This is a genomic window from Halomonas shantousis (assembly GCF_054654615.1).
Window position 1 is genome coordinate 1,824,108 of sequence record NZ_BAAIER010000002.1, and the last position, 57,671, is coordinate 1,881,778.

A 57,671-nucleotide genomic window follows, 5' to 3' on the forward strand; every position below is an offset into this window, starting at 1 on the left:
AAAACGTTGGCCTCGTTGGCGGTAAGCCTGGCGAAGTCCGGGGTGCGCCCGGTCGGTGTCAAGGCGTGGTGCGCCCCGACCTGCTTGTCGTTCCAGGCTTTCGAGCGGCGGGTGAAGTCGGCGCCGGCCAGCCACTCGGCAAGAATGGCATCGTTCTGGCAGGCGCTGGTCAGCAGCTTGGGCGCCTGGGCGAGATGGGCCAGGGGCAGGTAGCGACAATCGGAGCGCGGGTAGGTAATCAGCTGATGACGTTCATAGAGCGCTTGGCAGGTATCCAGTACCGCCTGGGCGGAAAGCTTGTAGCGTCGGGCGGCGTCGACCTGCAGCGCGGAGAGCGAGTAGGGCAGCGGTGCATTCTGGCGCTTGTGTTGAGCCTCCAGATGCGACAGCCGACCCTGACTGCCGGGCAGGCGAGTGGCCAGGGCATCGGCCGGGGAGCGCTCCAGAAGGCGACCCTGCTCGTCGAGGCGGTGGCGCTCGCCGGGCTGCCACCAGGCGCGCACCACGCCATGTTCGACTCGCAGATCGGCCCAGAGCACATGAAAGGGCCGCGGGACAAAGCGGGCGATCTCTTGATCGCGACGAACGATCAGCCCCAGCACCGGGGTCTGCACGCGGCCCACCGACAGGACACCATCGTGGCCGGCTTGTCGGCCGGTCAGCGTCCAGGCGCGCGAGAGGTTGATGCCGTACAGCCAGTCGGCGCGCGAACGCGCTTCGGCGGCACGGTACAGGGGCTGATAGCGGTGATTGTCCTCCAGGTGGCTCAGGGCCTTGCGTACTGCCGGCAGGTTGAGGTCGCTGATCAGCAGGCGCATCACCGAACCTCGCCAACCGAGATGCTCAATGACTTCCTGTACCAGCAGTTGGCCTTCGCGATCCGGATCGCCGGCATGCACGACGCTGCTGGCGGACTTGAGCAGCCGGCGGATCACGGCGAGCTGACTGCGGGCTTTGGTTCGAGGCATCAACTGCCAGCGGTCGGGCACGATCGGCAGGTGATCGAGACGCCACTGCTTGTAGCGCGGATCGTAGGCATCCGGCGCCGCCTGCTCGAGCAGATGGCCGAGACACCAGGTGACGCAATCCTCTCCCGCTTCCAGATAGCCTTCGCGACGCTGGGGCGAGGCGGGCAGAGCGGCGGCGATGGCCCTGGCGAGGCTGGGTTTTTCGGCAATGATCAGCCGCATGTCGTGTCCTGCTGAAGCCGTAATGAGCGATGATTCACTGGCTGGATATTCTTACAGCATCCGAAGCTCTTGGCCAGTCTGGCGTGCGTTATCCGGGCTGCCATGCGCTACTGGCGATCCAGGTGGCGGCGTGCCTGTACCAGGGCGCGATACCAGTCGCGTTGCGGGGCGCCCACGGCTGGGGGCCGCTGACTGAGATAGCTGACGTTACGAACCTCGTTGCGTGTACTCGACAGGTTGGAAAGCATGCGCAACGTGGCTTCGCGCGCGCCGTACTGGCGGCTGAGAAACTCGATGGCGGCCGGTTCGAGATCCACCCGATAACGGCGCACGAGGGCCAGGGCCAGGGATTCGGCCGTACGCGACAGGTCGACGTCGATCTCCTTGACCATGGCCGCCCCTAATGCAGCCTTGGCGGCAGCTGAAAGGTTGGGCTCGAGCTGCCCGAAATCCGCAGCGTTTGAGCTGTTGATGGCGCGCTGGACGGCGGGGCGGGAGAGCTGGATATAGGGTTCGAGCGCCAGAGTGATGTCGATCGCCAGGCGCTTGGCGGTGTCCACGCTCACGGCCAGTGGCACATCGCGCTCCACCTGGCTGACGCGGTCGTCGATGTTGGCAGCCTTGAGCGACTTGGCCAGGCGCTTGCAGACCTGTGCCTTGGCCTCGTCATCGAGCGCGATGGTGCGTTCGCGAATGCGCAGGCCGCGGCGGCCGGGGCCCAGCCGCAGGCGTGTGGTCTCATCGGAAAGATGGGCACTGACCTCTTCCCAGCGCTGGGCCATGCGCAGCAGTTGCGCATGGCTGCGGCCGATCTGCTCGTAAGCGCTCGAGACCGTCTTGTAGAGCCTGATGGCGTTGGTCAGGATATCCGCCTTGGTGCGCAGGGTGCGCTTGCGTTCCGTCTGCCCGGCTTCGACGGCCTGCGCCAGATGCTGGATCTGTTCGGTGAGCGCATTCATGGCCTGGACGGAGCGCTCCAGCAATACATCGGCGCGCAGCCCCGATGCCGCGTCTTCAACCAACGTCCCCGATTGCTCGGCCAGATAGGCGGTCAATGCCTTGAGACGCGACAGGCCTGTCGCCTGGGCAATGCGGTATCGGGCGCGGGCCTCTTCGAGATTGTCGAAGGCACGGGCCAGGCGCCAGCGACCGCGGTATTCGAAGCTCAACATGGGAATCTCGCGGCCACTGATCAGCTCAAAGGCCAGAATGAGGACTTCCTCGACGTCCTGCAGGGTCATCAACAGGTCATTGTCCTGTTCGATAGCGGCCATGATGCGCTCGATGAAGTTCTCGTCGCGCGGCACGCCCTGGTGGATGTTCGGGGCATGGCCCTCGAAGCGCTCGCGCAGCAGTGTCGTGGCCTGGGGGGCGACCTCGAAGAGTTCGACGAACTGCGGCTCCAGCGTCTCACGGTTGAGGGCGACCAGATCGCGGATACGGGCGTGCAAGCCGACGCGGCGGTAGATATCGATCTGAGCGATGACCCGCGCGCTGTCGCGGTCGTCGAGCAACTCGATGGCAGCCAGTTCGACTCCTTCGGGTGACAGATCCTGCTTGCGCAGCAGCATGGCGGCCGCTTCTCGCCGTCGTGCCTCGCCTTCCAGGTTCTCGACGATCAGATTGCGTGTCACCAGCAGCAGTTCGGGCAGGGTCTTGATGACTCGTTCGATCTTGCGTTCGGTCCGGCTGACCCGGCCTCCCCGGGTCAGGTTGTGAGCGATATTGGCGATGATACCCGCGGCCCCGGTGATCACCGTGAAGGAGATGAAGAAGATGTAGTTTTCCAGCGTCGGTGCCTTGCCGTAGCCGAGCAGATAGCCCCCCCAGGCGCCGAGCAGCGTGACGGGCCCTGCAGTCCAGAGGATCTGCAGCAGACTGACGGTCCAGGGCACCTTCTCGACGGCTGCGGTAATGCGCCGGATTTCGTCAAGTCCCTCGCGTTCGAGGCGCACCTGCGGCGTGTCACTGGCAGGAGCGGCGGAGTGGCGACGTGTGAGGCGCGGAAACAGCAAGATGACCATCCTTCGTGTTGGGGTTCAACGGCTCGCAGTATACCGCGGACAGCATGATACTGGGGACATCACACCATGCTGAGCGGGAATATCGGGCATGATAGACTGAGCGGATTTTCCCGGGGAGGATGCGATGCTGGCCATATGGGTAGAACAGCTGCTGGGATTCTCCAGTGGGGCGCTGAGCGCCATTCGCGACAACGAGCACTATCCGGCATTGATGGCCTGGGCGCGTGACGAAGGGGCCAGGCGATTGGGCGGCAATCTGGCGCTGGCTCAGGCACTGGCGCCGTTATTGTGGAACCAGACGCCACTGGCGCGACTGGGTTTCGAGACGGAGCCGCTGGCACAGCCCGGGCGCAACGAGCCCTGCTGGTGCGATTCGGGACGCAAGACCAAGCAGTGCTGCGGCGCAGTGACATTGCCGGGAGCACTGCCACCGCATCTGATGTGGATGATGTCGCTGAAGGAGTGGAAGGGCGAGACGCTCAAGGCGGCACTGGAAAGTGGCCGTGCGCCGGCCCAGGCCCAGCTCGAGGCGGGGCTGATTGCCGCCGAGAGCGGCCAGCGGGGGCGTGCCCAGCAACTTCTCGAAGCGTTGTTCGATGCCGCCGACTGGTCGCGTCTGCCCGAGCAGGCCGAGCCGGCCTTCGAGATCCTCATCGATCTCTATCAGGAGCGCGGCTTCCACCGCAAGAAGGCGGCACTTCTCGACGAGGTGCTCGAGAGAGGGCCGACCTTCCTGCGCGGCGTCGCTCTGGAACGTCTATGTCTGATGCATCTCGATAGCGAGGATCTGGCGAGCGCTCGCGAAGCCTTCGTACGTGCCCAGCAGACCTTGCCGGACTCGCCCACGCTGGCCTATATCGAGGCCATGCTGCTGCTGCACGAGGGACATGTCGACGAGGCGCGGGAGCGGGCGCGCTTCTGGTTCCGGCGCTTGTCCCGGCGCAGCGATCTGGATATCGACCAGCTGCAGTTCCTGGCGGATCTGGCGGAGAATCCCGGCGCGGCGCTGGCCGAGCAGATGGTCAACTCGGAGGAGTCGCTGGCGGAGCCGCTGGTGGCGCTTCAGGCGCTTTTCGAAGTGCTGACGCCGGCACCCAGATTGCGCTTCGTGCATAACGACGATCATCGTGTGGAGTATCGCTCGACGGCGCGTGAGGACACCCTGTATGCCGCCTGGCTGGAGGTCTTCCAGGTCGAGATCGACGAGGAAGCGGCGCTGGGTTTCGTGTCGGATCCCTGGAACGAGGCGGTGGATTGGCTGCAGGGTGTCTCTGCTCACCCCGAATGGCTGGATTCGCCGCGGGTTGTGCAATCGTTGACGCTGGCGCTGGCCAGCCGCTTCGGTAGCCTGCCGTGGATGGCGGAAGGCTTCTTCTCGCCACTGGCGTCACGCTTCGAGCGGTGGCTCGATCAGATCGAGGCCGAGGGAGATGTTTTCGCCTGGCATGACGCCGACAACGCGGTACTGCTGCGCTGCGGTCTGGCACTGGTGATCGGCATGGAGCGCGGCGCTCGCGAGCGCTCGCGCAAGCTGGCCGAACGTCTGCTGGCGCTTGACGATGAAGACAGTCTGGGGCTGCGCGAATTGGTGCTCGATCAGTTGCTTCGTGAAGGCCGTGACGAAGAAGCCCTGTCGCTGAGCGAGCAGGCCGATGGCGACGCGCTCCTGGGGGTGCTGATGGGGCGGGTACTGGCGCTGTACCGGCTGGCGCGTCAGGAAGACGCTGCCCACGCTCTGGAAGAGGTACACGAGGCCAATCCCCATATCGTGGCGATGCTCTGCGAGGAGCGCCCGCGCCCGGTGCGCCTGGCACTGGATACCCCCGAACCCGGAACGCGGGCGGAGGCTTGGCAATATCGCATGCTGATGCGGGACCAGTGGGCCAACACACAAGGCGCTCTGGACTGGCTGGCACAGCATCGCTAGCGGAATGTCATGCCGGCCGGCCTCAGTGGTGTGTCGTCGCCTCGGGAGCATTCGATACCCACGTCGGCTGGCGGGCGATTCGCCAGGCCAGCCAGACGGCGGGCAGGCCCAGCAGGGCGCTAAGAGTGAAGAACGTCTCGTAGCCCATCTCCGTTACCACGATGCCGGAAAAACCGCCGATGAACTTGCCGGGAAGCGTCATCAGCGATGAAAAAAGGGCATATTGCGTCGCGGTGTAGGCGCGCGACGTCAGGCTCGAGAGAAAGGCGATGAACACCGTGCTTGCCAGGCCGTTGGCCAGGTTGTCGCCCATGATGGTGAGGATCAGCAGCGGCAACTGGTGACCGGAAGCGGCCAGCAGCACGAACAGCAGGTTGGTCAATGCCACCATTAGAGCGCCGATGACCAGCATGCGTCCTACACCGTAACGCACGACGAGAAGTCCTCCGACAACCCCGCCGAAGATGCTCATGGCGATACCGAATACCTTGGTCACGTTGGCGATTTCCGACAGGCTGAAGCCTAGATCGATATACAGCGGGTTGGCCATGGCAGCCATCGACAGGTCGCTGATTCGATAGACACCGATCAACAACAGCAACCAGAGTGCCTGGCGTCCGTATCGCGTGAAGAAATCGGTAAAGGGGCAGACCACGGCGCCCAGCGTCCAGGCCATCAGACGGCGCAGGGAGCCTGGCCAGTGGTGACTGCGGCGCAGGAAGCGCTGAACGCGCGGTTCCTGCTTCAACTGTACCCCAAGAGACGAGCGCGTCGGCTCGGGGCGCAGTAGAACGGTCAGCATGCCGACGCCGATCAGCGCCGCCATGCTCAGATAGGCAGCATGCCAGGAAACCAGGTCGGCGATGTAAAGGGCGCCGGCACCGGCGGCCAGCAGCCCGCCACGGTAGCCGATGATATAGGTGGAAGCCATCGCCGCCTGGATATCTTCGGCGGCGGACTCGATACGGTAGGCGTCGATGACGATATCCTGCGTGGCCGAGCCGAAGGCGACCAGCAAGGCAAAGCCGGCGACCCATCCCAAGTGGCCCTGGGGCGTCAGCCCGGCGAGTCCGACGAGCCCGGCGGCGATCGTAGCCTGAGCCAGCAGCATCCAGCCACGACGCTGGCCCAGCCAGCGCGACAGGCCCGGCAGAGGGAGACGATCGACGACCGGAGCCCAGAAGAACTTTATGGAGTAGAGCATGCCGACCCACGAAAAGAAGCCGATCGCCGCTACCTCGACACCCGTATCACGCAGCCAGGCGGTCAGCGTGGAGAATACCAGCAAGAATGGCAGCCCGGCGGAGAAGCCGAGAAACAGCATGGTCAGCACGGGAGGCTGCAGGTAAACGGCCAGCGAGGATCGCCACGAGCGTGCGGGGGGCGCGTTACGCATGGGAACCTCGCCGGGCGAAGCCATGACATGAGACTCCCCGAGGGCACCGGACAGACAACATGCGTGGATGATAGTATCGGTAGGGTGACAATCGGATCACATTAATCAATGCCATGCCTTAAGACGGTAAGTGATACGTGGAGCGGTGACGAGTCGTCCAGCACCTTGAAAGTCTGGTTGCGTACCGTGGCATACCCTGAAGACGAAGGCCAGATATCATGACGGATCATGCCGACTTCAACGCGTCGCCTGAGGAGAGAAGCTGTCCACGTTGGTACGTGGTGCAGTGCAAGGGAGGGGAGTCCTTTCGTGCCAGCGAGCATCTGAGCAACCAGGGGTACCGAGTCTTCCATCCGGTGCTCGAGATGCAGAAGAAGCGTCGTGGCAAGCTCTGCTGGGCTGCCGAGCCGCTGTTTCCGTATTACCTGTTCATTCATCTTAATCGTCTTTCCAGCAACTGGCGGCCGATTCGCTCGACACGCGGCGTACTGCGCCTGGTCAGCTTCGGCGACGAACCGCTGGCCGTTCCCGATGCGCTGATTGATTCTCTACAGGAATGCGCGCAGCGCCGTGCCGAGGATCAGCAGGCCAACGTCTATTTCCGCCCCGGTGAAATCGTCGAGATTACCGCCGGCCCCTTTCAGGAGCTGCAGGCTGTCTTCGAGAGCCAGAAAGGCGAAGAGCGGGCCGTGATTCTGATCAGCATGCTGCACAAGCAGCAGCGCCTCGAAATGCCAATCGGTCAGTTGCGCCGCAGCTCGTAAGTCATCTTCCGGAGATACTACTATGCCGATCACTCCCCAGCAGGTCGTAACCCTGCACTACACGTTACGGGATGCCGCCGGGACCGTGCTCGACGATTCCCGTCAGCGCGACAAGCCACTGGAATACCTGCACGGGCACGACAATATCGTGGCCGGCCTCGAGCAGGCCCTACAGCCCCACGAGGCTGGCGATATGCTTGACGTGACCCTGACACCCGAGCAGGCCTACGGACAGCGCGATGAAGCCCTCATTCAAGACGTCGCCCGCTCGGCCTTTCCCGGCAGCGACGGGCTGGAGCCCGGGATGCGCTTTCAGGCTCAGGGACCGGATGGCCCGCGTGTGGTCACGGTACTCGCCGTAGATGCAGGACAGGTTACCGTGGATGCCAACCATCCCTTGGCGGGGGAAACGTTGAGCTACGCACTCGAGATTCTCGCGGTCCGCGAAGCGACCCCCGAAGAACTGATAAAAGGGCACCCGCTGGCCAGCTCTGACGAGACGCCATGAAGCAAGACGCGTCATCTCCATGACCGAAACGGTGTCGAAGTAGAGAGTATTCTAGCTGCGCCTGCCAGCTTTCAGGCAAGCCTGTTGCCCCTCTAAGCGACGAAAAAGCGCAATGCCTGAGCCGCTTTTTCGCGTCCTTGCGCGCCTCCTGCAAGGGAGCTGGCGGCTAAATTGATGCAGGTCAAGCCCATAGGGGCCCCGTCCGTCGCTGGCAGATAAAACTTGATCCATATCAGACCCGGCTGAGCTCTCTCTCGCTAAGGTGACTGCATCACATCGCGACGGAGAGTGATCATGTATTGGGATGATGCCGTAATATTCGGGTTGGGTGCCGTGGGGTTGCTGATCGCCTTCATGGGCGGCCTGGGATGGCTGATCATTCGCGATAACAAACGCAACGGCAAGAAGAATAACCCACGCTAGGTGCTGTCAAGTTTGTCGTCAGGGGAAGGGGGCTTCGGCCTCCACTCGCCGGCCTCCGGGCCGGCTTTTTTATTTATATAAGCCGTAATGTCAGTCTTCCTCTACTCCTGCGATATCCACCAGCGCTGGCTCCAGGCGCGCATGACGCGCTCCGGATATATCGTCTGACCAAGACTGCCATTGTAACGTGCCAGGGCACGGGTCATGTCGCCATGTTCGAGATCGAGATAGAACGCCAGTATCGTGCAGCCATAGCGCAGATTGGTGGCGGGATCGAACAGATCATCCTCGGGTCGTCCGATCTCCCGCTTCCAGAACGGCATGATCTGCATAAGCCCCTGAGCACCGGCCGAAGAGACAGCATTGGGCCGAAAGGCACTTTCCACCTGAATGATCGCCAGCACAAGCTGGGGCGAAAGCCTGGCTTCCCAGGCCTGCTGATGCACTTGGCCGAGCAGGGCAAGACGCTGCGTGGGATCCGGAATGGCAGCAGTCAGCCGATGCTGCATGTCGAGCAGCCAGACCTGGGCCTCGAAGGCGTCTACAAACGCACGCTCACCGGACATGACGCTATCGAGGGTATCAAGCAGGGCTTGGGGAACATCCCGGGGAATGGCCGCCGCCTTGACGCAAGGGGAAAGCGAAAGGGCCGCCGTCAGCAGGACGGCGGCCAGTGCCTCAGTGCGCGAGCCGCTCACGCAGGAAGTCGATGGCTTGGTCAGCGGGAATCATGGTTGCTTCGGCATCGCGGCGCCCCTTGTATTCGAGTTCGCCCTTGTCGAGGCTGCGCTCGCCGATCACGATACGATGGGGAATGCCGATCAGTTCCTGGTCGGCAAACTTGACTCCCGGGCGCAGGTCGCGGTCATCGAGCAGCACGTCGATGCCGGCCGCAGTGAGCTCGGCATAAAGCCGTTCGGCAGTCTCGCGTACACGCTCCGACTTGTGGGCATTCATAGGGACCAATGCCACCTCGAAAGGCGCGATGGCGTTGGGCCAGATGATGCCGTTGGCGTCGTGATTCTGCTCGATGGCGGACGCCACCACGCGGGTGACACCGATACCGTAGCAGCCCATCCAAAGGGTGACGGCCTTGCCGCTGTCGTCCAGCACGGTGGCATTCATCGCCTCGGAGTACTTCTTGCCCAGCTGAAAGACATGGCCGACTTCGATACCGCGCTTGATCGACAGCTGCCCGCGTCCATCCGGTGACGGGTCGCCCTCGACCACGTTGCGAATATCGGCCACCTTGGGCAGGGCGACGTCGCGCTCCCAATTGATACCGAAATAGTGCTTGCCATCGATGTTGGCGCCGGCGCCGAAGTCACTCATCAGCGCTACGCTGCGGTCGATGACGACCGGCATCTGCAGATTGACCGGGCCCAGGGAGCCCGGGCCGGCACCTACGGCGGCACGGATCTCGTCCTCCGTGGCCATGGTCAGGGGAGCGGCGACCTCGGGCAGGTTCTCCGCCTTGACTTCGTTGAGCTCGTGGTCGCCACGGACCAGCAGGGCGATCAGCCCACCTTCGGCAGCATGAACCATCAGCGTCTTGATGGTCTTCTCGATGGGCAGGCCATGCTGCTTGACCAGTGTCGCGATAGTCTTGGCATGGGGCGTGTCGACCAGACGCATCTCCTCGCCCGGCGCGGCCCGCTCGGTCTCTGCGCCCACAGGTGCAGGCAGAGCCTCGGCCTTTTCGATATTGGCGGCATAGTCGGATTCGGTGGAGAAGGCGATATCGTCCTCACCGGATTCCGCCAGCACGTGGAATTCATGCGAGCCGGTGCCGCCGATGGAGCCGTTGTCGGCCAACACCGGGCGAAAATCCAGGCCGAGACGCGTGAAGATGCGCACGTAGGCATCGTACATCGCCTGGTAGCCTTCCTTCAGCGAAGCTTCATCGGTGTGGAAGGAGTAGGCGTCCTTCATGATGAACTCGCGCGAGCGCATCACGCCGAAACGCGGACGGATTTCATCGCGGAACTTGGTCTGAATCTGGTAGAAATTGGCCGGCAACTGCTTGTAGCTGCTGATTTCACGGCGCACCAGGTCGGTAATGACCTCCTCGTGAGTCGGGCCAACACAATAGTCGCGTGCGTGACGGTCGACCAGGCGCAGCAACTCGGGGCCGTATTGCTCCCAGCGCCCCGACTCCTGCCAGAGCTCAGCCGGTTGAACCGCCGGCATCAACACTTCCTGGGCGCCGGCACGATCCATCTCCTCGCGCACGATGCGTTCGACCTTGCGCAGGGTGCGCAGACCGATGGGCAACCAGGTGTACAAGCCCGAAGTCAGGCGGCGGATCATCCCCGCACGCAGCATCAGCTGATGACTGATGACCTCGGCGTCGGCAGGAGTTTCCTTGAGAGTGGAGAGCAGCAGTTGACTGGCACGCATGGATACGGCGTTCCCTTAGAGTAGGCAGTGACGTTGGGCACGGTATGCTGGGGACAGATGCCCCTTGCCCATGAGGCTCTCCGTGCGTCAACGGACGGAGAGGCATGATGAAGGCATTGTACGATCAAGCGGTTGTCTCGGCAAAAGGCGAAACGCGTTCCGAGACTTAGCGCAGATCGAACGCTGGCGGCGAGCGGCTCTCTTCCTGCTGGCGGCGAAAGCCTCAGCCACGTCAGTCGAGGTGCAGCCTTGATCAGACGGTGGACAAGAGCCGCTGTTTTTAGGATAAGATGCTTTACGTCGTAAGCCCAGCAAGGAGAGCCCCATGGCCCCATTTCGCCCCCGAAACCTTCTCGTGGCCACCCTCATTGCCGCGTCCATGACCTCTTTGGCGGGTTGCGGTACGATTTTCTATCCCGAGCGAAAAGGCCAGATGAACGGTCGAATCGACCCGGCCGTGGCGGTTGCCGATGGTATCGGCCTGCTGTTCTACATTATCCCCGGCGTGATCGCCTACGCCATCGATTTCTCCAACGGCACCATCTACTTGCCCAGCCGTAGCACCGCCGAGCTCGACACCTTGCACTTCGAGGATGAATTGGATGTCGTCACGCTCGAAAAGATGCTGGCGGAAAAGACCGGACAGCCGGTCAGCCTGGATAGCGAACTGGTCCGCGTGGAGCAGGTCGGAACGCTGGACGAGGCGCTGGCACTGGTGCGTATGGCCGGCATCCATGATCGTGATCGACTGGCGGCCATGTGATCCGGCATTAGCGTATCGCTAACAGATATCTCGCCATCGTCCGGCTTTGCTTGATCGCATCGAAGCCAGGCGATGGCTTGTCTGCGGCAGCTTTTCATCAGCAAGCACGCCGTCATGCCAGCTGTCGTTGAGGTAATGATAAGCGAATTCTTCTTATACCGTTATCTAGCTCCTTGCCTACCTGTCATTTGCCTTCCCCACGTCCCGGCAGGAATGACAGGGTTAGGGCTATGTCGTTTGGGCTCGCCGCCAATGCAATATACCCTGCGCCAGCAAGCCTGCCACCAATCCCCAGAAAGCCGAACCGACTCCCACCAAAGTGACTCCCGAAGCGGTGACCAGAAAGGTGATCAGGGCAGAATCGCGCTGCTTTTCGTCCTTTAGTGCAGTTGCCAGGCTGGTTCCGATGGTGGCCAACAGCGCGAGCCCTGCCACGGCCAGTATCAGCTCATGGGGGAAGGCGGCGAATAGCGCGCCAACCGTTGCACCCCATACGCCGGTCATCAGATAGAAGATACCGGCGGCGATTGCGGCAATGTAGCGTCGGCTGGGGTCGGGATGCGCTTCGCGGCCCATGCAGATGGCGGCAGTGATGGCGGCGAGATTCAGAGCATAGCCGCCAAAGGGAGCAAGTATCATGGTCGCGATACCCGTCCAGGTAATAAGAGGCGACAGCGGAGGCGTGTAGCCGGAGGCGCGAATGACGGCGATACCGGGCAGGTTCTGCGAGGCCATGGTGACGACGAATAGCGGGATACCCACGCTTATCAACGTGGCAAGGGAAAACGACGGGGCAGTAAAAACCGGCGTGCTGATGGCAAAAGCGAAGTCTTCGAAATGCAGTTGCTGTTGACTGGCGGCAATCGCCATGCCGATCAGCAATACGCCGATAATTGCATAGCGTGGCCATAGCCGCTTGCCGAGCAGATAAGCGATGAACATCGCGAAGGGAATCCAGAAGCGCGATTGCATCGCTAGAAACACGTCCATGCCGAAGCGCAATAGAACGCCGCCCAGCATGGCCGACGCCAATGCTTGGGGAATGTAATGCATCACCCTTTCGAACAGGCCGGTGATGCCGCATAGCGTGATGAGTAGCGCCGAGAACAGGAACGCACCAATCGCTTCCGTCATCGGTACACCCGGCAGGCTGGTGGCCAGCAGGGCCGCTCCCGGTGTTGACCAGGCGGTGAGTAGCGGCATGCGATAGTAGAGTGATAGCCCTATCGAAGTGATTCCCGTCCCGAGCCCCAGCGCCCATAGCCAGGAACTGATCTGGGCTTGCGTCGCGCCGGCGGCATCCGCCGCTTGAAAGATGATGGCCGCCGAACTGCTGTAACCCACCAGGACGGCGACGAAGCCGGCCACGATGGCCGACAGGGAGAGATGAGGGGAGCGCAAGGTAAAGGGCATCGCAACATCCGTAGTGTTGTGCGTTATAGCGCACGAGCAAAGCTCAACATAGCATTGAGCGCTATGGCGTACAATCGGGCTTGAACCGCGGTTGGAGACGCCACCATGCAGGACATCAAACAGCACATTGCCGCGACACTACGGGCGCACCGTACCGGGCGAGGCTGGAGCCTGGACCGCGCCGCTCGTGAAACCGGCGTCAGCAAGGCCATGTTGGGGCAGATCGAACGAGGCGAGTCTAGCCCCACCGTGGCGACGCTATGGAAAATCGCTAGCGGCCTGCATGTCTCCTTCTCGCATTTCATCGATACGGCAGGAGAGTCGAGAGAAGCGGATACCGGCACGTTATGGCGTGACAGCGCTGGCGAGGTCTTCGACGAAACGGTGTCCGGCATGCGAGTCGTGCCGCTCTTTCCTTATGATTCGCGTCTTGCCTTCGAGATGTTTCTCATTAGCCTGGTGCCCGGAGCATGCAGCGAGTCTGCACCCCACGAAGCCGGCGTGATCGAGCATGTCATCGTCATAGAGGGAGTGATGGAGCTTTGTCTGGACGGGCAGTGGCATCGACTCAAGCCGGGAGACAGCGTGCGTTTCGCGGCCGATCACCCGCACGGCTATCGCAATCGGGGGCGAGTTCAGGCACGTTTCCATGACCTGATCCATTACCCCCGTCATCGGGATGGCTAGCCGTTTATATGTTTTTGCAAAACATAAGTCATTGATACAGAAAATACGCGCCCGATGCCTATAGTGTTCGTGAGTGAGCCGATGAGGTTGGGCTCTGATGCATATCCTTGGAATGCACGACCATTGTGGGATTAGGCTTTACGGAAAAAGGGAGGTTGTCATGAGCGAATCCGGACTTCAGGTTTTCGACAAGACGCTGCATACCACCCATATCTGGCTCGATGATGTCATGGCCGATCTCGGGCAGGATCGTCAGGTCGCCTGGCATGCATTAGGTGCGGTGTTGCGGACCTTGCGTGATCGTCTGCCGCTTCCGCTGACGGCTCACTTGGGCGCGCAGTTGCCGCTGCTGGTGCGTGGTGCTTACTACGATCGTTGGCAACCCGAGGTACAGCCCGATACGATTCGTTCTCGAGAGGAGTTCCTGCAGCGCATCGAGGATGAACTCGCCAAGACTAACAGTGACGTAGACGTCACGGAGGCGGTTCGTTGCATTTTCCATGCGCTCTCGCAGCATGTCGATCCGGGGCAGATAGAGAAGGTCAAGCAGGCCCTGCCTGCCGACATTCAGGCTTTGTGGTGAGCAATGCCTGTGGTAAAGCAGAGTGAACGTTGCTCTGTCGATGCGATCGGCAGGGCAACGACGGCTTTGCCAACAGCTCATTAGCCGCCTGGCTGCCGCGGTACTTGTCGATCAATGCCCATAGCAGTGCCGTGGTTTCGGGATCCGGGTAACCGGCATGATTGGCTGGGCGGAAGTGCATCTGAAAGGCCCTCAGCACATCTCGTGTCGAATCATCGAGAGTGCCGTTCGCGTTCAGGGCATAACCATAGGTTACCAATGCCAATTGGACTTGCCTGAGGGACGGCGGGTCATTCCGGAACCTTTGCCGGTAATATTTTATCGTGGCATCGTCAGGCCATGCGCCTATGCCGGCTTGATACAGCTGATACCAGGGAAAGCGTGGGCCGGGGTCAATCTTGCGCGACGGTGCAATATCGGCATGGCCCACCACATCGGTCGGCTCGATGCCGTGACGCTCGATGATGTCACGGCTTAGCGCAATGACAGCCTTGATCTGCTCCGCAGGGTAAAGGTCCCAACGCCGTCCGTGCGCAGTTACAAGGGGCCCCTGATTGACGATCTCGATGCCGATCGAGGTGTCATTGAGGTTAGTGTGACCCCGCCAAGCGCTTTTCCCGGCGTGCCAGGCGCGCTGGGACTCCTTGACCAGTTGAAAGACAAGGGGCTGGTCCAGGCCTCGATGAGGTGGCAATGGCACGACGTAATGGGCGCTGACGAGCGGGCCGGTCAGAGTATCCAGTGCTTGCCTCTCTTTGCTGTCGGTATAGTGCAGCACCAGATGGCGAATACGGCTGTTGTACGCAGTGGCCACATGGCGAGAGTCAACGAGATAACCCGTACGCTTCTCCAGCGATGCGGAGCCGGTACAGGCGCTCACAAGCATCGATAGCACCAGCAGAGCGAATGTTTTTCCTGTCATTGCCATTGTCTGTCGATTCATGGAGCGCCGGCCTACAGCACGCCCAGCCCACGGCGGACGAGCAGGCCGAGGCTGAGTGTCAGGGCAAAGCTGAGCATCGTGCCCAGCAGCACGTACTCGGTGAGTTTTCTGTCTCTATCCTCACGCAGATCGCCAAAGCGTAACACCGACTTGGCTGCCAACAGGAAACCGATCGGCATCATCTGATCGGTGAGGACAAACGTGAGCACCAGAAAACGCTCCAGCATGCCGATTCGCGCTCCCGCATCGGCCAGGGTGCCGGCATTTTCGATCTGGCCGCTCCAGCGGCGCATCACCAGCGCAATGAGAATCGACAGCGGACGAAGGATGAGCGTGTACGCGACGACAATCAACAGCACGTCCGGGCGCACCAGAGTGGTGGTGGTGACTGAAACCAGCCATGGCCAGGCCGCAAATAGCGCTGCCCAGACGAGTATCAGCACGATCAGATGAAGCAACTGGTCTAAAAGGAAGTAGCGCAGTTTTTCCGCCGCCAGATGACTCTTGAGAGTATCGATCAGGAGATGCGCCGACCCGATGGCCAGTGCCGCCAGCATTGCCTGCCCAATCGGCTGACGGGAAACCAGCAGGACACCAAGCGGCAGCAGGGTGTGCACCCCGGCATGGAGATAAAGTGCCGGAGAGCGATGACGCCGCGCTTGTTTATCCTGTACCCAGGCGCTGCTCTGCAGCAGGAAATCGCCAGCCAGATGCGCCAGAAGCAGAGCCAGCAGCAGTGCCAGAGCCTGGGGGGTCATGGCATTGCCTCGACGATACGCCGGGAGGCGTAATCCAGATAATCTCTAATAAGAGGCCAGCGGGCCGCTGCCAGCCGCTTGTGAATCGTCGGCTGGGCACGGCCGAGGCGCTTGGCCAGTATCTGCTGGGTCTCCTCATGGAGCAGGCTCAGATAGGCGACCTCGGCGGAATAGCGAGACCAGTGGCTGATGAGGTCGTCGGCAAAGCGGGTCAACAGGGAGAGGTCGTCGTTCAGCGCCTCGAACGGCGAAACAATTGCCAGACGGTCCACCGTGTGTGCCATGGCGTCGAGACGATGCCCCGAGAGCACGAAAGCCTCCCCATCGGCATCGGCGAAGCGTCCGGAGTCGGGCATCTGGCCGTTTCCCAGCCCAATCGCGACTCGCGCATCCCACATCTGCTGGCGGGAGGGGGAGTATTGGATCAGGGATGCGCGTACCAGGACTGCCGCGGTGACGGCGGTACCGGGAGTCGGAAGCGCGATCTGGAATCCATCCCCCCGATAGCGGCTGCCACGGGCATCCAGCCGGCACGCAAGGATGTCCAGGATGGCTTCCAGTGTGTCATGTAAAAGCGCTTTATCGTCGATGCGTTGGGATCCCACCACGTCGCCGGTGAGTACGCCGATTCTTTTCATGACCCTTTCCTGTCACGCTAATAGCCTTTTTGACGAATATAATACATTAATAACCCTATAGGGCTATTACAGCATGGCGCCTACCTGGTAACGATGAGGCGTTTACGGCGCAAGCGAGTGAGCATTTACTGTATTTATATACAGTATAACTGAGGGAGGCGGGATGCAAGTCTTGTTCGCTGGCTACACTACAGGTCATCCACCTTGATAGACCGAGGTCATCTGATTCGACATGCACACATTACAAGGAGCGTAAACGTGCAACAGTCCAATGATAGTGCTGGCCTGAGGGCGTATGCCCGTCGGGTATGGATCGCTGTCGGCATCGCCGCCAGCACGGGCGTGGCGCTGATGCTGCTCTGGCTGGGGCTCGAGGTAGTGCTTATGACCCTGGCCGGGTTGCTGCTCGCCCTGTTCTTCTATATTCCGGCCGACTGGCTCACTCGGCGAAGCTTCCTTCCCTATCGCGGTGCGCTGGGCGTTGTCCTGCTCATACTGACAGGGGCACTGGTGCTGTTCAGCCTGAATTTCGCCTCCAATATCACCCAGCAATCCCAGCAACTGGCCGAAATATTGCCGGACTCTCTCGAGGCGCTTGAGCAACAGATACAGGCTTGGCCCATGGGGGGACAGATCCTTGATCATCTGCAGCAGGGCGGGACCCTCATCGGCACCTTTGGCAGCGAAATGTCCCGAGTCACTACGGTTTTCACGACTACATTCGGGGCCTTGGCCAATCTCGCGGTCATCTTTTTCGTGGGTCTTTTCGTGGCTTTTGAGCCTGCAACGTACCGTAAAGGGTTGTTGTTGCTGGTTTTTCCGCAAAGGCGCAATGCGGCGGCCAAGCTGTTGACAGCTATCGTGCACAAGATGAGCTGGTGGCTGTTGGGAAGACTCGTGTCGATGGCTGTCATTGGAGTGCTCACTGGCCTGGGACTCTGGATCCTCGGGATCCCGATGGCGCTCTCTCTCGGTCTGCTGGCGGCAGTGCTCACGTTTATCCCTTATCTGGGGCCTATGCTTTCGGCCATTCCGGCGTTGCTGGTGGCGTTCACGATGGGGCAGCAAATGCTTGCCTATGTCGCCGGGCTCTATCTAGGCGTGCAACTGCTCGAGAGTTATCTCATCACCCCGTACATACAGCGGGAAGCCGTCAGTATTCCACCGGGAATACTCATCACGGTTCAAGTGTGGCTCAGCCTGTTTGCCGGGGCGTTGGGATTGCTGATGGCCGGCCCGCTGACGGCTCTGGCGATGGAACTCGTCAGGCGAGTCTACGTGAATGGCTGGCTGGCCAAGTATCAACATGAAATAGAGACGGGAGACAAATAGTTACTTTATAAGGCTTTAGCCGGAGCTGAGCAGTACGCTACGTTGTGATACAGACGGATCCTGGCGGCTTGTCTACGTTATTAAGAAAGGTGTCAAGAAAGGAAAACCGGGCGCAGGGAAAGAGGGCCGCGTTGACCGCAGCCCTGTCACCCACAGCATGGAGAGCACATCATGAAACGGAATATTTTTATTCCCGCGCTGGATGAGTATCAGCGGGCCGAACTGGAAACTCTACGTCACGCTGATGAGTTCGATTTCCACACTCTGCTGGATATCGAAACCCTGGTGGAACCCGACCAGCTGTCGTTCAACGATGTGTTGGAAAAGATGCGTCAGGAACTGAAGAGCTTTTCCGGTTCGGTGGACGCGATTATCGCCCATTGGGATTTCCCTACCAGCGTGCTGGTCCCTCTGCTCTGCAAGGAGTACGACATTCCCGCGCCTTCGCTGGAAAGCATCTTGAAGTGCGAACACAAGTACTGGAGCCGCGTTGAGCAGCGCAAGGTCATCCCCGAGGTCGTTCCGCACTTCTGCAGCGTCGATCCCTTTGCCGAGAATCCGCTGGAGCAGGTAAATCTCGACTATCCGTTCTGGCTCAAGCCGGTCAAGGCCTTCTCCTCGCAACTGGGATTCAAGATCGAGAATGCCGAGCAGTTTCACGAGGCCATCGAGGCAACCCGCGCCGAGATTCGGCACTTTGGCGATCCGTTCAACGAGGCGCTGTCCTATGCCGATCTGCCTCCCGAGATTCAGCAGGCAGATGGTAACAGCTGTATTGCCGAGGAGATCATTTCAGGCATTCAGGGCGCACCGGAAGGCACCATGTTCCGAGGGAAATACAATGTTCATGGGGTCTTCGATCAGCCCAGCGATGAGACCGGGAAGGTATTCGACCGACTCGAATATCCCTCGTCACTGCCCGAGGCGGTTCAGCAGCGCATGATCGATATCAGCGAGCGTTTTCTCAAACACATCGGCTTCGATAACGGCTGCTTCAACGCCGAGTTCATGTGGGAGGAGGAGAGCGATCAGCTCTGGTTGATCGAGTTCAATACCCGGATTTCTCAATCGCACAGCGAGATGTTCATCATGGTGGATGGCATGTCCAACCATGAGGTGGCAATAGACGTCGCGCTGGGCATCGAACCCGCCATGCCGCGCCGTGAGGGGCAGTTCAACGTCTCCGCCAAGTGCATGATTCCTCATTACGAGGACGGCATTGTCCGTCGTGTCCCCAGCCAGCAGGAGCTGGACGAACTCTATCAGCGGTTTCCGGGCTCCGAGGTCAGGCTGGAAGTCGAGCCGGGAACACGCCTGAGCGAGCTGCCCAATCAGGACAAGGTTTCCTATCACTTGGGCACTATCTATCTGGGGGCCGAGTCTCACGAGCAGATCCGTGAGCGGTACAAGGCCTATCTGGAGGCGCTTCATTTCGAATTCGAGCCGGTCGAGTAACGTACCGGAAAACGCCGAGGCGATACCCGCTGAGTCGTTATTGGAGAGCAATACAGAGGAGAGGCAATGAAAACGGACGTTTCACTCCCTTATGACGTACGCGTCATTGAGAATGTTTTCATTACCATGCGAGATGGTGCCCGGCTGGCCGCACGCATCTGGCTTCCGGTGGATGCCGAGAACCAGCCTGTTCCGGCCATCATGGAGTACATCCCCTACCGCAAGCGCGACATCACTCGAGGACGGGATGCTTCCAACCATCCCTACATGGCGGGGCACGGATACGCTTGCGTGCGTGTCGACATGCGCGGCAGCGGCGATTCGGATGGTGTCATCACCGATGAATACACCCGCCAGGAGCAGGAAGATGGTGTCGACGCCATTGCCTGGATCGCCGAGCAGCCATGGTGCGACGGCAACGTCGGGATGATGGGCATCTCCTGGGGCGGGTTCAACAGCCTGCAGGTCGCGGCTCAGCAGCCTCCCGCCCTGAAGGCGATCATCAGCGCCTGTTCGAGCGACGATCTTTACGCCGATAACATGCACTACATGGGCGGCTGTCTGCTGGGGGACAACCTGTCCGAGGCCACGGTGATGTTCGCCTTCAACAGCCTGCCGCCGGATCCCGAGATTGTGGGGGATCGCTGGCGCGACATGTGGTTCGAGCGTCTGAAGGGCAGCGGCCTGTGGCTGGAGCCGTGGCTGGAGCATCAGCGACGCAGCGCCTACTGGACGACGTCGTCGGTTCGCGAGAACTATTCGGCAATCCAGTGCCCCGTCTACGCCATCGGGGGGTGGGCCGACGGTTTTACCAACACCGTTTTCCGCTTGCTCAAGCATCTCGAAGTGCCACGCAAGGGGCTAATCGGCCCGTGGGGGCACAAATATCCCCATGATGGCATTCCCGGACCCGCGATCGGCTTCCTGCAGGAGGCCGTGCGCTGGTGGGACTACTGGCTGAAGGGCAAGGACAACGGCATCATGGACGAGCCCATGCTGCGTGCCTGGCGTCAGGACAGCATTCCCCCCCATACCTCCTACGAGGATCGACCGGGGCGGTGGATAGGCGAGCCCAGTTGGCCATCGCCGAACGTCGATGAAATCTATTACCCTTTGGGGCCTCGCTACATCGCCGCCAGTGAAGACGAGAAGGTCGAGCGCGAGGCGATGACCATCCAGTCGCCCATCAGTGTCGGCATGCATGCGGGTAAATGGTGCTCCTATGCCGCGACACCCGATTTGCCGGGGGACCAACGCGAAGAGGATGGCGGTGCGCTGGTGTTCGAGAGCAAGCCGCTCGAGGAGCCCTTGGAAATCTTCGGTCGGCCCAGCGTGGAACTGGATCTGGCCGCCGACAAACCGCTGGGAATGGTGGTGGCACGCCTGTCCGATGTGGCACCGGATGGCCAGGCAACGCGTGTAACCTACGGGTTGCTCAACCTGGCACATCGCAACGGGAGCGCAGAACCGGAGCCCATGCAGCCGCATAGCTATTGTCGTGTCAGGGTCACGCTCAACGGTATTGCACAACGTTTTCCCGCAGGGCATCGGCTGCGCATTTCCCTTTCCACTTCCTACTGGCCGCTGGCCTGGGTACCGCCTGAACCGGTGACGCTTACCATCATGTCCGGTAGCAGCTCGCTCTGTCTGCCCGTTCGCCCGCCGCAGGCAGAGGATGATCGGCTGCCGGCGTTTGGTGAGCCGGAAAGCACGCCGCCTCTGGAAACGCGTCTGCTCGAGCCAAGCGAGCACAACTGGCGGCTGATCAGCGATCTGGCGAAGGATGAGTCCACGCTCGAGGTCATCAATGACCAAGGGGCGTTCCGGATCGAGGAGATCGGGACCGAGATTCGCCGCAACACCCATGAGTGGTACACCATCCGCAGCAACGACTTTACCTCGGCACGTGGGGAAACCTATACCGAGCGGGCCTTCAAGCGTGATGATTGGGACGTTGAGGTGACGACCCGCACGGTGCTGACATGTACGGCAACCGATTTCCACCTCTACGCGCAGCTCGACGCCTTCGAGGGAGACAAGCGGGTGTACTCGCAGAATTGGGATCGTACCATTCCCCGCGATCATCTCTAGTGGCGAGCTGGAAGCCATAATGCGATATCATTTCCGCCCGGGTCACTCCGGGCGGAGTCGTGTGTGCCATCGGGTTTAGGGCTTATTGTGAGGCGAGTCAACGGTTTAGATTTGTATCGTTGGGCAATAAGGTCTTTTATGTTTGAAAACGAGCCGCTACGCTAGTGTTATAGGCACTGGTACCCAATGATGATGAGAGAGCGACAGTCGTCGACTACCTAATCGCTCCACCCGGTATCGTTTGATGAGGAGATACCCATGACGTTGCGTGTAACGCGAAGACAATTTCTCAAGCTCGGGGCCGCCGGCATGGCCACGTCCAGCATGGCGATGCTGGGCTTTGCGCCGGAACCCGCCGTTGCTTCCATCCGCCACTTCAAGCTGACCGCCGCCAAGGTCACCCGCAATATCTGCACCTATTGTTCGGTCGGCTGCGGCATGCTGCTCTACAGCCGTGGCGATGGCAGCATCAATTCCATCGATGATATCTACCATGTCGAGGGCGATCCGGACCATCCGGTCAGCCGCGGTTCGCTGTGTCCTCGAGGCGCGGGCGTACTTGACTTCATCAAGAGCGACTTCCGTCTCTCGCATCCTCAGGTGCGTGAGGCAGGCAGTGACCAGTGGAAGACCATCAGCTGGGATGAAGCTCTGGGCCGTATCGCACGGCACATGAAGAATGATCGCGACGAAAACTTCGTCACCCACGATCAGGAAGGCAATCTGGTCAATCACTGGTTGACGACAGGGTTCCTGGCGGCTTCGGCCTCCACCAACGAAACGGGTTACCTGACGCACAAGGTGGTACGTAACCTCGGCATGCTGGCTTTCGACAACCAGGCGCGCGTCTGACACGGACCGACGGTGGCAGGTCTTGCCCCAACATTCGGTCGCGGTGCCATGACCAATCACTGGGTCGACATCCGCAATGCCAACTTGATTCTCTCCATGGGCGGTAACTCCGCCGAGGCGCACCCCGTGGGTTTCCGTTGGGTGACGGAGGCGATGGAGAAGAACAATGCCCGACTGATTACCGTTGATCCGAGATTTACCCGGACATCGGCAGTGGCCGATTTCACGGCCGAGATCCGTACGGGTACGGATATCACGTTCCTGGGCGGCCTGATCAGTTATCTGATCGAGACCGACCAGATTCAGCACGAGTATGTGCGTGCCTACACCGATGCCAGTCTGATCGTGAGAGAGGACTTCGGTTTCCATGACGGTCTGTTCACCGGCTTCCGACCGGAAAGCGACCAGGCCGAAGGCGCTCAGGCTTATGACAAGGAGAGCTGGCATTACGAGAAGGACGAGAATGGTTACGCCCGACGTGACGACTCTCTGACGCATCCGCGCTGTGTCTTCCAACTGCTGCGCAAGCACTACAGCCGCTACACCATCGACATGGTGGAAAGCGTCTGCGGTACACCGCGCAAGAAGATCCAGAAAGTCTGGGACATGATTGCCGAGACGGCCGTGCCCGGCAAGACCATGACGATCCTGTATGCTCTGGGCTGGACACAGCACTCCATCGGGTCGCAGATCATCCGTGCCGGTGCCATGGTTCAGCTGCTGCTGGGGAACATGGGGATGCCTGGTGGCGGGGTGAATGCGCTGCGCGGCCACTCCAATATCCAGGGCCTGACCGATCTCGGTCTGCTGTCCAATCTTCTGCCGGGCTACATGAACCTGGCCTCGGCCGGCGAGCAGGACTATTCCAGCTACATCGAGACGCGTACCAAGCAGCCCTTGCTGCCGGGCGAGGTTTCCTACTGGCGGCATTACGAGCGCTTCCATGTCAGCTTGATGAAGGCATGGTTCGGCGATGCGGCCACGCGGGAAAACAACTGGTGCTACGACTGGCTGCCCAAGCTGGAGCGTCCGCTGTACGACGTACTGTGGGCGTTCAATGCCATGGATCATGGCGAGATGAACGGCTACTTCTGTCAGGGGTTCAACCCGCTGGCGGCCTTCCCGAACAAGGCGAAGATCAGCAGTGCGCTGTCCAAGCTGAAGTATCTCGTCATCATGGATCCGCTCGTCACCGAGACCAGCGAATTCTGGAACAACTATGGCGAGTTCAACGATGTGGATCCTTCACAGATCCAGACCGAGGTCTTCCGCCTGCCCACGACCTGTTTCGCGGAAGACAACGGTTCCATCGTCAACAGTGCCCGCTGGCTGCAGTGGCACTGGGCTGCCGCACCGCCTCCCGGCCAGGCGAAGGCGGATATCGCGATCATGGCGGGCCTGATGCGCCGTCTGCAGTACATGTATCAGGAAGAAGGAGGTGCCTTTCCCGATGCACTGTTGAACCTGGCATGGCCCTACGATGATCCCGAGGATCCGCGCGCCGAGGAACTGGCCAAGGAGTACAACGGCTGGGCGCTGGAGGATATCCGCGACGACGATCGCAATATCGTCCAGCGCAAGGGCGAACAGGTCGAGGATTTCGGCATGTTGCGCGCCGACGGCAGTACGGCCTGTGGCTGCTGGATCTACTCCGGTGCCTGGACCGAGGCCGGCAACCAGATGGACCGGCGCGACAATACGGATCCCTACAATATCGGGATGACCTTGGGCTGGGCATGGGCATGGCCCGTGAACCGGCGCATTCTGTACAACCGTGCGAGCGCGCGTCCCGATGGCACACCCTGGACGCCGGAAAAACGTCTTGTCTGGTGGAACGGTGAACAGTGGGTCGGTGCGGATATTCCTGACTTCCCGGATAATTCACCGCCCTCTGCCGGGGTCGGACCATTCATCATGAACCAGACCGGCACGGGAAAATTCTTTGCCGATCGCCTCATGGCGGAAGGACCGTTCCCCGAACACTATGAGCCGTTCGAGTCGCCGATCGCCAATAACCTGTTGCATCCGGACAATCCGCTGGCCAAGAACAACCCGGCCGCGCGGGTCTTCGAACAGGACCGCGAGGAGTTCGGCACATTCGAGGAGTTTCCGTATGCGGCAACGACCTATCGTCTGACCGAGCATTTCCACTTCTGGACGACGAAAGTACTGCTGAATTCCATCATGCAGCCCGAGAAGTTCGTCGAGATCGGCGACACGCTGGCCAGTGAGCTGGGGATTCAGAGGGGCGACAAGGTACGCGTCAGCTCCAAGCGTGGCTATATCGAGGCGGTGGCAGTCGTCACCAAGCGCATACGGTCATTGCAGGTAGGGGGCAAGACAGTGCACCAGGTCGGTATTCCGATCCACTGGGGCTTCATTGGCGAGGCGAAAAAAGGCTATCTGACCAATACGTTGACGCCTTTTGTCGGTGATGCCAACACCCAGACGCCGGAATTCAAGTCGTTCCTGGTCAACGTCGAGAAGGTATAAGGAGATGATGGGATGAGAGGCGATCAGATCAACCTTCAGAACATCATCGCGCGCTCCGCCACTACCGCGCCTTCTCCACAAGAGCGCACAGGCGCAGTGGAGAAGGTGACCAAGCTGATGGACCCGTCCAAGTGCATCGGGTGCAAGGCTTGTCAGGTAGCCTGTTCGGAGTGGAACGACCTGCGTGACGATGTCGGTGAATGCGTCGGGGTTTATGACAATCCGTTGGATCTCTCCCCGAATACCTGGGAGCTGATGCGGTTCAACGAATACGAGAACGAGGAAGGCGGTCTCGAATGGTTGATCCGCAAGGATAACTGCATGCACTGCGCGGAGCCGGGCTGTCTTGAGGCGTGCCCGGCGCCGGGGGCAATCGTGCAGTACGCCAACGGTATCGTCGACTTCAACTCCGAGCATTGCATCGGGTGTGGCTATTGCGTGGCAGGATGTCCGTTCAATATTCCGCGTATCTCGGAAAAGGACGAGAAGGCCTACAAGTGCACCCTGTGTTCCGACCGTGTCTACCACGGTCTGGAGCCGGCATGCGTCAAGAGCTGTCCGACCGGGGCCCTCATGTTCGGGACCAAGGAGGACATGCTGGAGCATGGCGCCATGCGGGTGGATTACCTCAAGGAGCGCGGCTATGAAAACGCCGGCGTCTATAACCCTGCGGGGGTTGGCGGCACGCACGTCATCTACGTGTTGCAGCATGCCGACAAGCCGGAGCTTTATAACAACCTGCCGAGCGATCCGCGTATCAGTCCGCTGACTCAGGCGTGGAAAGGGGTGACCAAGCCGCTGATGTCGGCCGCGATCGGCCTGGCTGCGGTAACCGGTTTCTTCCACTATGCCATCAAGGGGCCCAAGGAAGAGCCGGAAGACGATCCGGACGAGCAGACAGCCGCAGCTGCGGTCAGGACGGATGAAGAATCGGCCGCATCGGCTGCGAGAAGAGAGGAGGATCGCTCATGAGCCACTCCAATACCAAGAAGGGGATCCTGCGCTATACCTGGTGGACGCGAGCCAACCACTGGATCGTGGCGATCAGCTTCGTCCTGCTGGTACTGAGCGGTCTGTCGATGTTCTATCCCTTCTTCTGGCCGTTTACGGGGCTGTTCGGCGGCCCCATCGCGACACGCTTCATCCATCCGTGGATTGGCGTGGTCATGACGTTGTTCTTTCTGCTCCTGGCGGTCCAGCTCTTCAAGTCGAGCTTCATCAAGCGTCACGATATCCAGTGGCTAAAGCAGATTCGCGACGTGCTCAGCAATCGCGATGATCGCCTGCCCCCGGTAGGCAAGAACAACGCTGGGCAGAAGCTGGTGTACTGGATCATGTTGCTGTGCATACCGGTGCTGCTGGTTACCGGCATCGTTCTCTGGCGGCCGTATTTCGCACCCGACATGCCTCGGCTGTGGCTGCGGGTGGCGGCGATGGTCCATGCTTATACCGCATTTCTGGCGATCATTACGCTCATCATTCACATCTACTCGGGTATCTGGGTGAAAGGCTCCATTCGCGCCATGGTGCAGGGTCGTGTCAGCAAGGCATGGGCCAAGCACCACCATAGCCTGTGGTACGAGGAGGAGATGAAGAAGGAGCGTAACCGGGAGGAGTTCGACGAGCGCGAAACCGAGCAAGAGACGGCGGCCAAGCAGCAGCGGCAAACGCCCTGAAAGGAGGCGAAGTGAGTCATTCTTATGGCAGTGCCCCGGTGGGTATCATCGACCCACCGGGGGTCGTTTTGCCCGGGAAAAGTATATTCAGTGAGCGGGCCAGACGCCTTCGCGAGCTCGCTGATCAGGTGCCTTCCATGAGCGATTTCCTGGGCTTCATGGCCCGGCTGGTTCAGGCGCAACATCAGGTCCTGGAAAGCCGGGAGCCGACCTGGCTACCCGAACCGGCTGCCTTCGAGCTGGCGCTGGAGCATGATATGGCGCCGCTGGGCATCCATGCGCTACGCCGTGATGTCGACTGGCAGTCGGAGTTGGCTGGGGTGCTCGACGCGCTGGAGCTGCATGTTGCCGAAGCGCAGCGTCCGCTTCTGCAGCAGCTGCGACAGTTGGACGATACGGCGCTCGACGCTCTGGCTGACGACGTGCTGGAGGGGCGTGGCGGTCCCGTGGAAAGGCGGGGACTGATGCCATTCGTGGCGGCAGCTCTGCAGGTCGCCTGGGTACGCATGACCCAGGTGCTGCCCAGGCCTCCCAGACGTCCCGGCAAGGAGTCCAAGGCCTTGTGCCCTTGTTGCGGATCGGCCCCCGTTGCAAGCCTGATCGAGATCGAGAAGGATCGTAGCGGCGTGCGTTATCTGCAATGCGGCCTCTGTGCCAGCCAATGGCGGGTCGAACGGGCAAGGTGCAGCGTCTGTGATGGCAGCGGCGAGCTCAATTACTTTGAACTCGAAAACGAATCGGGAGAAACGGCCTTGCCGATGCAGGCGGAAACCTGCGGCAACTGCAACAGCTACCTCAAGATCATCTCCCGTGAGTGGAATGCCGGCGTCGAGCCCCTGGCGGATGACCTGGGAAGCCTTGCGCTTGACCTGATGCTGGGCGAAGAGGGCATCTATCAGCGTAGTGGGTTCAACCCGCTGCTGATTGTGGGAGAGTGACACCTTCGGCAATGACTTTCGTACCGGTATGACGACTGCGAGATGGCGAGAGCCATCTCGCTTTTTTTCGTTGGTGTATCGGCCTACAAGCACGTGACGTCCCAAGGGGATTCATGTTATCTCCTTATTGCAGCTGAGAAATACAGATCGAGACGACATGAACGAGAAGACCCAAGCCGATAGTCGCCGTCGGTTGCCTGCCGTAGATACGCTACTGGCACATCCGGCACTGCAGCAGAGCCTGGCTCAGCATGGTCGCCGCCTGGTGGTGCGGGCCATACGCGAAACGCTCGTTGCCGAGCGCTCACGTCTGGGAAACATGAATGACAATGAGGGGGAGGAACCGGCGTCGGAGGAGGCTCTTGCCGAGCGCTGTCTCGTGACATTGTCAGTACTGACACGCCCCAGGGCGCGAGCGGTCTTCAATCTGACCGGCACGGTCATTCACACCAATCTTGGCCGCGCCCCCCTGGCCGAAGCGGCCATCGAGGCGCTCACCCGGGCGGCACGCTATCCCATTGCACTGGAGTACGATCTGGCCAGCGGCCGGCGTGGCGACCGCGACAGCCTGGTGGAAGAGCTGCTTTGCGAGCTCACCGGCGCCGAGGCGGCAACCGTCGTCAACAACAATGCCGCAGCAGTGGTGCTGACGCTCGGGGCTCTCGGCGCCGGACGCGAGGCGATCATCTCGCGGGGTGAGCTGATCGAGATCGGTGGCGCCTTTCGCATGCCGGACATCATGACGGCAGCGGGGTGTCGCTTGCGCGAGGTGGGTGCCACCAACCGTACTCACACTCACGACTACCGTGATGCGCTGAATTCAGAAACGGGGCTGATCGTCAAGGCTCATACTTCGAACTACGCCATCACCGGCTTCACCAAGAGCGTTGCTGAAAGCGAGCTTGCCCGCATCGCCCATGAACATGACGTTCCCTTGGTAATCGATCTCGGTAGCGGTGCGCTGATCAATCTTTCCGCGCTGGGGCTGCCTCACGAATCACTCCCCAGCGAGGCCATTGCGGATGGCGCCGATGTGGTGACCTTTAGCGGCGACAAGCTGCTCGGGGGCCCGCAGGCAGGCATTATCGTCGGCAAGCGCGAGTGCATCGAGCGCATCAAGCGACACCCGCTCAAGCGTGCGCTACGACTCGACAAGATGATGCTGGCCGCTCTGGAAGCCACTTTGCGAATCTATAGCCATGGTGAGGCGCCGGAGCGGGAAATTCCCACCTTGGCACTCATGACGCGTACCGAAGAGGCCATCCAGGCCTGCGGAGAGCGCATGCTGGCAGCTACGCAGGGGCTGCTGGAAGACATCGAGGTGACACTCGAGGATTGCATGAGTCAGCTTGGCAGCGGGGCGCTGCCGGTGGATCGTCTGCCCAGCCGGGCATTGACCTGGCGTCCGCAAGCCCGTGATCGCATCACGAGAGAGCGGATATTACGACATCTGGAAGCAGCGTTTCGCCAGCTGTCGCGTCCCGTCATCGGACGCCTGAGCGATGGTGCCCTGCGTCTCGACATGCGCTGTCTGGCGGGGGAGGCGGAGGAACGAGCTTTCGTTGCGCAACTCGATGAGCTAAAACCGCAATTCGTCCGTGCAATGAGCGAGGCCAGGTCATGATTGTCGGAACGGCAGGACATGTCGATCATGGAAAGACAGCCTTGATTCAGCGCCTGACTGGCGTCGATACCGATCGTTTGAAGGAAGAGAAGGCGCGTGGACTGACCATCGAAGCGGGCTATGCCTACCCGGAAGTCGAGGCGGATATCGATCTGGGATTTGTGGATGTGCCAGGGCATGAAAAGTTCATTCCCAACATGCTGGCCGGCAGTGCCGGTATCGACACCGTCTTGCTGGTGGTGGCGGCCGATGATGGCGTGATGCCCCAGACGCTCGAGCATGTCCAGATTCTCAAGCTACTCGGCCTGGCTCATGGCGTCGTGGCCCTCACCAAGTGCGATCTGGTCGACGTGGCGCGTCGTCAGGAAGTCCGACGGGAGATCACCGCACTGCTCGCCGACACGTCATTGGCAGGCTCTGAAATCTTCGACGTGTCCAGCCGCAGTGGTGAAGGCATCGAACCGCTGCGTGACTATTTATGGTCATTGGCTGCCCGGCAGCATGAGACGGCTGCTACCGGACATTTCCGCCTCGCCGTCGACCGTGCCTTCACCAAGAGCGGTGCCGGTCTGGTCGTGACCGGAACCGTGGTGGCCGGCACGATCGAGGAGGGCGAAACCGTGCGGTTGTTTCCTTCCGGTCTCAAGGCCCGCGTGCGCGGGCTGAGACGACAGAATCGAGCCAGCCACGTCGCTCGCCAGGGCGACCGCTTGGCACTCAATCTTGCCGGTCCCGGCATCGACCGGGAGGTGATCGGGCGGGGCGGATGGATCGTGTCGGATGCGCTGGAGACACCGGCTCTGCAGCGTGTAGACATCCAGCTTGAACTGCTGGGCACGGCCGAGGCGCTGAAACATTGGACGCCGGTCCATATCCACCTCGGCGCCACCCATGTCACGGGGCGCGTTTCACTGCTCGAAGGTCAGCGTCTCGCACCGGGCGGTGCGATGCTAGGCCAGTTGGTACTGGACACGCCGGTACATGCCTGCCTGGGGGATCGTGTCGTGATTCGCGATCATGGCGCCCAGGCCACGTTGGGAGGCGGGGTGGTACTTGACGGAGCACCGCCGCGGCGAGGCCAGCGAGCAAAGAAGCGTCTGGCCTGGCTTGCTGCTCTGCGCGACAGTGCCCAGGCTGGGGCGCCCTATGATCTGGAGCGTCCACTCGAGGCGGCACTGGAACTGCACTCCGATGGACTTGATCTGGCTGCGCTGGCCCGCAATGTCAATCGCGACACGGATGTGCTGGCAGGTGCCGTCGAGGCCTTGGGCGGCAGGATCGTGACGGCTCAGGGAGACATGCGCGCCTTTTCCCGGTCAGCACTCGAGGGGCTGGAGTCGCGTATCGTTGCGGTGGTTGCCGACAATCACGAACGTGAGCCGGCGATGTTGGGAACCGAGCGTGAGCGTTTGCGCCGTCAGGTCATGCCCAATCTGCCCAGCGCCCTGTTTCGCCCGTTGTTGAATAGTCTGATCCGAAAAGGGCGCATCGAACAGCACAATGCCTTCGTGGCGCTACCGGGCCATCAGGCGGGCCTCGACGAAGCGGATGAGCGTTTGTGGCAGACGATTCGTCCTTTGCTCGAAGAGTGCCGTTTCGAGCCGCCGCGGGTGCGCGATATCGCCGCGATGCAAGGGGTAGAAGAGCAACGAATCCGCGAGCTGCTGATCGCCTGTGCCCGGCTGGGCGAGGTATATCATGTTCGACGTGACCATTTCTTCATGGCATCCTCAGTCCGCGACATGGCGATGATTGTCGAAGAACTTGTCGCGATGCACGGTTCGGCACGGGCAGCGGATTTTCGTGACCGTATCGGTACCGGACGCAAATTGGCAATACAAATCCTTGAATTTTTTGATAGACTCGGTTTCACGCGGCGCATTCGGGATGACCACGTCATCCGGCGTTCGGACATGTGGTACTGACAACTCGTCGAAGCGGTATGGCGAGGAGAAGAGTATCGCGAGAGGAAGAGCATCGACCCCCGGTGGGGCGGCCAGACTTCAAATCTGGTAGGGGCTGCCAGCGGTCCCTGGTGGGTTCGACTCCCACGCTCTTCCGCCAGGCCGCGCCACATCTGGTCTCCCACCATATTCATACTTCCTTGTGCGTACCCTTCCAAGTCTGCTGCTTTTCTCCGGGGCTACGCTCGACATATATTTCAGTTAAACGAAACCCGGCTGTTTTGGACGAATTGCTGGCACTCACTGCGCCGATACAGTACCCATCTGCCGCTTTTGTAGTAGGGCAAGTTGTAGCGCTTCGTTGAGCGCCAGACGGCAAGCGTACTCGTTTTCACGTGCAGAATCTTTGCAGCCTCGGTGGGTTCGATGAAGTCTTCGCTGCTGTAATCCATAGCCTCGGCCATGTTCAATCTCCGCTGTATTTTCCTGCACCGTAGCCCATTGCCTATTCAAGCGATTGCTCTCGCTGTTTTTTGGCATGGGCTTCGGCGGCTTCTCGGACCCCAGGGGTATGCAGCAGACGTTGGTATCGCTGGCGCCATTCGTTGCGCCGCTGGCTGATCATTGCGATCAGGTCTTCTAGAGGGAGGGTTTCGCCATCTTCGGCCGCGTAGCCGGTACCGTGGCAGTGAGCGCAAGGGCTCATGTGGAACATGCCCCGATACTCGCCGGACCCGCCACAATTTGGGCAGGGTCCGTGTGGTGGCGGCTCCCAGATCGGCGATCTGATCTTACCCATGGGCTACCTTATTGTTAGTTTTAAACACAGTTACGCTATGATTAGTACAGTTGAACTAATCATTGAAATTAAGGGTTGACTGGAAATAACTTGCCACTAAAAACCCGCTGCTGGAGCGGGTTTTTAATCAAGGAGGATATGCTTACTTTCTTTTATTTAAATTTATTACTTCTGCTTCTTTGAAAGATGTTCTGTTTGATTTTTCTTTTTTTCGAAATTTTAGAGGTACGACATTTTGTTCAGGGCTGATGTCAAAATACCCTTTCCTTAAATTGCATAATTCTTCAGTAATCTCAGTTGGCAACCCAAGAATATCTCGCAGCTGGTGCTTAGTTAGTACCTGGTGGTCTACTAGCATATGCACGCCACGCATGAGCAATTTTGGTTGCTCAAAGCGACTTTCTTTGTCAAGAGGCTCCTGCTTAACCCAGCCTCTAGCAGAGCGTCCTTTCCATAATCTTTCCGTTACTGCTTCATTGGTTATTTCTAAGTCCCTACAGCGAGCAATCATTGCTCCAATTGAAACTTTCCAGCGAGATTTAACAGCGAGGAAAGTTTCTAGGGTTGGCCAGCTTATTTCTAGCGGGAAGCTTTCAGAAGGCATAAGAAAGGCGCTGGCGAATCTATGAGCTTGGTTCTCAAGAAGTTTATACAACACTGGGTCGTTATACTGGTCCTTGGTAATGTGCTTATGCAGCACTATGTGGCCTAGCTCGTGAGCAACATCAAACCTATTCCTAATACCATTGGCTTTATCTGACGAGATTAGAACATAAGGCCTTCCGTCTAAATCAGACCAGTTCGAGACGCCATCCATCTTTAAATGGCCAAGTGCCGCGCGAGAGCATATGATTCCTGCGTTCTCCATAGCCTGGACTATGTCTGGAATAGGGCCCCGTGAAAGTCCCCAAATGTCGCGACAATGATCGGCCATCTCTTCTATCTCTTCGTCTGAAATCAAACGGCAGTCAGTTTCGTTGAGATGTGGAACATTAAGTTCTGGCCAGTCAATACTCTCTTGAAGCTCATAAGAGATTTCTTGCATCCACTGCAATCTAATTTCAGCTAACTCTCTAGCGGTCTTCGTTGCGCTAGTTTGTGAGCGGAAAAAGAATGGAGATGAACTTCTATCCTTGGTGTTAAGCGGCGTGGGTGTTAGTAGCCAATTAGAAGAAACGCCAAATATCTCACATATGCGATTAAAGACATCAGCTTCAGGAGCTTGATGTCCTTTTTCCCACTTCGAAATATTGCTAACAGCTCGGCCTATCTTTTCTGCAAGAGCTTTTTGAGTCAAATTGAATGCACGGCGGAGCTGGCCAAGCCTTGCTGGCTGAAAGCCGACGACACCCGTTCTCATAGTGAAACTCTCTTATTCATCTTATTCATCCTGCTCTGGTAGATCTACTACGCCATCCTCTTCAGAGCGACGCATACTTTCGCGCAGTTTCGGATATGCTGTATCTTGTATAGTCGTATCTTCTTCCGAATAGCTGGCATATATTTCAGGAAGAGAAGCAACTAGATGGAAACCTTTTCCATTACTATATGGAATGGCTATAACGATGGATAGTGGAGTAGTGTGATCGCCTGTTAACTTTTTGTTCGCAACAGGAATGATCAATGCATGTAGTGTATGTTCTGTAGGGCCTAGATGAGGAGGAACTTCGTAGAAAAGATCTCCTATGTGATGATCAAGTCGCTTATTGAAACTCTGCAGGTGCTGGCGAAAAATACTTTCTCTAACAGTTTTGTCGCTTGCGCATACTGTAACTGTAAGACAAAGGTGACCTGCTCTTATCAGCGCGTAGAAGCCTCCTTTAGGCTTGGTCGGCATGTTTGCCACTGTAGCGCCCTCAACTTCTTGCATTGCCAAAATAGCTTCTTGAACATCGAAGTGGCGTAGCTGAGTCCTAGGTCCGATCAACGGCACATGCTTATAGCGTTGACGTGCAGCCTCATCTGAAGTAGCAAAAGCTTGTGTGATGCGTGTCTCAGCTTCTAGCAGTACAGCCTTTGGAAGATTGCTACATACAAATTGGATTAATTCTTTTTTGAGCATGCCCGCTTTTCCTTGGTTGCGTTAAGCGGATTTTATACCCATTTTTTTTCGTTATCTATGGTGTGAAGGCTAAAATTAACAGTGAACAGGACTTCAAATCTGGTAGGGGCTGCCAGCGGTCCCTGGTGGGTTCGACTCCCACGCTCTTCCGCCAGGCCGCGCCACACGGGCTTCACATCATCTCGTCATTTTCTGCGCATCCTTCCTTAACGTTCGCCGTTCGGCGTGACGTTAGCCTCCCTGAGCATTGTAGGGACCCCCTTCACCGTTCTGATTGGCTTGGTCGGCGCTCTCGCTGCCCTGATTGTTTTGGGCATCAGCGGGTTCCTTGGACATGACATCCTGATTGCCGTAACCATGTCGATAAGCGTTATCGAGCTGATCGTTGACGCTGACGGCCGGCTTCATCTGATCCTTGTGAAACTGTTCCATGTGGGAGTCGCGGGGAGTAGGCTCCGCCATTTGCTGTTCCTGCTGGGCGGCGGCTGAAACTGAAGCGACAGCGGAAAGCACAGCGACGATACCCAGTGAGACGAAATGCTTCTTGGCACTGACCATGGCTTCTCCTTGGCTGCTTTTCGATTATTTCGAACAGCCCGAGGACAGTTTAGTCTACCGGGGCATTCTTCACTGTAGCCAAACGTCGCATCCTCGCAGCGGCATGGACAATTTCGGTGGATGCAGCGCGCAGGCGAGTGACATGAAAAATGCTGAATTCGACTCATCTGATGACATCAAGAAATTCGTCTGGCCTCGTTTAGCCATTTTTGTTAATGTTTGTGTTTACAAGGGTTACATTCAGCTCAAAATAAACACAAAACTAAACGGGGAACCATCATGCGAGCAATCGTTGATCTTCTACCTATTGCCGCTCTCACCATCGCCACCGTCATGCACTGGGGCGGGGTCTTCGGTTGATAGAGGAAGCTCTGCCGGGTTCTGGCAAGGTTCTGAAAGAAAGGCGCTCCTTGAGCGCCTTTCTTGTCTGCTTGGCTATTGTCTGCCTGGCTGTTGTCTGCCTGATTTCAGCTCAGCCGGTTGCCGGGTCATCCCTGGGAATGTCCGGTTCATCCACCCCTTCCTGGTCAGCGATTTCTTCCATTTTCTCGGCGCGCATTCTCGCTTCCTTTTCGGTATCGAATATGCCGATAGTGCCCCCCGTGTCCGGGTCGTAGACTTCATACTGTAGGCCTGAACCGCTTTTCGGATTGCTGATTTCGCGGATTGCGTAGGGATAGTCAGACATGGCGTCTCTCCAATCCTGAAATAGGGGCGATGTGGTGCGGTGCGCACGGATCCGCGCCTAGCTGACGTTGGAGTCGTCTCTGGGCACGCTAGCATCCTGGTTAAGAGCTTCGACGTCTATCGATCGCATCTGGTCAGCCCGACTCTCGGCCTCGGCTTTCGTATCGTATATGCCGATACTGATCCCCGTATCGGTGTCGAACACTTCGTACCTGCCTGCTGTATCGTCACCTGACTCGTTGACTTCACGCACTTCGATGGTTTGCTCTGCCATGATCGACTCCTTTCGAACCATTACTGTCTCTAGGGTAGTCAACAGTTTCGTCTGGAGCATAACGTAGCCGAGGCACTCGGCATTATCCGTTTATGGCGGGCTGTCAATCGCGTATCTCGGCAGGCTATGGCGAGTCCCGGCAGGGTATCACGAGGTGATTTGATGCCATCCGTCTTTAGTTTAGGCAAGCAGTACGAAGCGCATGGGAAATACACTTAATTTAACGAAATGGAACCAAACAGGTTTTGCCGTATTGGAGCGAGACGGCTAATGTGAGTTCATGCGGTGAGTAGCGGCCAGGGAGGTCGCCAGTGCAAGGAAGTGCGCGATCAGGAAGATCGAGGCTCAGGGAAGGAGGCACAAGCGGCAGGATGCCACCAATGCCAAGGAACCTGAGGACTTGCCGCAGTACTTGAATCGTTGAAGGCCCGGCCCTTGTGCCGGGCCTTTTTTATGGTTCATCGCGTGTGGGGCATTGCGCTTTACCGGAAAAGAGGCTTAGAAGGAAGTCATGATGGTCCCGGCGAGCGCGCTTCACCACACGTCGGGTCGGCTTGCCTTTCAAAGCCGGTTGGCCTGATCCACGCGCACGATGACTTCATGCCCACGCTTGGCAATGACATGAACCGCGCGGGCGCTGGCGCAGTTGGCCTGTACCTCGCCTCATGGCTGACCGGCATCGGGCGAACCAACGTTGCACCCCGGCTCATCATGGCGCATTCTACGTGCCAGCGAGTGGAAGTGCGAAGCCGATGGGTCACCAGGTAAGGACGATCTTTCCGATGTGTTCGCTGGATTCCATGATGGCGTGGGCCGCTGCCGCTTGTGGGGCCGGCAGGGTGCGATAGATGACCGGCCTGATCGCACCACTGCTCAATAACGGCCATACGTGCTCTTTCAACCTTGCCGCTATGGCCGCCTTGAATTCGACGGGGCGCGGGCGAAGCGTGGAACCGGTGAGCGTGACACGACGGCGCAGAATGTCGCCGAGCGGAATGTCAGCCCGGTTACCGCCGAGCAGGGCGATTAGCACGATGCGTCCGTCATCGGCGGTGCAGTCGAGCTCGCGGGCAATATAAGAACCGCCCACCATATCGAGAACCACGTCGGCACCGCGATCCGCAGTCAACGCTTTGACCACTTCCACGAAATCCTCTTCCCGGTAGTTGATGGCACGCTCTGCACCGAGACGTTCACAGATCCGGCATTTTTCTGCACTTCCCGCCGTGGTCAGGACCCGATAGCCCAGCGCCGAAGCCAGCTGAATGGCCGTCGTCCCGATGCCGCTGCTGCCGCCCTGTACCAGCAGGACCTCCTCCCTGCCACGGGGCCCCTGGCCCAGTGCGCCGCGTTCGAAGACATTACTCCACACGGTAAAGAACGTTTCGGGCAGTGCGGCCGCTTCGATGTCGCTGAGCCCTTCGGGAACGGGCAGGCACTGAGCCAGGGGCGCGTTGCACCATTCGGCGTAACCGCCGCCTTGAACCAGGGCGCAGATCCGATCTCCCACTTTCAAGCCCCAGCGGTTGTCGGGGTGGGACAGATCCCCCCCGACGATCTCGCCGGCGATTTCCAGGCCCGGAATGTCAGTTATGCCTTCGGGCACCGGGTAATTGCCGAGACGCTGGAAAACGTCGGGGCGGTTGATCCCCGAGGCCGCGACCCGGATCAGGACCTCGCCCGCTGCGGCCTGCGGCGTGGGGCGCCGGGTGAGCTGCAGGACGTCAGGGGCGCCGTAGCGGGTAATTTCGATGGCTTTCATGCGTTCATCCTGACTATTGGGGAGCTGCATTCATGAGGTTTGAGAGAGTCGTTTCTGCTTGGCCTGGGCGCGACTGTCTTTCCAGTACCGGCGGATGGCGAAAGCCAGTGAGGCGATCGTCAGGGCAATGAAGAACCAGGTGATCGGGCCGCGGAAGAAGAACGAAGGATCTCCGCCGCCGATCAGCAGGGTACGGCGCAGGTTGTCCTCGAACATCGGGCCCAGGATGAAGCCGATGAGGAAGGGAGCCGTCGCGAACCCGGTACGGTTGAAGATAAAGCCGACCAGACCGAACAACAGCATCAGGCCGATATCGAAGGTGTTGTTGTTGACGGCATAGGAACCATAGACGCAGAACATCAGCACGATGGGCAGCAGGATCGACTTGGGAATCTCGGCGATCAGCGAAAAGTAGCGAATCGCCACGTTGCCCACCACGAACAGGACTGCCGAGCTCAGCAGGATGCCGCAGAAGAGGGCGTAGATCAGCGGCAGATTCTCCTGGAACAGCACCGGCCCCGGCGTCAATCCATGGATCATGAAGGCGCCGAGGATGATGGCGGTAATCACGTCGCCGGGGATCCCCAGCGACAGCAGGGGAATCAGCGTGGCGCCGGCCACACCGTTGTTGCCCGCTTCCGAGGCGGCCACCCCTTCGACCTCTCCCTTGCCGAAGTTGTCCTTGTGGCGCGAGCGCCGCTTGGCATCGCCGTAGGAGATGAACGCCGCCGCCGTCGCTCCCGTGCCGGGGATGGCACCGATGATCACCCCGATGAGGCTGCCGCGAACGATGGTCGTCATGCAGCGCTTGAGCTCCTTGAAGGACAAGCCACTGCCGGTCACGGCAGAGCGAATATGCGGCTGGGCCTTCTTGACGTAGAAGTCGATGACCTCGGGAATGGCAAAGAGCCCGATCAGCAACGGAACGAAGGAAACGCTGTCCATCAGATTATAGTTGTCGAAGGTAAGGCGTTGCGTGCCGTAGACCATGTCCAGGCCGATGGTCGAGACGATGATGCCCAGACAGGCGGCGATCAACCCCTTGACCACCGATTCGCCGGCGATGGAGACGATGATGGTCAGCGAAAAGCAGATGAGCCAGAAGAATTCCGGCGGCCCGAAGTTGAGAGCGATCTTGGCGAGATAGGCAGCAAAGAAGATCAGCGCGATGTTGGAAATGACATCGGCGATGCAGGACGAATAGAGCGCCATCTTGAGCGCCTTCTTGGCGTGTCCCTGCTGGGCCAGCGGATAGCCATCGAGCAATGTGCAGGCCGAGGCCGGGGAGCCTGGCGTGCGGATCAGAATGGCGGTAATCGAGCCGCCGTACATGCCGCCCTTGTAGATACCGACCAGCAGCAGGATGGCGGTGATCGGTTCGAGGGCAAAGGTGAACGGCAGGGCGAGGGCAACGGCCATGGTGGCGGTCAGGCCGGGAATCGCACCCACTACCACGCCGATCACAACGCCGACTGCGATGGCAATGAAGTTGTGCACGCTCAGGAACAGCTCAAGCACCTCATGAAAACCATCCATAACAAAATTTCCTGAGTAGATAGGTGATAACGGTAAGAAGAGACGTGGCGACTGCGGCGTTGCGGGAACTTAGCCCCAAAGCTGTCCGGCAGGAAGCGGGACATTGAGCAGATGAATGAATAGCCATGTAACGGCGATGGGCAGAACGATACCGAGCAGGTAGATCCAGGGCTGACGGATCGGATGCGCAGCGAACAGCACCAGTGTCGCGACGATACCGGCAGCCATGGCACCCAGCAGTTCGAAACATAGGACGTAAACGGCAAAGGCTGCGAGCAGCAGCACCCAGCGTATACGCGGCGCGGACTCCTGGCCGCTCCGGTCGGCAGGAATCGGCGGTGCCAGGCAACCTTCGAGAAGCAGGAGAATCGACAAGCCCAGTACGATCCAGCCGGTCACGGCCGGCAACCAGCGCGGCGACAGCATGGGGTTGTTGAGCCGCGGCGGCTCATTGATGTAGTGCGGTACCAGATAGAAGATGAAGCCGATCGAAATGAACAACAGCAGGGCGCCCAGCAGGGTGTTGAGGTTGGCCCAGGTGTGTCGGGAGTGCGCTGTCTCGATCTTGGATGTCGTCATGCGGGAGGAACTCCAACAGAAATCGCAGGGGACGCCTGGCCCCCTGCGGCTCGATCAATTGCTGATGTCAGCCTGCTCGGCCACTTTGCTCCAGCGCTCGAGGTCGGACTTGACGTAATCACGGAACGCGTCGCCCTCTTCTTCGGCGGCGGTCGCGCCCAGTTGGGGCAGGAAAGCCTGGAAGCTTTCGCTGGCCATTACCTTATCCAGCGCTTCCTGGAGCCGATTTACCGCCACGTCAGGCATGTCCTTGTTGGCAATCAGGCCGAACCAGGCATTGGTGGTGAAGTTCTCCAGGTCTTCGTCGGCGCCCGTCTCGCGCAGGGTGGGCACGTCGGGAAGATACTTGGAGCGCTCTGCCGATGTCACGGCCAGGGCCTTGAGCTTGCCGGCTTTGATATGGGGCAGCACGGTCGGCATGTTCTCGAAAGAGACGTCGACGTCGCCGCTGAGCAGTGCCGGCAGGGCCTCGCCGCTGCCGCGGAAGGGCACATGAACCATCTGGGTGTCGGTCAGTGTCTTGAACAGCTCACCGGACATATGGATGGAGCTGCCCACACCGCTGGAGCTGAAGGCCATCTCCTGCTTTTTGGCAGCCTCGATGAACTCCGCCACGCTGTTGTATGGGCTATTGGCCGGCACGACCATGACGTTGGGAATCTTGATGATGTTGCGAATGAAGCGGAAATCCTCGACCGGATCGTACGGCAGATTGGGATAGATCGCCGGTCCGATGGTATGGCCCGGTGACGCCATCAGAATGGTGTGGTCCGAGTTGCGTCCTCCGCGGGCAAGCTGCCCGGTGGCGATGGTCGAACCGGCGCCCGGACGGTTTTCCACGACGACCGTGTCGAGTTCCTTCTGCAACAGGTCAGCCACCTTGCGTGACAGGATGTCCGTTGTGCCTCCCGCTGCATAGGGCACGACAAGCCGAATCGTGTCGGTCGGCCATTCCTCAGCCGCCTGGCTGGTAGCGGTGAAGGACAGAGTCGCGGCTACACCTAGTGCCATGACACTGGCGAAACGTGTCAGAACTTTTTTCATTATAAATACCGTCGATGTTGGCTTCAGGTTTGTTCACTTTGCGAATTAATGTTCGTGCTAACATGTCAAATCTACGGGAGAGAGAGAATTCAGTTCAAGCTTCTATCCTTGAATGGATGTTTTAATTTTTTGGCAATTGGACTTTGGGTTTATTTGTAGCTGTCGCCGGGTGTGGCAATAAGAAAAAAGCCAAGGTAACTATTGAATAGCTCTGGAAGTGCGCAATTGCTTGTCGCTTGTTTAGCTAACGTTCATTTATAAAACTTTGGTTTATTGTTGCGCTAATTCTGAATAACTTTCCGGAGCATGATGAGATGTCAAAACCTTGCGTAATCGTTACCGGGGGCGCCCGCAATATCGGTCAGGCAATCGCCTTGCGTCTACAACAGGACGGCTATCGCGTCATTGTGCTGGATATTCTGCCGCCGGAAGCGGAATCGCTGAGCGAATTTCATCAGTTGGATCTGAGCGACGCAGAACAGACGCGCAATCTGATGACGGAACTGGCCCACCGCCACCGGGTGACGAGACTGGTCAATAATGTCGGCCTGGTGCGCCCGGCATTGCTGGAAGATGCCACGTTGGAGGATTTCACGGCACTCATGGAACTCAATGTCCGCAGTGCTCTGGTCTGTACCCAGGCCGTGGCCCCCGTCATGCGTGAGGAAGGTTTCGGCCGTATCGTCATGAATACCAGTCGTGTCGTGTTGGGAAAGGAGGCGCGAAGCATCTACAGCGCGACCAAAGGTGCCCTGCAATCCATGTCACGCACCTGGGCACTGGAGCTGGCGGCAGATGGCATTACGGTCAATTGCGTGGCCCCCGGCCCCATCGCGACCACAGCGTTCTGGCAGAACAACCCGCCGGACTCCGAACGGGCCCGTCGCATTATCGACAACGTTCCCCTCAAGCGTATGGGGCAGCCAGAGGATGTGGCCCAGGCGGTCAGTTTCTTCTGTGATCAGCGCAGCGGCTTCATCACCGGGCAGACCCTTTTCGTGTGCGGTGGTGTCACGGTGGGGTGAGAGGGTTATGGTTGACGTTTAACGATGCGGTATGTTTTAAATTCGGAATACCATTTCATTTCCTGGAAAATGGCAGAAAGGTGGCAGCCATGGCGACTGAGTGGCGCCGCCGATGGCAATCGGGTCCAGCGAGCACCGCAGTGACTGCCAATTGCAAATGCATGAAACAGCGAGAGGAGGGTACGCTCCGTCTCTCGGTGGTGGGTGTGTTCCGTGTTGGGTGATGCATGAGAACTTATCATGCGCTCTTCCTGATGCAGCATTAAATATTGCCGATCGTTAAGTCAACTTGGTTGCCCCACTGAGATCGCGGCGGAATGTGCCTGAAGAGGATGGGCACAAACACTGCAGGGCATACCGGCAAGAGCTCTTTCGACCAAAAGCGATATTGAAATCAATGTTACGTATGGTAGTTTCCATTCACCATGCAATAAACGGTTCTGCATAGCGGAATATGCGTAACCCTACGACTTGGACAGCCATAAAAACTACTAGCTAGAGGATGCCAATATGAAGTTCATGCCCCTGTTCAGGAAAATCCTGGTACCCGCCAGCGCTGTCGCGCTGACGGCAGCCAGCATGTTGCCCCAATTGGCTGCCGCGCAGGACGTGGCTCGGTGGCGCGTGCAGTCTCACTGGCCGAGTGCCAGTAGCTCCTATCAGGATAGCCTGGTACGCCTGAAGAATGTGATCGAGGAGCGCACCGAAGGCCGCGTACAGCTTCAGCTTTTCGAGGCGGGAGCCCTGTTCAAGGCGCAAGAGACCTTCAATGCCGTCAGCCGTGGCATCCTCCAGATGGGCACCATCTCGCCGGGCTACGCTCAGGACAAGATGACGCTGGCGGGTATCGCCTCCGGTCTGCCGTTCGCGTTTCACAATGTCTGGGAAGCCGCTTACTTCCACAAGAATCTCGGCTTCGAGAAGATGCTCCAGGACGAGGCAGCCCAGTACGGGGTCTACTGGGCTACCGATAAGGTCTATCCCACCGAGATGGTCGTGAAGAATCCCATCAACAGCTGGGAAGATTTCACGAAACTGAAGATCCGTTCCTCCGGTGCGCTGCAGAAATTCCTGGATGAGGCGGGCGCCTCCACCACCTATCTGCCTGGCAGCGAACTCTACCCGGCACTCGATACCGGCGTCGTCGACGGCGCTCACTGGGGAGCCGCGCAGGGCGCCGCCAGCATGAGCCTGTACGAAGTGGCCAAGTATCACGTCAAGCCGGCCCTGAACATCGCCGGAACCGACGTCATCATCGTCAGCCAGAAGGCACTCGACAAGCTCTCCGAGAAGGATCAGGAAATCGTCAAGCAGGCGCTGGACGAGCAGTTCTGGTACCGCACCAACGAGTATCAGTATCAGGAGCGCGTCGCTCTGGCCAAGGCGATGCAGGAGCAGGGCGTACAGATCAACACGCTGCCCGAGGACGTTCAGAAGCGCCTGACCGAAATTGCCCAGCAGTCATGGGACGAAGAGGGCAAGCGTAGCGAAAAGGCGGCAGAAGCGCTGGAGAAGCTGAAGTCCTTCCTCGGCGATCTCGGCTACCTGTAATCCAGTACGGGCTCGCGGGTCCTCGTCCGACCGTCTCCACCGGGTGTCACCGATGCCTGTTGGACCACCGGCCTGACGGGACCCGTTTTTTATTCATTCAATCCTGTCGCGGGGTTAGCCATGCGCCTGGTTCATGCGTACATCAACGGAATAACCCGGCTGAACAACGTTATCGGCCGGTGGGTCGCGTACCTGATATTCATCATCTTTCTGTTGCTGATCTTCGAAGTTTTCATGCGGTACGTGTTTTCGGCGCCGACCTCCTGGACCAATGAGTTGGGACAGATGCTGTTCGGTCTCTACGTGGTCATGGCGGGAGGTTATGTCATGGCCCATCGGGGGCACGTGAATGTGGATCTGTTCTATAGCACCTTGCCGCGCCGGGCGCAGGCGTGGGTCGATATCTTCACTTCCTCGATGTTCTTCTTGTTCACGCTCGCCCTGCTTTACTTCGGTAGCTCCATGGCCTGGGAATCCATTCATGGCCTGGAGACGTCCTATTCTGCGTGGAACCCGCCCGTCTGGCCGATCAAGGCGGCCATTCCCATCGGCACCATGCTGCTGCTGCTGCAGGGCATCGCCAAGTTGCTTGAGGACATTCTGATTGCGCTCAATCTTGAACCCGTCAAGGATGCGTCCGACTCCTCTACCTCGGTGGAGGAGTTGTGATGAGTATTGAAATCACCACACTGCTGTTCTTCCTGACGCTGATCTTCTTTCTGGTCCTGGGGTTGCCGCTGGCCTTCGTACTGGGTGGCGTCTCGGTATTGTTCCTGTATTTCACCTGGGGGGTAGACTCCTTCTACATGGTGGCCTCCCAGATGTGGGGGACCATGGAGAGCTTCACTCTGGTGGCGATTCCGCTGTTCGTGTTCATGGCGATGCTGCTCGAGCGTACCGGGGTGGCCCGTGATCTCTATCGCATGATGCATCTCTGGTGCGGCGGAGTAAGGGGCGGCCTGGCGATAGGCACACTGGGGATCTGCGCCATCTTCGGCGCCATGGTGGGGATCAGCGGTGCCGCCGTCGTGGCGATGGGGACCATCGCATTGCCCGCCATGCTGGAGCGCGGTTATGACAAGCGCATGGTGCTTGGCTGCATCAACACCGGAGGCGGGTGGGGCATCCTGATTCCGCCCAGCATCATGATGATTCTCTACGCCATGATCAGTGGCGTCTCGGTGGGCAAGATGTTCGCCGCGGGCGTTCTGCCGGGGATCCTGCTCGTCGTTCTGTCGGTGAGCTACGTGCTGTTGCGCAGTTATCTCCAGCCGCACATGGCACCGGCCCTGCCACCGGAGGAGCGGGGCAGCTGGGGTGACAAGCTGCGTGCGGTGCGCGCCGTGCTGCTGCCGATCGGTATCGTTGTCATGGTGCTGGGTTCGATCATTGGCGGTATCACCACGCCGACCGAGGCGGCAGCAATGGGCGTGCTCGGCGCGCTGATCTCGGCGGCCGTATACCGCAAGCTCAACTGGGAGATCCTTCAGGAAGCGGCGATCCGCACCTTCAAGCTGACCGGCATGATCGCCTGGATCCTGTTTGCCGCTCACGCCTTCAGTGCCGCCTATCAGGGCATGGGCGCCCAGATGCTGATCGAAGACATGATGATGAATCTGCCGGGCGGACGCTGGGGCATCATCATTACCATGATTGCCATCGTATTCTTCATGGGCATGCTGCTCGATCCGGTGGGCATCATGTTGATCACCCTGCCGGTATTCCTGCCGATCGTGAGCTCGCTGGGATTCGATCCGATCTGGTTCGGCATCCTGTTCGTGATCAACATGGAGATCGGCTACATGACGCCGCCTTTCGGCTTCAATCTTTTCTACTTGAAGGGCATCGTGCCGCCGAGCATCACCATGCGAGACATCTACTGGTCGGTGATTCCCTTCGTGATCGTCAACCTCGTGGGGATGGGAATCATCATGATATTCCCCGAAATTGCCACCTATCTGCCGAACACGCTTTTCTGACGGCACTGTTCCAGCACCATGGAACACAAAAAAACCGGAGCCTTGGCTCCGGTTTTTTCATGCCGTACGGTTCAGAGCTGCAGGGCACGCACCTCGAGAAACTCCTCGAGCCCCCACTTGCCGAACTCGCGGCCGATGCCGGAGTGGCCGAAGCCGCCGAACGGCGCCAGCGGATTGAAGGCGCCGCCGTTGACGAAGACCTGGCCGGTGCGTAGGCGGCCGGCGATGCTCCTGGCGCGCTCCTGATCGCCCGACCAGACCGCGCCGGAGAGACCATAGAGCGTGCCGTTGGCGATCTCGATGGCCTGTTCTTCGCTCTCGTAGGGAATGATGCACAGTACGGGCCCGAAGATCTCTTCCTGGGCGATGCGCGATTGCGGATCGACATTGCCGAATACCGTCGCCCTGACGAAAAAGCCTTCTTCGCACCCCTCGGGGGGTTCGGTGCCGCCGCACACCAGCGTGGCGCCTTCCTCGATGCCGAGCCGGATGTAGTCCAGTACCCGATCGCGTTGTACCGCCGAGGCCAGCGGGCCGAGGCGGGTGCTCTCGTCCAGCGGGTTGCCGGGCGTCATCTTGGCCACGGCCTCGCGGGCCAGTTCGCAGGCCTCGTCATGCCTGTTCATCGGGACCAGCAGGCGGGTCAGCGCGGTGCAGGTCTGCCCCGAGTTGAGCAGGCAGTTGTTGACCGTGCCCTTGACGGCAGCCTTCAGGTCGGCATCCGGCAGTACCACCGAGGCCGACTTGCCGCCCATTTCCAGTGCGATGCGCTTGAAGTCGTCGGCCGCCGCATGGGCAATGGTCTGCCCGGTGCGGGTGGAGCCGGTGAAGGAGACCATCTTCACCTTGGGGTGGTGGATCAGCACATCGCCGACCTCATGGCCATAGCCCGACACCACGTTGAACACGCCCGCCGGCAGGTCCGTGGCGTCGAGCATTTCGGCCAGCAGAAAGGCACTCAACGGGGCGACTTCACTGGGCTTGAGCACCACGGTGCAGCCGGCGGCGAGCGCCGGCACGACCTTGAGGATCACCTGATGCAGCGGATAGTTCCACGGCGTCACACAGCCGACCACCCCTACCGGCGCATACTGGATCTCCGAGTTGCCCACGGTTTCGGTGAACGGGAAATCCGGCAGCATCTTGAGATAGCTCTTGGTGATCACGGCCGGCAGACCCGCCTGTATCTGGCGGGCCAGTTTCAGTGGCATGCCGACTTCGCGACAGATCGCTTCGGCGATCTCGTCGCCACGGGCTTCCAGCTGTTCGTGAAGCTGATTCAGCACGTCGAGACGCTGATCGAGCGAGCTTTGCGACCACTGCGCAAAAGCCTTGTCGGCACTGGCGATGGCGCGTTCCATCGCCTCGCGGTTGCCGGAGGGAATCGCGGCCAGCGTCTGCCCGGTGGCCGCCTCGTGAACCTCGATCATGTCGCCGGTCCAATCTTCCCAGCGCCCGTCGATATACAGCTTGTCGATACGTTTCATCTTTCGTCCTCGTTATCCGGCGGGCCGGCTCAGTCGAACACGATCACGCCGCGTGCGTTGATGCCTTTCTCCATGTCGAGAAACGCCTGGGGGGCGTCATCGATGGAGTAGGTACGGGTCACCAGCTCGTCGAGCTTGAGCTTGCCGGCCTGATAGAGGGCGAGGATCCGTGGGAAGTCGTACTGCGGGCGCGCCGAGCCCAGCCAGCTGCCCTTGATCGTGCGTTCATCGGCAGGCAGCGAGAAGGTCCCGATGGAAGTCTTGTCGGCCGGGTCGGCAACGCCCACCACCACGGCCGTGCCGCCGCGTGCCAGCGACTTGTAAGCCTGGGCGACCACTGCACCGGCGCCCACGCATTCGAAGGCATAGTCGACGCCCCCGGTCAGCTTCCTGACCGCCTTGGCGGCGTCGGCCTCCTCGCTGGCATTGACGGTATGTGTCGCGCCGAACTGACGGGCCATCTCGAGCTTTTCGGGGTTGGTGTCGACGGCAACGATCATCTCCGCCCCCGCGGTGTGACAGCCCTGAATGGCATTGAGACCGACACCGCCGACCCCGAAGATAGCGGTGCGCGAGCCCGGCTCCACCTGGGCGGTATTGAACACCGCGCCGACCCCGGTCATCACTGCGCAGCCTACCAGGGCGGCATTCTGCAGCGGCACGTTCTGGTCGATCTTCACCGCGTTGTCGACGTGCAGGGTGGCGTACTCCGCCATCACCCCGCAGGCGCCGAACACGTTGAGCGCGTTGCCCTGGCTGTCGTGAGTGCGCACGGTGCCATCGGGAAGGGTGATCAGTGCCTTGGCGGCGTTCTCGCACAACACCGGGCGGCCACGCACGCACTGACGGCACTTGCCGCACATGGAAATGAAGGAACTGATGACGGCGTCGCCCTCCTTGAAGGCGGTGACGCCTTCGCCCACGGCCACCACCCGACCGGCGCCTTCATGGCCCAGCACCAGGGGAGGGGGAAACTGGATCTTGCCGGTGGCGGCGGAAAGATCGCTATGGCATACCCCGCAGGCAGCCACCTTGATCATGATCTCGTTGCGCTTCGGTGGCGAAACCTGGATGGTTTCCACCTGAATCGGCTGATTCCAGTCCCGGCAGACCACTGCCTTGGCTTCACGTGTCATGGTATCGCTTCCCTTTGTCGACCTTGACGGAACCGGCTCCAGCGGGGCCGGTCGGCGGATGAGGTGCAGCCGTGAACGGCTCAGAAATGGTCCGGCTGCGTTTCCAGTGCAGTGCTGTCGGCGTCACGCAGAATGTCGCCGAGCGCCGTGACGCGCGGCAGCTCATAACGGCAGAAGTAGTCGCAGGCCTTGTGCTTGCCCGCGTAGAAAGCCGGTGTCTGCGGGCCGCCCTCGGCGAGGCCCTGCTGCGCGCACTGCGCCTGGCGCAGCCACAGCCAGCCGATGACGGTGTGACCGAAGGCTTCCAGATAGAGCGAGGCATTGGCCAGCCCGCGAGCATTGTCCCCCTCGCGGCGTACCCGCTGCAGCGCTTCGGTGGCGGCTTCGAGAGAGTCGAGGGCATTGGACAGCCGGCGGGCGTTATCGGCGAGCTCCGTGGCCTGGCACTGCTGGATCGTCTCGCGGATGCGGGACACGAGCGCTTGATAGGGGCGTCCGTCGTTCAACAGCACCTTGCGACCCAGCAGGTCGAGCCCCTGAATTCCGTGGGTGCCTTCATGAATGGGATTGAGGCGATTGTCGCGGTAGAACTGCTCGATCGGATACTCCCGTGTATAGCCGTAGCCGCCATGGACCTGAATGGCCAGGCTGTTGGCTTCCAGGCAGAACTGCGACGGCCAGGACTTCATGATCGGCGTGAGCAGATCCAGCAAGCCGGCGGCAGTCTCGCGCCGCTCGGCATCTTCGCCATGCTGTTTCTCGTCGACCAGCGTGGCGCCGAACAGGCACAGCGACAGGCCGCCTTCGACATAGGCCTTCTGGGCCAGCAGCATGCGGCGAATGTCGGCGTGCTCGATCAGCGGCACCTGAGCGGTGGTCGGGTCCTTCTCGTTCAGGGGGCGGCCCTGATGGCGATCCCGAGCATAGTCGAGCGCGTGAAGATAGCCGGTGTAACCCAACATTACCGCGCCTAGTCCGACGCCGATGCGCGCCTCGTTCATCATGTGGAACATGCAGGCCAGCCCCTTGTGGGGCTCGCCCACCAGATAGCCCACCGCGCCGTCCTTTTCGCCAAAGTTGAGCATGGTCGAGGTGGTGCCGCGATAGCCCATCTTGTGAATCAGTCCGGCCAGCGCCACGTCGTTGCGCTGGCCCAGCGAGCCGTCCTCATGGACCAGGTACTTGGGGACCAGAAACAGCGAGATGCCTCTGACTCCCGGCGGAGCGTCAGGCAGGCGGGCAAGCACCATGTGCACGATGTTCTCGCTCAGCTCGTGATCGCCGCCGGAGATGAATATCTTGTGGCCGGTGAGCCGGTAAGTGCCGTCATCGGCCGGTGTGGCCCGGGTGCGCAGATCGCCCAGCGACGAGCCGGCATGCGGCTCGGTCAGGCACATGGTGCCGAAGAAGCGCCCTTCGAGCATGGGATTGGCGAAGCGCGTCTTCTGCGCCTCGCTGCCGTGGGCCAGGATCAGGTTGGCAGCGGCGATGGTCAGGCCGGCGTAGGCCTGCGTGCCGACATTGGCGCCCTTGAGCATGCCCACGCACATCAGGGCCACTGCGGTCGGCAGTTGCATGCCGCCACGTTCGTAATCCTGTCCGGCCGCCATGAGGCCGGTCTCGGCGAGAATCTTCAGCGCCTTTCCCACTTCCGGACGCATCACGACGCGCCCGTTCTCGAAGCGGGGTTCCTCGTCATCCGCCAGCCGGTTGTGCGGGGCGAACGCCTCGTTGGCCACCTTCAGGGCCAGCTCGAGCGCGGCGTCGAGCGTGTCGCGGCTGTGATCCGCATAACGCGGGAAGCGCAGCAGGTTCTCGACCCGATGGAGCTCGTAGAGCTGGAAGGCGAGATCCTGCGTATTGATGATCTTCTGGTCCATGGCGGCCTTCCTCCTGTCGTTACACGACCTCGAACAGCCCTGCTGCGCCCTGGCCGCCACCGATGCACATGGTCACCACCACGTACTTGGCACCGCGGCGCTTGCCTTCGATCAGGGCATGGCCGGTGAGGCGTGAGCCGGTGACGCCGTAGGGATGGCCGACCGCGATGGAACCGCCATTGACGTTGAGCTTGTCCATGGGAATGCCCAGCTTGTCGCGGCAGTACACGACCTGGGAGGCGAACGCTTCGTTGAGCTCCCAGAGATCGATGTCATCCATCTTCAGGCCAGTGCGCTCGAGCAGGCGAGGAATGGCATAGACCGGGCCGATGCCCATTTCGTCCGGTTCGCAACCGGCCACGGCGAAGCCGCGAAAGATGCCCATCGGCTCGATGTTGTTCTTCTGGGCGTAGACGGAATCCATGACCACACAGACCGAGGCGCCATCGGAGAGCTGACTGGCGTTGCCGGCGGTGACGAACTGATCCGGCCCGCGTACCGGTTCGAGGCCGGCCAGACCTTCCAGCGTGGTGTTGGGACGGTTGCACTCATCCTTGGTGAGCGTCACTTCTCGCTCGCTGACCTCGCCGGTCTCCTTGTCCTTCATCAGCATGGTGGTAGTGAAGGGGACGATCTCGTCGTTGAAGCGTCCGGCCTCCTGCGCTGCTGCGGTGCGCTGCTGGCTGATCAGCGCGTACTCGTCCTGGGCCTCGCGGCTGACGTTGTAGCGCTTGGCAACGATGTCGGCCGTCTCGATCATCGACAGGTAGAGTTCGGGCTTGTGCTTCATCAGCCATTCGTTGGTGGCGCGGAACTGATTGATCTTGTCGTTCTGCACCAGGCTGATGGACTCGACGCCGCCGGCGACCATGACCGGCACCTTCTCGGAGACGATGCGCTGGGCGGCGAGGGTGATCGCCTGCAGGCCCGAGCTGCAGAAGCGGTTGATGGAGAGCCCGGCGGTGGTGACCGGCAAGCCGGCTCGTACCGCGGCCAGGCGCGCCATGTTCTTGCCCTGGGCGCCTTCATGGAAGGTGGCGCCGAGAATCACATCCTCGACGATTGCCGGGTCGATACCGGCGCGTTGAACGGCCTGCTGAATGACATGGCCGGCAATGTCGACGCTGTGGGTGTTGTTAAGGGCGCCACGGTAGGACTTGCCCAGGCCGGTACGCGCCGTGGAGACGATGACAGCTTCAGACATGGGGAATGCTCCGTTGAATCGTTGTAAGTTGTCGCGGGCAGGGTGGGGCCGTCCTGGACGGCCCCGGGTGGAGATGGATCAGAGATCGCCGAAGCGCTTGCCTTCCTTCACCAGGCGTTCGAGCAATGCGGCGGGTTTCCACTGCTCGCCGCCCAGCTTTTCATGGAATTGCCGGATACCGGCGAGCACCTTGTCGAGCCCTTCCTGGTCAGCCCAGAACATCGGACCGCCGCGATAGGCGGGGAAGCCGTAGCCATAGATCCAGGTGATGTCGATATCCAGCGAACGCGCCGCGACCCCTTCTTCGAGGATCTTGGCGCCTTCGTTGATCATCACGTACAGGCAGCGCTCGAGGATCTCCTGGTCGCTGAACTCGCGGGGCGTGATGCCTTGCTCCTGGCGGAATTCGTTGATCAGCGCGTCGACTTCCGGGTCGGGAATCGGCTTGCGGCTGCCCTCCTCGTAGCGGTAGATGCCCGCCTGGGTCTTCTGGCCGAGGCGGCCCTGCTCCGCCAGCTTGTCGGCCCAGCTCGGCGGAATGTCCTCGCCCGCCTTGCGGCGTTCCTGACGAATGCGGTAGCCCACGTCGATTCCCGCCAGGTCCGACATGGCGAACTGGCCCATGGGGAAGCCGAAGTCGGTCAGCACCTTGTCGACCTGCTGCGGCGTGGCGCCGTCGTTGACCAGTTCCATGGCCTCGGCACCGCGACGGTGCAGCATGCGGTTGCCGACGAAACCGTAGCAGTTGCCCACCAGCACGCCGACCTTCTTGATGCGCTTGGCCAGGGCCATGACGGTGGCCTTGACGTCGTCGGCGGTCTTCTCGCCGCGCACGTTCTCGAGCAGCTTCATGACGTTGGCCGGGCTGAAGAAGTGCATGCCGACCACGTCCTGGGGGCGCTGGGTCGCCGAGGCGATCTCGTCGATGTCGAGCGTGGAGGTGTTGGAAGCGAGAATGGCGCCGGGTTTGCAGACCTTGTCGAGCTGACCGAAGATCTGCTTCTTGACGCCCATGTCCTCGAATACCGCCTCGATGACCAGGTCGACGTCGCCCAGATCGTCGTAGCTCAGGGTCGGCTCGATCAGCGCCATGCGCTCCTCGACCTGGGCGGTCGTGATGCGGCCCTTCTTGGCGGTATTCTCGTAGTTGCGACGGATCACGGCCAGCCCACGATCCAGCGCATCCTGCTTGACTTCCAGCAGCTTCACCGGGATGCCGACGTTGGCGAAGTTCATGGCGATACCGCCGCCCATGGTGCCGGCGCCGATGATGCCCACCCGGTTAATGTCGCGAACCGGGGTGTCGGGCGCCAGATCCGGTACCTTGGAGACTTCACGCTCGGCGAAGAAGGCGTGGACCAGTCCGGCACGCTGCGGTGACTCCATGCACTCCATGAACAGTTCCCGCTCGCGCTGCATGCCGTCTTCGAAGGAGAGCTTGAAGGCCGCTTCCACGGCATCGACGCACTTGAAGGGGGAGAAGAGGTTGCGGGCGCGCTTCTGCAGGTTGGCACGGAACTCGTCGAACACGCCACTGTTCTTGTCCGCCTCGAGCTTGTCGGTGATATCGCGTACCCGGCGTGTCGGCCAGCCTTCGTTGATCGCCTTCTCGGCATAGGCACGACCGATCGTGGCGATGCTGGAGCCGTCCTCGGTGGCGTCGACGATGCCATATTCGCGTGCTTCGTCTGCGCTGACGAAGTCACCGGTGGTAATCATTTCCAGCGCCTTCTGCGCGCCGCTCAGGCGAGGCAGACGCTGGGTACCGCCGGCACCCGGCAGCAGGCCGAGCTTGACCTCGGGCAGGCCGACCTTGGCCGTCGGCATGGCGACGCGATAGTGACAGCCCAGGGCGAGCTCGAGACCGCCGCCGAGAGCCGTGCCGTGCAGGGCGGCAACGATCGGCTTGCTGCTGTTCTCGAATGCGTCGATGACGCTGGGCAGGCCGGGTTCCTGCATGGGCTTGCCGAATTCACGGATGTCGGCACCCGCGACGAAGGTGCGGCCTTCGCATACCAGCAGCAGTGCCTTGGCCTCATCGTCTGCCTGTCCTTGATGCAGGGCGTCCAGCAGTCCGCTGCGTACGGCGTGGCTCAGGGCGTTGACCGGTGGGTAGTTGACGGTGATGACGCCGACCTGTCCCTCGCGGGCGTAACTCACAACCTCAGACATAACTCCTCCTTGCGCTGATACGGGCCCGAGCCCGGCGTGATGATTGTCGCCCGCGCTGATCGTCGGCCCGCCGGGCGAGCAAAAAGCATGCTCCGGAGCATAACCGAAGCTTTTCGAGATTTAAATCGATCGAAACAACATTTCGCTATGCGATAATGGTCGTGATCAAGGGCGTGACGTAACGAAAATGACATGTCCCTGGCACGCCTCACGGCATGCTCCACCCTGGCCAGTGTGATGCATAACGCTAAATGAATTTATTATACAAAGCGCTAATGGCAGAGCGATGTCCGGAAGTGCTTAAACTGGGCGAACAAAATGTTATTCCACATAAGAAAATAATCAGTTCCGTCGATGGTGCTGTCAAAGTCGTCGCACCAGGAACATCACAATAACAACGGAGACGCCTCATGACTCGACAGACCCTCGATTTCCGCTCTCACCTCACGGCGATCACCGCCACCGCCATGCTGGCCCTCGGCGCGCATGCGCATGCCCAGGAACTGCCCGATACCATGATCTGGACATCCTACGATGTCGGGTCGGCCGGTTACGCCGAAGCCTCGGCAATCGCCGATGCATTTGGACGGGAGTACGGCACTCGGGTGCGCATTCAGCCTTCCAGTTCGGCCATCGGACGCATCCAGCCGCTCGTTCAGGGGCGCGCCAATTATGGTTTTCTGGGCGGGGCATCGTTCTTTGCCGTCGAGGGTACCTATGATTTCGCCGAGCGCCGCTGGGGGCCGCAGGATCTGCGCGCCATCGCGGGGCGACCGGCCTCCTTCGGCATGCCTACCGCCGCCGATGCCGGTATCGAGAAGCTCGAAGACGTCAAGGGCAAACGCGTGGCTTACATCGCCGGCAACCCCTGGATCAATTTCTCCTGCGACGCCTTCCTGGCCTTCGCCGGGCTGGATCGCGACGACGTCGAGGCAATCATGTTTCCTTCCTACAAGGCGGCGATAGGCTCCTTGGCGGAGGGCAAGGCCGACGCAGCCTGCACGACCACCACGCCCAGCCAGCTATATGAACTCGAGCAGTCGCCACGCGGCATTCACTGGGTGCCGATTCCATCAGACGACGAGCAGGGCTGGCAGCGTCTGACTCAGATGGCACCGATCTATGAGCCCAACGAGGAGACGGTGGGCGCAGGCATTTCCCAGGACACCCCGGTGGAACTGGCGGCCTACCGCTACCCGGTACTCGGGACCAGGGCGGACACCAGTGCCGAGGAGGTCTACGCCCTGACCAAGGCGCTGGATGAGACCTACGACCTGTACAAGGACGCCACCGACCGGATTTCCAGCTGGTCGCTGGACAAGGCCGGAACCCCGCCCATCGAGCTGCCGTTTCACGAGGGGGCGATTCGCTACCTCAAGGAGAAGGGCATCTGGACCGACGAGATGCAGGCCTGGAACGATGCGCGGCTCAAGCGTCTCGAGGCATTGAAGACAGCCTGGTCGCAGGCAATCGCAGAAGGCGAGGGCAAGAGCGACGAGGAATTCGCCACGATATGGGAGCGACAGAGAACCCAGGCGCTGGACTCCCTGTAACCGGAATCCGACCTTTCTGTCTGCCCGGTGGCGCTGGCGCCATCGGGCGGCTACCGGGTGGAGCGACAAGCGGGACGCTCCGATATCAGCACGGCAATCGATGGAGCGATGCTTATGCCGGGTTCTCAGCCTTCCAATACGCAGTCTTCTGTTCAGGCGACCGACAGCGAGCCGCAAGGGCGGCTGCATGGGGTGGTCTATTGGGCCGCCATCGGGTTGGGGGGCATTGGTTTGCTGATGGCTATCAACCAGACATTCAGTCTCTGGCTGCTGGGCTTCAAGCCGCTGGGCAGTTCCTATCTTTATTACCTGATCGGTGTGTTTCTAGCCGCTGCTTTTCTGTGTTATCCGGCGCGCAGCCGTGACGCGTATCGCGTGCCCTGGTACGACTGGCTGCTGGCGTTGGCAGCGCTTGGTTCGACCCTCTATTTGGGCCTGCATGGCATGACCATCATTACCCAGGGCTGGGATTTCAGTGCACCGGCCGAGGCCACATGGATCTCGGCGCTGTTACTGGCGCTGGTGCTGGAAGGGGTACGGCGTTGCGGCGGCTGGGTGCTGATGTTCATCGCTCTGGTATTCGGCAGCTATCCCTTGTATGCCGAATCCATGCCAGGCTTCCTGTGGGGCACGCCCTATGACCTGGGCGGCACGATACGCGCCCACGTGATGGGCGCGGAGAGCATCATCGGCATCCCCATGCAGGTGGTGGCGCAGTTGGTAATCGGCTTCGTGGTCTTCGGCGTGACCCTCACGGTCACCGGCGGCGGCGAGTTCTTCATGCGCTTCGCCACGGCGCTGCTGGGGCGAGCGCGGGGTGGGCCGGCCAAGGTCTCCGTGCTGTCGAGCTGCATCATGGGCAGCCTGTCCGGCAGCGTGATCTCGAACATCATCACCACCGGCTCCATCACCATTCCCACCATGAAACGCACGGGATACCCGGCCCACTACGCCGGCGCCATCGAGGCCTGCGCTTCTACCGGGGGAACGCTGATGCCGCCGGTGATGGGGGCGGTGGCCTTCATCATGGCCTCGTTTCTGGGCGTGCCTTATGCAGACGTGATGATCGCCGCCGTGTTCCCGGCGGTGCTGTTTTACCTGGCGCTGCTCTTTCAGGTCGACAACTATGCCGCCCGCAATGGGCTGAAGGGTTTGCGCGAAGATGAAATCCCCTCGCTGAAACAGACTCTCAAGGAGGGATGGCCCTATCTGCTGGGTCTGGCCATGTTGATCTACATGCTGATCGTCATGCGCCTGGAAGCCTACGCGCCATACTACGCCTCCGCCGTGCTGCTGATCATCTCGCTGTTCAAGCGCCAGCAGCGCCTCAATCTGACGCGTCTGCTGGCGCTGGTGAAGGAATTGACCACCAGCGTGGCTAACCTGGTCGCCATTCTCGCCGGCATTGGCCTGGTGGTGGGCGGGCTGTCTTATACCGGTGTGGCGGGGGCCTTCTCGCGGGAGCTGCTGCTGTATGCCGGGGATAGCATCCCGCTGATGCTGGCGGCCGGCGCCGTGACCAGCTTCATCCTGGGCATGGGCATGACCGTCAGTGCCTGCTATATCTTTCTGTCGATTCTGCTGGCGCCGGCCTTGGTATCCGCCGGCCTGAACCCGTTGGCCAGCCACCTGTTCATTCTCTACTGGGGCATGATGTCCTACATCACGCCTCCGGTGGCGCTGGCCTCGATCACCGCGGCGGGCATCGCCGGGGCCGGAGCGGGCAAGACCAGTGTCAACGCCATACGTCTGGGCAGCGTGCTGTTCGTTCTGCCGTTCCTGTTCGTGCTCAATCCCGCGCTGATCCTTCAGGGGGATCTCATGCATATCCTGCTGTCGGGGTGCACGGCGATTGCCGCCATGTGGCTGCTGGCCTCGGCGCAGGAGGGCTATCTCTATCGGGTCGGCATCATTCGATGGCAGCTCAGGACCCTGCTGCTGGTCGCCACGGCGCTACTGATCTATCCCGAGCCGTACAGCGACCTGGTGGGGCTTGGGCTGGTCGTGCTGATCTATCTGATCAACGGGGTGCATCCGCGACACGTCTCACCCTTGAATGAGTCCTCTCCTCAGATGCCCGTCACGCGAAGAGAGAAGATATGAACGGCAGCGTGCCGCCACCGTAGTGTCGCGGCCCTGCTTTTTATCAGGAGGCAATCAATGCAACACTTCGAGAACAAGGTGGCCGTCATTACCGGCGGTGCCAGCGGCTTCGGGCGCGAGTTCGCCTATATCGGCGCCCGGCTCGGCATGAAGCTGGTGCTGGCCGACGTTCAGCAACAGGCGCTGGAGGAACTCAAGGCCGAGCTGGCCGGGCAGGGCGTCGCGGTACTGGCGATGCGCTGCGACGTGCGCAAGGCCGAGGACGTCCAGGCGCTGGCGGATGCCGCCATGGCCGAGTTCGGTGCGGTGCACCTGGTCTTCAACAATGCCGGTGTGGGCTCCGGCGGGCTGATCTGGGAGAACACCGAGGCGGATTGGGAATGGGTGCTGGGCGTGAACCTGTGGGGAGTGATCCACGGCGTGCGGATCTTTACCTCCCTGATGCTGGAGTGTGCCAAGCAGGATCCCGACTATCAGGGCCACATCGTCAACACTGCATCCATGGCGGGCTTGCTGACGGCACCGACCATGGGCGTCTACAACGTCTCCAAGCATGCTGTGGTGGCGCTTAGCGAGACGCTCTATCAGGATCTCAAGCTGGTCGAGGCACCGATCGGCACGTCCGTGCTGTGTCCCTACTTCGTGCCCACCTCGATTCATCAGTCGGCCCGCCACCGTCCCGACGAACTGCAGAACACTACCGAGCCGACCGTGAGCCAGCAGGTAGCGCGCGCCATGTCGGACAAGGCGGTCACCTCGGGCAAGGTGTCGGCGAAGGACGTGGCCGAATGGACTTTCGACGCCATCCGTGAAGAGCGCTTCTATATCTACTCCCATCCCGAGGCACTGGGCAACGTCGAGAAGCGCATGGACGCGATCGTCCATCAGCGCAATCCCGGCGATCCGTACGAAGCCGCGCCGCATATCCGCGAGATGCTGCAGGAAAAACTCATGAAGGCTCCCACCAGAGCCTAGTCCACCAAAGCCTAGTGGGAAGCTCCGTTAACCCTTCCTATGCTGCTTGAAACCTGTTTTTCCTGGAAAACAAGAAGAGATCCGCTGCATGGCCATATGGAACCAAGCCCCTAGCGTTGAAGAGTTGCAAGCGCGGGCACGTGACACCCTGATCGAGCACATCGGTATCGAGTTCACCGAGATCGGGGAGAATTATCTGCGCGCGCGCATGCCGGTGGACCGGCGCACCGTGCAGCCGGCCGGCATTCTGCATGGCGGCGCCTCGGTCGTGCTTGCCGAGACACTGGGCAGCGTCGCCGCGAATCTGTGCCTGAAGTCGGCGGACAAGGCCTGCGTGGGGCTGGAGATCAACGCCAACCATGTCCGCCCCATGAGCAGTGGTTGGGTGCATGGCACGGCACGACCGTTGCACATCGGCGGCTCGACGCAGTTGTGGGAAATCCGCATCGAGGATGACAACGAGAAGCTGATCTGCATGTCGCGTCTGACCATGGCCGTTATCAACCGGCCGGGGCAATGAGTG

49 protein-coding genes and 2 tRNA genes (1 of these 51 only partly in view) are annotated in these 57,671 nt (G+C 60.2%); 27 read left to right on the forward strand and 24 right to left on the reverse strand.

The features are described from left to right. Both ACYQ12_RS08825 and ACYQ12_RS08830 read right to left on the reverse strand, forming a co-directional pair. Positions 1-1,190, reverse strand: partial view of a DNA topoisomerase III gene (locus ACYQ12_RS08825; RefSeq protein ID WP_459870355.1) — the 5' portion only. It extends 784 nt beyond the left edge of the window; only the first 1,190 of its 1,974 coding nucleotides appear in the window; it begins with the start codon at positions 1,188-1,190; its stop codon lies off the left edge, out of view. A 107-nt stretch (positions 1,191-1,297) separates the two neighbouring features. Continuing rightward, a complete protein-coding gene (locus ACYQ12_RS08830) occupies positions 1,298-3,205 on the reverse strand; it encodes a hypothetical protein (RefSeq protein ID WP_459870358.1) in 1,908 nt (635 codons plus the stop codon). 133 nt (positions 3,206-3,338) lie between these two features. Between ACYQ12_RS08830 and ACYQ12_RS08835 the strand changes: the two genes are divergently transcribed. Continuing rightward, a complete protein-coding gene (locus tag ACYQ12_RS08835; RefSeq protein WP_459870360.1) occupies positions 3,339-5,141 on the forward strand; it encodes an SEC-C metal-binding domain-containing protein in 1,803 nt (600 codons plus the stop codon). A 22-nt stretch (positions 5,142-5,163) separates the two neighbouring features. Here the strand turns inward: ACYQ12_RS08835 and ACYQ12_RS08840 are convergent, their stop codons facing one another. After that, positions 5,164-6,537 carry an AmpG family muropeptide MFS transporter gene (locus ACYQ12_RS08840; protein ID WP_459870363.1) on the reverse strand — a complete coding sequence of 458 codons (1,374 nt, stop codon included), beginning with the start codon at positions 6,535-6,537 and terminating at the stop codon, positions 5,164-5,166. Between the two features lie 218 nt (positions 6,538-6,755). Here ACYQ12_RS08840 and rfaH point away from each other — a divergent pair, with 218 nt between their 5' ends. From rfaH to ccoM, 3 genes are all read left to right on the forward strand, one after another. Further along, entirely contained in the window at positions 6,756-7,301 is a 546-nt protein-coding gene (rfaH, locus tag ACYQ12_RS08845; RefSeq protein WP_459870365.1) for a transcription/translation regulatory transformer protein RfaH, read from the forward strand. Positions 7,302-7,323: 22 nt separating this feature from the next. After that, positions 7,324-7,809 carry an FKBP-type peptidyl-prolyl cis-trans isomerase gene (locus tag ACYQ12_RS08850; RefSeq protein ID WP_459870368.1) on the forward strand — a complete coding sequence of 162 codons (486 nt, stop codon included), beginning with the start codon at positions 7,324-7,326 and terminating at the stop codon, positions 7,807-7,809. 294 nt (positions 7,810-8,103) lie between these two features. Continuing rightward, positions 8,104-8,232 (forward strand): cytochrome c oxidase subunit CcoM, encoded by a 129-nt coding sequence (gene ccoM / locus ACYQ12_RS08855; protein WP_459870370.1) that lies wholly within the window; start codon positions 8,104-8,106, stop codon positions 8,230-8,232. Positions 8,233-8,333: 101 nt separating this feature from the next. On the opposite strand, the gene ACYQ12_RS08860 is transcribed toward ccoM, so the two are convergent. Then, the gene (locus ACYQ12_RS08860; protein ID WP_459870374.1) at positions 8,334-8,930 is read right to left on the reverse strand and encodes a lytic transglycosylase domain-containing protein; all 597 of its coding nucleotides are present in this window, start codon (positions 8,928-8,930) and stop codon (positions 8,334-8,336) included. Then, positions 8,911-10,632, reverse strand: a complete 1,722-nt coding sequence (locus tag ACYQ12_RS08865) for a proline--tRNA ligase (RefSeq protein ID WP_459870377.1) — start codon at positions 10,630-10,632, stop codon at positions 8,911-8,913. The genes ACYQ12_RS08860 and ACYQ12_RS08865 overlap by 20 nt, the downstream gene beginning before the upstream one ends. 325 nt (positions 10,633-10,957) lie before the next feature. On the opposite strand from ACYQ12_RS08865, the gene ACYQ12_RS08870 reads away from it, so the two are divergent. Next, complete coding sequence (locus tag ACYQ12_RS08870; RefSeq protein ID WP_459870379.1) at positions 10,958-11,395, forward strand: hypothetical protein; 438 nt, start codon at positions 10,958-10,960, stop codon at positions 11,393-11,395. 228 nt (positions 11,396-11,623) lie between these two features. Here the strand turns inward: ACYQ12_RS08870 and ACYQ12_RS08875 are convergent, their stop codons facing one another. Beyond that, the gene (locus ACYQ12_RS08875) at positions 11,624-12,808 is read right to left on the reverse strand and encodes a benzoate/H(+) symporter BenE family transporter (protein ID WP_459870381.1); all 1,185 of its coding nucleotides are present in this window, start codon (positions 12,806-12,808) and stop codon (positions 11,624-11,626) included. 105 nt (positions 12,809-12,913) lie between these two features. Between ACYQ12_RS08875 and ACYQ12_RS08880 the strand changes: the two genes are divergently transcribed. Continuing rightward, a complete protein-coding gene (locus ACYQ12_RS08880) occupies positions 12,914-13,495 on the forward strand; it encodes a helix-turn-helix domain-containing protein (protein ID WP_459870384.1) in 582 nt (193 codons plus the stop codon). Positions 13,496-13,655: 160 nt separating this feature from the next. After that, positions 13,656-14,078: a DUF2267 domain-containing protein gene (locus tag ACYQ12_RS08885; protein WP_459870387.1), complete on the forward strand. Its 423-nt coding sequence runs from the start codon at positions 13,656-13,658 to the stop codon at positions 14,076-14,078. On the opposite strand, the gene ACYQ12_RS08890 is transcribed toward ACYQ12_RS08885, so the two are convergent. From ACYQ12_RS08890 to ACYQ12_RS08900, 3 genes are read right to left on the reverse strand one after another with little or no spacing between them, the layout of a single operon-like run. After that, positions 14,038-15,021: an N-acetylmuramoyl-L-alanine amidase gene (locus ACYQ12_RS08890; protein ID WP_459870389.1), complete on the reverse strand. Its 984-nt coding sequence runs from the start codon at positions 15,019-15,021 to the stop codon at positions 14,038-14,040. The two genes, ACYQ12_RS08885 and ACYQ12_RS08890, sit on opposite strands and share 41 nt — an antisense overlap. An 11-nt stretch (positions 15,022-15,032) precedes the next feature. After that, positions 15,033-15,779, reverse strand: a complete 747-nt coding sequence (locus ACYQ12_RS08895; RefSeq protein ID WP_459870392.1) for a DUF3307 domain-containing protein — start codon at positions 15,777-15,779, stop codon at positions 15,033-15,035. Continuing rightward, entirely contained in the window at positions 15,776-16,417 is a 642-nt protein-coding gene (locus ACYQ12_RS08900) for a hypothetical protein (protein ID WP_459870394.1), read from the reverse strand. Before ACYQ12_RS08900 ends, ACYQ12_RS08895 begins: the two co-directional genes overlap by 4 nt. 258 nt (positions 16,418-16,675) lie before the next feature. Here ACYQ12_RS08900 and ACYQ12_RS08905 point away from each other — a divergent pair, with 258 nt between their 5' ends. The 11 genes from ACYQ12_RS08905 to ACYQ12_RS08950 all read left to right on the forward strand — a co-directional run bounded on the left by ACYQ12_RS08905 (position 16,676) and on the right by ACYQ12_RS08950 (position 30,942). Then, the gene (locus ACYQ12_RS08905) at positions 16,676-17,749 is read left to right on the forward strand and encodes an AI-2E family transporter (protein WP_459870397.1); all 1,074 of its coding nucleotides are present in this window, start codon (positions 16,676-16,678) and stop codon (positions 17,747-17,749) included. A 171-nt stretch (positions 17,750-17,920) separates the two neighbouring features. After that, complete coding sequence (locus ACYQ12_RS08910; RefSeq protein ID WP_459870400.1) at positions 17,921-19,204, forward strand: ATP-grasp domain-containing protein; 1,284 nt, start codon at positions 17,921-17,923, stop codon at positions 19,202-19,204. A 66-nt stretch (positions 19,205-19,270) separates the two neighbouring features. Then, positions 19,271-21,295, forward strand: a complete 2,025-nt coding sequence (locus tag ACYQ12_RS08915; protein ID WP_459870404.1) for a CocE/NonD family hydrolase — start codon at positions 19,271-19,273, stop codon at positions 21,293-21,295. A gap of 258 nt (positions 21,296-21,553) precedes the next feature. Beyond that, entirely contained in the window at positions 21,554-22,147 is a 594-nt protein-coding gene (locus ACYQ12_RS18530) for a molybdopterin-dependent oxidoreductase (protein ID WP_488193311.1), read from the forward strand. 12 nt (positions 22,148-22,159) lie between these two features. Next, on the forward strand, positions 22,160-24,640 hold the full coding sequence (gene fdnG / locus ACYQ12_RS08920) for a formate dehydrogenase-N subunit alpha (protein ID WP_488193312.1): 2,481 nt from the start codon (positions 22,160-22,162) through the stop codon (positions 24,638-24,640). Positions 24,641-24,652: 12 nt separating this feature from the next. Continuing rightward, entirely contained in the window at positions 24,653-25,612 is a 960-nt protein-coding gene (fdxH, locus tag ACYQ12_RS08925; protein WP_459870406.1) for a formate dehydrogenase subunit beta, read from the forward strand. After that, a complete protein-coding gene (locus tag ACYQ12_RS08930; RefSeq protein WP_459870408.1) occupies positions 25,609-26,316 on the forward strand; it encodes a formate dehydrogenase subunit gamma in 708 nt (235 codons plus the stop codon). Before fdxH ends, ACYQ12_RS08930 begins: the two co-directional genes overlap by 4 nt. Before the next feature lie 38 nt (positions 26,317-26,354). Further along, on the forward strand, positions 26,355-27,254 hold the full coding sequence (gene fdhE, locus ACYQ12_RS08935) for a formate dehydrogenase accessory protein FdhE (protein ID WP_459874491.1): 900 nt from the start codon (positions 26,355-26,357) through the stop codon (positions 27,252-27,254). Between the two features lie 157 nt (positions 27,255-27,411). Further along, positions 27,412-28,878 carry an L-seryl-tRNA(Sec) selenium transferase gene (gene selA, locus ACYQ12_RS08940; RefSeq protein WP_459870410.1) on the forward strand — a complete coding sequence of 489 codons (1,467 nt, stop codon included), beginning with the start codon at positions 27,412-27,414 and terminating at the stop codon, positions 28,876-28,878. A 41-nt stretch (positions 28,879-28,919) separates the two neighbouring features. Beyond that, entirely contained in the window at positions 28,920-30,803 is a 1,884-nt protein-coding gene (selB, locus tag ACYQ12_RS08945; RefSeq protein ID WP_459870412.1) for a selenocysteine-specific translation elongation factor, read from the forward strand. Between the two features lie 43 nt (positions 30,804-30,846). Next, a tRNA-Sec gene (locus ACYQ12_RS08950) sits at positions 30,847-30,942 on the forward strand. A gap of 97 nt (positions 30,943-31,039) precedes the next feature. Here ACYQ12_RS08950 and ACYQ12_RS08955 read toward each other — a convergent pair. From ACYQ12_RS08955 to ACYQ12_RS08965, 3 genes are all read right to left on the reverse strand, one after another. Beyond that, positions 31,040-31,246 carry a helix-turn-helix domain-containing protein gene (locus tag ACYQ12_RS08955; RefSeq protein ID WP_459870415.1) on the reverse strand — a complete coding sequence of 69 codons (207 nt, stop codon included), beginning with the start codon at positions 31,244-31,246 and terminating at the stop codon, positions 31,040-31,042. 477 nt (positions 31,247-31,723) lie between these two features. Beyond that, positions 31,724-32,941 carry a helix-turn-helix domain-containing protein gene (locus ACYQ12_RS08960; RefSeq protein ID WP_459870418.1) on the reverse strand — a complete coding sequence of 406 codons (1,218 nt, stop codon included), beginning with the start codon at positions 32,939-32,941 and terminating at the stop codon, positions 31,724-31,726. Positions 32,942-32,962: 21 nt separating this feature from the next. Further along, positions 32,963-33,643 carry a hypothetical protein gene (locus ACYQ12_RS08965; protein WP_459870421.1) on the reverse strand — a complete coding sequence of 227 codons (681 nt, stop codon included), beginning with the start codon at positions 33,641-33,643 and terminating at the stop codon, positions 32,963-32,965. 63 nt (positions 33,644-33,706) lie between these two features. Between ACYQ12_RS08965 and ACYQ12_RS08970 the strand changes: the two genes are divergently transcribed. Next, positions 33,707-33,797 (forward strand) — tRNA-OTHER (locus tag ACYQ12_RS08970). Positions 33,798-33,874: 77 nt separating this feature from the next. Here the strand turns inward: ACYQ12_RS08970 and ACYQ12_RS08975 are convergent. From ACYQ12_RS08975 to ACYQ12_RS09005, 7 genes are all read right to left on the reverse strand, one after another. Continuing rightward, positions 33,875-34,201, reverse strand: coding sequence for a hypothetical protein (locus tag ACYQ12_RS08975; RefSeq protein WP_459870424.1), 327 nt, complete (start codon positions 34,199-34,201; stop codon positions 33,875-33,877). Between the two features lie 472 nt (positions 34,202-34,673). Continuing rightward, entirely contained in the window at positions 34,674-34,889 is a 216-nt protein-coding gene (locus ACYQ12_RS08980) for a hypothetical protein (RefSeq protein ID WP_459870427.1), read from the reverse strand. A 57-nt stretch (positions 34,890-34,946) separates the two neighbouring features. Further along, on the reverse strand, positions 34,947-35,162 hold the full coding sequence (locus tag ACYQ12_RS08985; RefSeq protein ID WP_459870430.1) for a hypothetical protein: 216 nt from the start codon (positions 35,160-35,162) through the stop codon (positions 34,947-34,949). Between the two features lie 757 nt (positions 35,163-35,919). After that, entirely contained in the window at positions 35,920-36,924 is a 1,005-nt protein-coding gene (locus ACYQ12_RS08990; RefSeq protein WP_459870432.1) for an NAD(P)H-quinone oxidoreductase, read from the reverse strand. 30 nt (positions 36,925-36,954) lie between these two features. Beyond that, positions 36,955-38,460, reverse strand: coding sequence for a tripartite tricarboxylate transporter permease (locus tag ACYQ12_RS08995; RefSeq protein WP_459870434.1), 1,506 nt, complete (start codon positions 38,458-38,460; stop codon positions 36,955-36,957). A gap of 69 nt (positions 38,461-38,529) precedes the next feature. After that, entirely contained in the window at positions 38,530-39,039 is a 510-nt protein-coding gene (locus tag ACYQ12_RS09000) for a tripartite tricarboxylate transporter TctB family protein (RefSeq protein WP_459870437.1), read from the reverse strand. Between the two features lie 54 nt (positions 39,040-39,093). Continuing rightward, complete coding sequence (locus tag ACYQ12_RS09005; protein ID WP_459870440.1) at positions 39,094-40,083, reverse strand: Bug family tripartite tricarboxylate transporter substrate binding protein; 990 nt, start codon at positions 40,081-40,083, stop codon at positions 39,094-39,096. Positions 40,084-40,397: 314 nt separating this feature from the next. On the opposite strand from ACYQ12_RS09005, the gene ACYQ12_RS09010 reads away from it, so the two are divergent. The 4 genes from ACYQ12_RS09010 (at position 40,398) to ACYQ12_RS09025 (ending at position 44,638) form a co-directional block, all read left to right on the forward strand. Continuing rightward, entirely contained in the window at positions 40,398-41,108 is a 711-nt protein-coding gene (locus ACYQ12_RS09010) for an SDR family NAD(P)-dependent oxidoreductase (RefSeq protein WP_459870443.1), read from the forward strand. A gap of 510 nt (positions 41,109-41,618) precedes the next feature. After that, complete coding sequence (gene dctP, locus ACYQ12_RS09015; RefSeq protein WP_459870446.1) at positions 41,619-42,659, forward strand: TRAP transporter substrate-binding protein DctP; 1,041 nt, start codon at positions 41,619-41,621, stop codon at positions 42,657-42,659. 120 nt (positions 42,660-42,779) lie between these two features. Beyond that, entirely contained in the window at positions 42,780-43,328 is a 549-nt protein-coding gene (locus tag ACYQ12_RS09020) for a TRAP transporter small permease subunit (protein ID WP_459870448.1), read from the forward strand. Next, on the forward strand, positions 43,328-44,638 hold the full coding sequence (locus tag ACYQ12_RS09025) for a TRAP transporter large permease (RefSeq protein WP_459870451.1): 1,311 nt from the start codon (positions 43,328-43,330) through the stop codon (positions 44,636-44,638). The genes ACYQ12_RS09020 and ACYQ12_RS09025 overlap by 1 nt, the downstream gene beginning before the upstream one ends. A gap of 71 nt (positions 44,639-44,709) precedes the next feature. Here the strand turns inward: ACYQ12_RS09025 and ACYQ12_RS09030 are convergent, their stop codons facing one another. The 5 genes from ACYQ12_RS09030 to ACYQ12_RS09050 form a co-directional block, all read right to left on the reverse strand. Further along, positions 44,710-46,125: an aldehyde dehydrogenase family protein gene (locus ACYQ12_RS09030; RefSeq protein WP_459870454.1), complete on the reverse strand. Its 1,416-nt coding sequence runs from the start codon at positions 46,123-46,125 to the stop codon at positions 44,710-44,712. 29 nt (positions 46,126-46,154) lie between these two features. Then, positions 46,155-47,261 (reverse strand): zinc-binding dehydrogenase, encoded by a 1,107-nt coding sequence (locus ACYQ12_RS09035; RefSeq protein WP_459870457.1) that lies wholly within the window; start codon positions 47,259-47,261, stop codon positions 46,155-46,157. Between the two features lie 80 nt (positions 47,262-47,341). Beyond that, positions 47,342-49,141, reverse strand: coding sequence for an acyl-CoA dehydrogenase (locus ACYQ12_RS09040; RefSeq protein ID WP_459870459.1), 1,800 nt, complete (start codon positions 49,139-49,141; stop codon positions 47,342-47,344). Between the two features lie 19 nt (positions 49,142-49,160). After that, positions 49,161-50,345, reverse strand: a complete 1,185-nt coding sequence (locus ACYQ12_RS09045; RefSeq protein WP_459870461.1) for an acetyl-CoA C-acyltransferase — start codon at positions 50,343-50,345, stop codon at positions 49,161-49,163. 78 nt (positions 50,346-50,423) lie between these two features. After that, entirely contained in the window at positions 50,424-52,517 is a 2,094-nt protein-coding gene (locus tag ACYQ12_RS09050; protein WP_459870464.1) for a 3-hydroxyacyl-CoA dehydrogenase NAD-binding domain-containing protein, read from the reverse strand. 410 nt (positions 52,518-52,927) lie between these two features. Between ACYQ12_RS09050 and ACYQ12_RS09055 the strand changes: the two genes are divergently transcribed. From ACYQ12_RS09055 to ACYQ12_RS09070, 4 genes are all read left to right on the forward strand, one after another. Further along, positions 52,928-54,070, forward strand: a complete 1,143-nt coding sequence (locus ACYQ12_RS09055; RefSeq protein ID WP_459870467.1) for a TAXI family TRAP transporter solute-binding subunit — start codon at positions 52,928-52,930, stop codon at positions 54,068-54,070. 114 nt (positions 54,071-54,184) lie between these two features. Beyond that, positions 54,185-56,173, forward strand: coding sequence for a TRAP transporter permease (locus ACYQ12_RS09060; RefSeq protein WP_459870469.1), 1,989 nt, complete (start codon positions 54,185-54,187; stop codon positions 56,171-56,173). A 57-nt stretch (positions 56,174-56,230) separates the two neighbouring features. Beyond that, positions 56,231-57,148: an SDR family oxidoreductase gene (locus ACYQ12_RS09065; RefSeq protein WP_459870472.1), complete on the forward strand. Its 918-nt coding sequence runs from the start codon at positions 56,231-56,233 to the stop codon at positions 57,146-57,148. Between the two features lie 88 nt (positions 57,149-57,236). After that, positions 57,237-57,668: a hotdog fold thioesterase gene (locus ACYQ12_RS09070; protein ID WP_459870474.1), complete on the forward strand. Its 432-nt coding sequence runs from the start codon at positions 57,237-57,239 to the stop codon at positions 57,666-57,668. The last annotated feature ends 3 nt before the right edge of the window (positions 57,669-57,671 follow it).

Excerpts from the sequence above, each read along its gene's own strand:
- ACYQ12_RS08835 (WP_459870360.1), top strand. The coding sequence starts at position 3,339 with ATGCTGGCCATATGGGTAGAACAGCTGCTGGGATTCTCCAGTGGGGCG.
- ACYQ12_RS08840 (WP_459870363.1), bottom strand. The coding sequence starts at position 6,537 with ATGCGTAACGCGCCCCCCGCACGCTCGTGGCGATCCTCGCTGGCCGTT.
- rfaH (WP_459870365.1), top strand. The coding sequence starts at position 6,756 with ATGACGGATCATGCCGACTTCAACGCGTCGCCTGAGGAGAGAAGCTGT.
- ACYQ12_RS08850 (WP_459870368.1), top strand. The coding sequence starts at position 7,324 with ATGCCGATCACTCCCCAGCAGGTCGTAACCCTGCACTACACGTTACGG.
- ccoM (WP_459870370.1), top strand. The coding sequence starts at position 8,104 with ATGTATTGGGATGATGCCGTAATATTCGGGTTGGGTGCCGTGGGGTTG.
- ACYQ12_RS08865 (WP_459870377.1), bottom strand. The coding sequence starts at position 10,632 with ATGCGTGCCAGTCAACTGCTGCTCTCCACTCTCAAGGAAACTCCTGCC.
- ACYQ12_RS08870 (WP_459870379.1), top strand. The coding sequence starts at position 10,958 with ATGGCCCCATTTCGCCCCCGAAACCTTCTCGTGGCCACCCTCATTGCC.
- ACYQ12_RS08875 (WP_459870381.1), bottom strand. The coding sequence starts at position 12,808 with ATGCCCTTTACCTTGCGCTCCCCTCATCTCTCCCTGTCGGCCATCGTG.
- ACYQ12_RS08880 (WP_459870384.1), top strand. The coding sequence starts at position 12,914 with ATGCAGGACATCAAACAGCACATTGCCGCGACACTACGGGCGCACCGT.
- ACYQ12_RS08885 (WP_459870387.1), top strand. The coding sequence starts at position 13,656 with ATGAGCGAATCCGGACTTCAGGTTTTCGACAAGACGCTGCATACCACC.
- ACYQ12_RS08890 (WP_459870389.1), bottom strand. The coding sequence starts at position 15,021 with ATGAATCGACAGACAATGGCAATGACAGGAAAAACATTCGCTCTGCTG.
- ACYQ12_RS08895 (WP_459870392.1), bottom strand. The coding sequence starts at position 15,779 with ATGACCCCCCAGGCTCTGGCACTGCTGCTGGCTCTGCTTCTGGCGCAT.
- ACYQ12_RS08900 (WP_459870394.1), bottom strand. The coding sequence starts at position 16,417 with ATGAAAAGAATCGGCGTACTCACCGGCGACGTGGTGGGATCCCAACGC.
- ACYQ12_RS08910 (WP_459870400.1), top strand. The coding sequence starts at position 17,921 with ATGAAACGGAATATTTTTATTCCCGCGCTGGATGAGTATCAGCGGGCC.
- ACYQ12_RS08915 (WP_459870404.1), top strand. The coding sequence starts at position 19,271 with ATGAAAACGGACGTTTCACTCCCTTATGACGTACGCGTCATTGAGAAT.
- ACYQ12_RS18530 (WP_488193311.1), top strand. The coding sequence starts at position 21,554 with ATGACGTTGCGTGTAACGCGAAGACAATTTCTCAAGCTCGGGGCCGCC.
- fdxH (WP_459870406.1), top strand. The coding sequence starts at position 24,653 with ATGAGAGGCGATCAGATCAACCTTCAGAACATCATCGCGCGCTCCGCC.
- ACYQ12_RS08930 (WP_459870408.1), top strand. The coding sequence starts at position 25,609 with ATGAGCCACTCCAATACCAAGAAGGGGATCCTGCGCTATACCTGGTGG.
- selA (WP_459870410.1), top strand. The coding sequence starts at position 27,412 with ATGAACGAGAAGACCCAAGCCGATAGTCGCCGTCGGTTGCCTGCCGTA.
- ACYQ12_RS08955 (WP_459870415.1), bottom strand. The coding sequence starts at position 31,246 with ATGGCCGAGGCTATGGATTACAGCAGCGAAGACTTCATCGAACCCACC.
- ACYQ12_RS08960 (WP_459870418.1), bottom strand. The coding sequence starts at position 32,941 with ATGAGAACGGGTGTCGTCGGCTTTCAGCCAGCAAGGCTTGGCCAGCTC.
- ACYQ12_RS08965 (WP_459870421.1), bottom strand. The coding sequence starts at position 33,643 with ATGCTCAAAAAAGAATTAATCCAATTTGTATGTAGCAATCTTCCAAAG.
- ACYQ12_RS08975 (WP_459870424.1), bottom strand. The coding sequence starts at position 34,201 with ATGGTCAGTGCCAAGAAGCATTTCGTCTCACTGGGTATCGTCGCTGTG.
- ACYQ12_RS08980 (WP_459870427.1), bottom strand. The coding sequence starts at position 34,889 with ATGTCTGACTATCCCTACGCAATCCGCGAAATCAGCAATCCGAAAAGC.
- ACYQ12_RS08985 (WP_459870430.1), bottom strand. The coding sequence starts at position 35,162 with ATGGCAGAGCAAACCATCGAAGTGCGTGAAGTCAACGAGTCAGGTGAC.
- ACYQ12_RS08990 (WP_459870432.1), bottom strand. The coding sequence starts at position 36,924 with ATGAAAGCCATCGAAATTACCCGCTACGGCGCCCCTGACGTCCTGCAG.
- ACYQ12_RS08995 (WP_459870434.1), bottom strand. The coding sequence starts at position 38,460 with ATGGATGGTTTTCATGAGGTGCTTGAGCTGTTCCTGAGCGTGCACAAC.
- ACYQ12_RS09000 (WP_459870437.1), bottom strand. The coding sequence starts at position 39,039 with ATGACGACATCCAAGATCGAGACAGCGCACTCCCGACACACCTGGGCC.
- ACYQ12_RS09005 (WP_459870440.1), bottom strand. The coding sequence starts at position 40,083 with ATGAAAAAAGTTCTGACACGTTTCGCCAGTGTCATGGCACTAGGTGTA.
- ACYQ12_RS09010 (WP_459870443.1), top strand. The coding sequence starts at position 40,398 with ATGTCAAAACCTTGCGTAATCGTTACCGGGGGCGCCCGCAATATCGGT.
- dctP (WP_459870446.1), top strand. The coding sequence starts at position 41,619 with ATGAAGTTCATGCCCCTGTTCAGGAAAATCCTGGTACCCGCCAGCGCT.
- ACYQ12_RS09020 (WP_459870448.1), top strand. The coding sequence starts at position 42,780 with ATGCGCCTGGTTCATGCGTACATCAACGGAATAACCCGGCTGAACAAC.
- ACYQ12_RS09025 (WP_459870451.1), top strand. The coding sequence starts at position 43,328 with ATGAGTATTGAAATCACCACACTGCTGTTCTTCCTGACGCTGATCTTC.
- ACYQ12_RS09030 (WP_459870454.1), bottom strand. The coding sequence starts at position 46,125 with ATGAAACGTATCGACAAGCTGTATATCGACGGGCGCTGGGAAGATTGG.
- ACYQ12_RS09035 (WP_459870457.1), bottom strand. The coding sequence starts at position 47,261 with ATGACACGTGAAGCCAAGGCAGTGGTCTGCCGGGACTGGAATCAGCCG.
- ACYQ12_RS09040 (WP_459870459.1), bottom strand. The coding sequence starts at position 49,141 with ATGGACCAGAAGATCATCAATACGCAGGATCTCGCCTTCCAGCTCTAC.
- ACYQ12_RS09045 (WP_459870461.1), bottom strand. The coding sequence starts at position 50,345 with ATGTCTGAAGCTGTCATCGTCTCCACGGCGCGTACCGGCCTGGGCAAG.
- ACYQ12_RS09050 (WP_459870464.1), bottom strand. The coding sequence starts at position 52,517 with ATGTCTGAGGTTGTGAGTTACGCCCGCGAGGGACAGGTCGGCGTCATC.
- ACYQ12_RS09055 (WP_459870467.1), top strand. The coding sequence starts at position 52,928 with ATGACTCGACAGACCCTCGATTTCCGCTCTCACCTCACGGCGATCACC.
- ACYQ12_RS09060 (WP_459870469.1), top strand. The coding sequence starts at position 54,185 with ATGCCGGGTTCTCAGCCTTCCAATACGCAGTCTTCTGTTCAGGCGACC.
- ACYQ12_RS09065 (WP_459870472.1), top strand. The coding sequence starts at position 56,231 with ATGCAACACTTCGAGAACAAGGTGGCCGTCATTACCGGCGGTGCCAGC.
- ACYQ12_RS09070 (WP_459870474.1), top strand. The coding sequence starts at position 57,237 with ATGGCCATATGGAACCAAGCCCCTAGCGTTGAAGAGTTGCAAGCGCGG.